Source organism: Bradyrhizobium sp. LTSP857, from assembly GCF_000938285.1.
GTDB lineage: Bacteria > Pseudomonadota > Alphaproteobacteria > Rhizobiales > Xanthobacteraceae > Bradyrhizobium.
Window position 1 is genome coordinate 53,507 of record NZ_JYMS01000049.1, and the last position, 56,960, is coordinate 110,466.

The window sequence follows — 56,960 nt, forward strand, 5'->3', positions numbered from 1 at the left end:
TAAAAGGCAATGTTCGTGCCGCACGCGACCGCATTGCTCATGCGATGGTGACTAGCTGCCGCGCGTTTGCGGGATGCGGGCGGAGCGATGATCGACCTCACCCGCGTGCGTTTACGCTTGCGACAGTGGCCTCGGGCTCGTCGGGGCGATCTGAGCGCAGCTCTATGGCGTGAACTTGTATGACACCCCGGCGCGGACGGTATCGATCGTCTGCCGGCCGCCGCGATCGGTGGTGGGCGCACCGCCGGGCTCGGTCGTGGCGATGTTGGTCTTCGCTTCCACCGTGCCGAAATCGTAATGCAGATATTCGATGCGGCCGATCCAGTTCGAATTGCCGAGGAAGGTCTCGACACCCGCACCGGCGGCAACCCCGAAATGATTGCGCGCCGTCTCGACCACGGCGGCTGTGATCGGACTGGGGGCCGAATTGGCCGAGGAATCGATACGGTGCGCATGTTCGAACGCGAGACCGCCGGTGGCATAGAGCAGCCAGCCGCTCGACGGCGTCCAGCCGAGACGCCCGCGCACCGTGCCCAGATATTTGACGTTGTCCGACAGCGTGTCGCTGACGGTGCCGGCGAGCACGGTTGGGGTCGAGCCCTTGATGCCGGTCGCGCTGCCGTCGATCTCGACACCCGCAACGGCGCTCGCATACTGCCAGTTGTAGCCGGCCTGGCCGCCGCCGAGCCAGCCTTTCGACCTGATATCGCCGATGGTGACCCCGCCAAGCAAGGAGCCGTTCGAAAAATCGTTCTGCTTCCAGCCATAGCCGCCATGGGCGCCAAGATAGAAGCCGGACCAGCTTTGCAGCGATGGCATCGGGCCCGCCTTGGCATCGGCAAGTTTGGCATAGGCAAGCGCAGACACGGGCGAGACGGCGTCCGGCCCGAACTTGTAGGACACGCCGGCACGCACGAGGTCGACGGTCTGGTGGCCGATCGAGGTCGCCGCGGCAAAATTCGTCAACGGCGGCGAGACGGCGACCAGGCTTGAATCGGAACGGACGCGGCCGAAATCGTAGTGCAGATATTCCAGCCGCCCGATCCAGTTGCTGCTGCCGAGCATCATCTCGCCGCCCGCACCTGCAACCCAGCCGAAGCGGTCGCTCGGTGTAGCCGTCCGCGTGGTGGTGACGCCCGTCGCGGTGGTGTCCTGCTGCACCTGGGTGATCTCCAGCCGTTCCCAGGCGAGGCCGGCGGTCCCATAAAGCAGTATGGTGTCGATCGGCGTCCAGCCGAGACGGCCGCGCACGGTACCGAGATATTTCACCTTCTCGTCGAACTTCAGCGTCGAGGCGAAGCCAGGAGACGCAATCGATGCCGTCGAAGTGCTGCCCTTGATGTCGGCCGCGCTGAGGTCGGCCTCGAGGCCGGCGACCACTCGATTATATTGCCAGTTGTGGCCGAACTGACCGCCGGCGACCCAGCCTTGCGACTTTGCGCCGGTCAGCGCGCCGTCCGGCGCAAAGTCGAGCAGCGTCAGGGGCAAGGTCGCGGGATCATCGCCCCAGCCATAGCCGCCATGGGCGCCGGCATAGAACCCGGCCCAGCCGCTGCGCGCCGATGCCAGCACGGGCGCCTTGACGTGAGGCACCGGTGCTTGCCGCGCTGGCGCGCCAAACTTGTAGGACACGCCGACGCGAACCATGTCGATGGTCTGCGACCCCGACGTCGAGTTCACCTGGCCGATCGCAGCGGTGATCGCGGATGAGTCGGCGATCTGGCCGAAATCGTAGTGCAGATATTCGATGCGGCCGATCCAGTTCGGGCTGCCCAGCATCGCCTCGACGCCAGCGCCGGCGACCCAGCCGAACTTGTCGGTTGGCGTGCGGCTGGACGACAGCGTCGCACTGACCGGCGCCGTCGAGGTCTGCAATGTCTGCGATGTGGAGTCGAGCCGCTCCCAGGCGAGGCCCGCGGTCCCATACAGCAGCACATTGTCGGCCGGCAGCCAGCCGAGGCGGCCGCGAACGCTGCCGAGATATTGCGCCTTCTCGCCCAGCGTGATGGTCGTCGTGTCAGTCCCGCCGAGGAGTTGGCTGACCGCGTTGCTGCCCTTGATGTCGGTCGCCGAGAAATCGAACTCGAGCCCGGTGACGGCGCGGCCGAACTGCCAATTGTAGCCGGCCTGCGCGCCGTAGACGGCGCCTTTCCCGCGGATGCCGTTGATCGATTGCGGCGTCGCCAGCGCGAACGCCTCCGACTGTGAGAAGTCGTCGCGCTCCCAGCCATATCCGCCGTGGACACCAAGGTAGAAGCCCGCCCAGGACGCGGCGAGCGCCGGTGACGCCTTTACGGGCAAGTCGGCTCCGAGCGCCGAACCGGACAAGGCGATGATTGAGACGCTACAAAGAAGCAGGCAGCGCGGCGGCCGCAACGCCGTGTTCGATCCCGGCCCCATTCCCAGTCCCCAACGAAATTCCAAAAATATCCTAGCACAAATGGAATCACGGCGATTCGTGATTCGCTATCTCCCGTTGAGCGCGCGAACGCGAAAGCCTTGCGGCGTGTTCAAACGGCAACAACAAGCTTGCGAAAAATGCTGCTTTTGTCGGCACAAAGCAAGAAATCGCAATCAAGCGTTAAGAGATACGCGATTGCGAATCAGGAGGGCGCGCCTGCTGTTTGAAAGTTGAGTTACCCGATCACTCGCCCGAACTTGTTCGACTTCGGAAAGCCCTTCGGCGGCAGGCGGCCGGCATCTGCGCGGGTGCCTTTCCACTCGGCGAGCTCTCTCATGGTCGCGCTGAATTCGCGGCCGGCGGAGTCTTTCCAGGTGAGGCCCGCCTTGGCGTCGAACACCGCGATGTCGGAGAGGCCACCGTCCTTGTATTTCTGCAAGCGAACGCCGCGGCCGCGTGCCATCTCCGGCACTTCACTGAGCGGGAAGACCAGCATCTTGCGGTTCTCGCCGATGACCGCGATGGTGTCACCGAGCACCTCGGTGATCGCGCGCGCCTCGTTCGGCATGTCGACGTTGAGAACCTGCTTGCCCTTCTTGGTGGTGCCAACGCAATCGTCCTCGTTGACGACAAAGCCCTGGCCTTCGTGGCTCGCGACGAGGAATTTGCGCCCGCCCTTGTTGACAAACAGCGTGACGGGAGCTGCGTCCTGCTCGAGATCGATGAACAGGCGGATCGGCTCGCCATGACCGCGGCCGCCCGGCAGTTTTGCGACGTCGAGCGAATAGAATTTTCCGTTGGTGGCAAACAGCAGCAGCTTCGAGGTCGTCTCCGCGAAGAAGGTGAAGCCAAGCTTGTCGTCCTGCTTGAAGGCGAGGCCCGAGAGATCCTCGACATGGCCTTTCATGGTGCGGATCCAGCCCTTGTCGGAGACGACAACGGTCACCGGCTCGCGCTCGACGAGGGCTTCCTCCATTGCGGCAAGATCGTGCTCTGGCGCATCCGCAAAGGTGGTGCGGCGCTTGCCGAGCGGCGTCTTCGGTCCGAACATGTCGCGGACCTTGCTGACCTGCTCGGCGACCTTCTTCCACTGCTCGGCTTCGGACGCGAGCAATGCGTTGATGCCCTTGAGCTCGTTGCGAAGGTTCTTGTCCTCGGTGCGGATCTCCATTTCCTCGAGCTTGCGCAAGCTCCGGAGCCGCATGTTGAGGATGGCCTCGACTTGTACCTCGGTGAGCTTGAACGCCTTCATCAGCGCCGGCTTCGGCTCATCTACGGTACGGATGATCCTGATCACCTCGTCGATGTTGAGATAGGCGATCAGGAGACCGCCGAGGACTTCCAGCCGATGCTCGATCTGCGCCTTGCGGAAGTTGGTCCGGCGGATCAGGACGTCGCGCAAATGGTCGAGCCATTCGCGCAAGCACTCAGCCAGACCCACCACTTTGGGGATGCGGCCCTTCAGCAGCACGTTGAGGTTCAGCGGAATCTTGTTTTCGAGCTCGGTCAACCGGAACAACGATTCCATCATCAGGGCAGGATCGACGTTCTTCGACTTCGGTTCGATCACGAGACGGACGTCTTCGGCCGACTCGTCCCTGACATCGCCGACCAGCGGCAGCTTCTTCTGGTCCAGCAGCTCGGCAATCTTCTCGACGAGGCGCGACTTCTGCACCAGGAAGGGAATCTCGGTGATGACGACGACCCAAGTGCTACGGGCGCCCTCCTCTTGCTCCCACCTGGCGCGGACGCGGAAAGAGCCGCGGCCGGTGGTGTAGGCTTCAGCGATCGCCTGCTTGGAATCGACACAGATGCCGCCGGTCGGGAAATCCGGGCCCTTCACCCACTTCAGCAGGGCCTTCGATTTCGCGTCGGGCTTCTCGATCAGATGCAGCGCTGCCTCGCAGAGCTCGGCGGCATTGTGCGGTGGGATCGAGGTCGCCATGCCGACGGCGATGCCTTGCGCGCCGTTGGCGAGCAGATTCGGGAAGCCGCCCGGCAGAACCACCGGCTCCTTGGACTGGCCATCGTAGTTGGGACGAAACTCGACGCCGTCCTCGTCGATGCCGTCGAGCAGAAGCCGCGCAACCTCGGTCATGCGAGCTTCGGTGTAGCGGTAGGCCGCGGGGTTATCGCCGTCGATATTGCCGAAATTGCCCTGGCCGTCGACCAGCGGATAGCGCGAGGAGAAATCCTGCGCGAGGCGCACCATCGCATCGTAGATCGCCTGGTCGCCGTGCGGATGGAAGGAGCCCATCACGTCGCCGACGATTTTGGCGGATTTCTTGAAGGCCGTGCCCGGGTCGAGCCGGAGCAGGCGCATGCCGTAGAGGATGCGCCGGTGCACCGGCTTCAGGCCGTCGCGCGCATCCGGCAGCGCGCGGTGCATGATGGTGGAGAGCGCGTACGCGAGATAGCGCTCTTCCAGCGCCTCACGCAGCGGCACATCGTGAATTTCGGCCGGTTCTTCCGGCGGAACGATTCGTTTTCCCATGCCGCCCGGTTAAACCGTGAAGGCGAATCGGGCAAGGATGGATTGGTTCCCTGTGGGCTTCTACTGCCCTGCCCAGCCGGCGGTCACGGTCGGCTGAACCTTGGCCTGAGCGGTCACCGGCGCATTGGCCAGGCAACGGCGCGCGGCCTCGATTTCGGCCTCTGTAGCGCCCTTGGACCGCGCCCATGCCTCTGCGGCCCCAGCGGAATATTTGGCCACGTAGAACCTGACAACGGTGCAGGAGGCACGGCGAAACACACCCGGTTGCTCGCCTGCGAGGGCGTCCGGCGCCAGCGCGACAAGCGCTGCCGATATCAGCATTCCCTTGATCAACATCAGGCTATCCCCGGATTGGAACCCCAAGGGCAAGTCCGGGAACCCGTCTATTGTTCCGCAAACTGCTGCCTGATTGGGCAATACAGGGGCGCGCTGGCGTCATGGCGCGGGAAGCGCCGCCTTTTCATGGCGCTGGGAGCGCCGCTTTGGCCTGCTGCCGTGTCAGCGCGTTGATGAAGCCGGCCCGCGCGTCGGAATGGGCTTGCCCACGCGGCTCCAGCACATGGCGCAGCAGGAACAGGCCGGTGAGCCGAAAGCCGTCCTGGAGATCCTCATCGGTGAGGTCGTCCTGCACCTCGCCCTGGCGCAGGAACTGCGGCAGCCGCAACAGCCGATCGCGCCACGGCTCGCCTGCGCCGCGTGACACCGCGCCGCCGGATTTCGGCGAGACGTAGATCAGGTCCGTGGTCTCCCCGGTCACCGCGCAATTCTCCAGCGCCAGCCCGAAGCCAAGTTCGGTGAGCATCGCCAGTTCAAAATGGATGACGTGCACGGCGGCGCTGCCGATGTCGTCGAAATCGTCGAGCGAATGTTCGAGCAGCGCAAAAATCTCCCCGTGCGGATCGCGCTCCGGCAGGAGCCGCGCAATCGAGGCCAGATGGGTGACGCCGTAAACGCCATGGGACGATCCCAGCAGCGTCGCCGCGCGCAGCTTCAAGCCTTCGATCGCATAGGTGCCGAGATGCTCGTCGAGCCGCGCCCGCCACACCACGCTGACGCTGTTTCCCGGCTGCAAGAGCGGCCGCATCCGCGAGCCGGCGCCGCCACGCACGAGGCCGAGATGCCGGCCGTGCTCGCGCGTCAAAAGCTCGACGATGGCACTGGATTCGCCATGCCGCCGCACCCCCAGCACGATGCCTTCGTCGGTCCACTCCATGGACGGAAGTCTAGCGCATTTTGAGGAATCGTAGGGTGGGCAAAGCGAAGCGTGCCCACCAATTTGACCTCACGCGTTGAACCAGCCCTGCGCGTCGCCGCTAAAGGAGAAATACAGCCCGAACACCGTCAGCACGCAGGAGGCGATTTCGATGACGCTGTCGAGCTCCAGGCCCCGCTCGCCGATGATCTGGCCGAGCGAGATCACCGACAGCACCAGCGCTGCCGCCAGCACCCAGCGCGGCCAGTTCTTGCGCCCATGCGCGGCGAGCCAGACGAAATAGACCAGCAGCGAAATCATGGCGCCGGCGAGCAGCGTCGCCGTCATGATCATCTGCTCGGTCATGTCGACGGTGGGTGTGCGGTCCTGGACCGCGACCGACAGGGCATCCAGCATCAGCGAAGCATAGAGCAACGCTTCGAAGCGCTGGACGTTGCGGGGCACGCTCATCAAATACCGATCTTTTCTTGGTTATTCTTTGGGAAATTCCAGGCCCATCTCGCGATAGCGATCGGGATCGTCACCCCAGTTCTCGCGCACCTTGACGAACAGGAAGAGATGCACCGGCACGCCCAGGATTTCGCCGATCTCCTTGCGCGAGTCCGCGCCGATCGACTTGATGGTGGCGCCGCCCGCGCCGAGCACGATCTTGCGCTGGCTTTCGCGCTCGACGAAGATCGTCTGCTCGATGCGCACCGACTTGTCCTTGCGCTCCTCCCACTTGTCGGTCTCGACCGTGGATTGGTAAGGCAATTCCTGGTGCAGCTTGCGAAAGATCTTTTCGCGGGTGATCTCGGCCGCGAGATGCCGCATCGGCGCATCCGACATCTGGTCTTCGGGATAGAGGAACGGACCCGGCGGCACCATCTCGGCGAGCGTATTGCGGATGTCGTCGACGCCGTCGCCCGAGATCGCCGCAATCATGAAGGTCTTCGTGAAGGCCATGCGCTCGTTGGCGGCCTGCGCCAGCGCCAAAAGCTTCTCGCGCTGGACCAGGTCGACCTTGTTGATCACCAGGATCTTGTCGTGCTTGACGCTCGCGGCCTTGGTGAGGATCGCTTCGGCCTCCTCGTCGATCCCGGCCTTGGCGTCGAGCAGCACGCAGACAAGATCGGCGTCATGCGCGCCGCTCCAGGCGGTCGAGACCATGGCGCGATCGAGCCTTCGCTTGGGCAGGAAGATACCGGGCGTGTCGACCAGGATGATCTGCGCATTGTTCTCGATGACGATGCCGCGGATCAGCGCGCGCGTGGTCTGCACCTTGCGCGAGACGATCGTGACCTTCGCCCCGACCAGCGCGTTGACCAGCGTGGACTTGCCGACATTGGGGGCGCCGATCAGCGCCACGAAGCCGCAGCGCGTAGCAGTGGGCGTCTCGCCGCTTGCTTCAACCGTCATTGCCGCCGCCAACACCTTCACGTTCGATCATGACTGAGGCCGCGACCTTCTCCGCCGCGCGCTTGCTGCCGCCGGTGCCTTCGGCCGGCGCCAGCCCCGGCAGGTCCACCGCGACACGAAACTCCGGATCGTGATGCGGACCGGTGCGCTCGACCTCGCGATAGACCGGCGTCGGCAGTCCCTTCCCCTGTGCCCATTCCTGGAGCACGGTCTTGGGATCGCGCAGCGGCCGCCGCGGCTTGTGCATGCGCTCGGTCCAGTTGCGCTTGACGAACTCGTCCGCGGCCGCATGGCCGCCGTCGAGGAAGATGGCGCCGATCACCGCCTCGCAGATGTCACCGAGTATGGACTTGCGCAGCCGGGCGTCGGCGCTGGGGCCGACCGAGCCCAGCTTGATGTCGTCGAGCAGACCGAGCGACTTGGCGACGTCGGCGCAGCTCTCCTTGCGCACGAGCTCGGCAAGCCGCTTGGACAGCTCGCCCTCATCCGCGTTCGGGAAGGTATGATAGAGCATGTCGGAGACGACGAGCCCGAGCACGTGGTCGCCGAGAAATTCCAGCCGCTGATAGCTGTCGCCGCGCTTGCGCCCGGACTTCAGCGCCGAAACATGCGTGATCGCCAGCATCAGCAGGTTCGGATCGGCAAAGCCGTGCCCAATGCGCGCCTCGAGCGCCGCGTTCGCGTCAGCCGCCTTGGCCTTGCCGCTGCGCACCCGCTTCTTCTTCGCAGGCGTCTTGGACGTCAGCGTCTTGGTCACAGCTTCGCCGTCAGGGCCAGCTTGCGCCTCGATCGGTTGGGTCGTGATGTCCTTGGCTTCGTCTTTCATCGGACAATTTTGAAGAAACGATTCCAGCGCACCGCCCACGGCCAGCGCCAGAACATCCAGGCATGCTCGCCTTCGGCGATGGAGAAGAAGATCATCTGGGCGCGGCCGATCAGGTTCTCCTGCGGCACGTAGCCGACCTGGCCGAGGAAGCGGCTGTCGGTCGAGTTGTCGCGGTTGTCGCCCATCATGAAGAAGTGGCCGGGCGGCACGGTGTAGACGTTGGTGTTGTCCATATAGCCGTTGTCGGCGCAATCCAGCGTCTCATAGGACACCCCGTTCGGCAGCGTCTCCTTCCAGCGCTTCACCCGAGAAAGGCCGCCGCCTTCGGAACCGCAAGGATCTTCGCCGACAAATTCGCTCATGCGCTGCCGCTCGACCGGCGTATCGTTGATGTAGAGCAGCCCGTCCTTCATCTGGATGTGGTCGCCGGGAAGCCCGATCACGCGCTTGATGTAGTCGGTGGAATCGTCCTTCGGCAGGCGAAACACCACGATGTCGCCGCGGTTCGGGTCCGAACCCCAGATCCGCCCCGAGAACAGCGGCGGCGAGAACGGGATCGAGTAGTGGCTGTAGCCGTAGGAATATTTCGAGACGAATAGATAGTCGCCGACCAGCAGCGTCGCCTTCATCGAGCCGGACGGGATGTTGAAGGGCTGGAACAGGAAGGTGCGGATCACAAGCGCGATCAGGAGGGCATGGATCACGACCCGGATCGTTTCGCCGACGCCGCTCTCAGTTTTTGTTCCCGAAGTCACGCTCATTGCTCTCTCAATTCCGACCGGCGGTCACAGAGCGCCCTCCTCCCGCGAACGGCCCATCGCTGCGCGGCGCAAGGAGATTGTCCTGATTCTGATAGTGAGGGCCAATTCCGGCGTAAAGCCGAATTCGCCCGGGCTGATTTGCGTTCGCGGACTTTTAGACGGTTGTCGGGAGCCACGCAATCAAGGATCGCATCAAAAACGTATAAGATATTGATTTTTAATGAGAATTATAAAATTTTCGCCAGCCCATCAAGGCTTGGCCAGCGGAACGGCGGAAATGATCACGAAGGCCTGCGCCAGTGGCCAGTCGTCGGTGATCGACAAGTCGATCTGCGCCTCGAACCCCTCCGGCGTCAGGTCCTGAAGCCTGGCCAGAGCGCCCCCGGTCAGCCGCATGGTCGGCCGGCCCCCCGGCAGGTTGACCACCCCCATGTCGCGCCACCAGACGCCGCGCCGGATGCCGGTGCCGAGCGCCTTGGAGCAGGCCTCCTTGGCGGCAAAGCGCTTGGCATAGGTCGCTACCACCATCTTCTCGTTCTTGGCGCGCCGCTCCGCCTTGGCCCGCTCGGCGTCGGTGAAGATGCGACCGAGAAAGCGCTCGCCATGGCGCTCGATCACCTTGGCGACGCGGGTGATGTCGATCAGGTCGGAGCCGATGCCGATGATCATGCCCGGCTCCGGCCGCGGTCCATCGCCGCGCGCATGCTGCGCACCGTCTCGGCAAGGCCGACGAACAAAGCTTCGCCGATCATGGAGTAGCCGATGTTGAGCTCCATGATGTCGGGCAGCGCCGCGATCGTCTCTGCCGTCGCATAGTCGAGCCCGTGCCCGGCATGGACCTCCAGGCCAGCGGCCTTTGCGAGCTTCGCCCCCGCCACGATCCGCTGCCATTCGGCCTCAGCCTTGTCGGTATGGCCGTCGACCACGGCGTCGCACCACGCGCCGGTGTGGATCTCGATCACGGGCGCGCGCAGCCGCGCCGCCATCTCGATCTGCGCGGGGTCCGCGGCGATGAACAGCGAGACGCGGATGCCGGCATCGTTCAGCCGCGCGATGTAGGGTGCGAGCGCGTTGTGCTGGCCGACCACATCCAACCCGCCTTCGGTCGTCACCTCCTGGCGGCGCTCCGGCACCAGGCACACCGCATGCGGCTTGGTGGCGAGCGAGATGCGCATCATGTCGTCGGTCGCCGCCATCTCGAAATTCAACGGCTTGGAGATCTCGGCCTTCAGCCGCGCCATGTCCTCGTCGCGGATGTGCCGGCGATCCTCGCGCAAATGCGCGGTGATGCCGTCGGCGCCGGCCTCGATCGCGAGCAGCGCGGCGCGCACCGGATCGGGATTGCGGCCACCGCGCGCATTACGCAGGGTCGCGACATGATCGACATTGACGCCAAGGCGAAGCGGAAGAGCAGGCATTGCAAGGCTCACAAATTCGAAGGACAGGCGACTGCGAAAGACCGCCTATCCATTAACACGTTCGACGCGGGCGACGACCGCCTTCGCGCGCAACTGGGCCAGGATCGCACTGAGGTGCTTCAGATCGTAGACTTCGAGGTCGATCGTCGTCTCCGTGAAATCGGGCGAGCGGCGCTGCATGCTGATGTTGTCGATATTGCCATCATGCTCGGCGATCACGGTCGCGATCTGCGCCAGCGCGCCGGGCTCGTTGACATTCTCGACCTTGATGCGGGCCGGGAAACGCTGCGGCATGGAGTCCTCGATGTCCCAGCGGACGTCGAGCCAGCGCTCCGGCTCCTCCTCGAAATCCTTCAGGGCCGGCGACTGGATCGGATAGATGGTGATCCCCTCACCCGGTGTGACGATGCCGACGATGCGGTCGCCGGGCACCGCACCGCCGTTCGGTGCGAACTTCACCGGCAGGTCGGAATTGATGCCGCGGATCGGGATCGCGACCGGGCTGCGCGGCGGCTCGGAGGCAACCTTCTCCTTGAGCTTGGCCAACCCCTTCTTGATGCCGTAGCGCGCGACGCGCTCCTCTTTGTAGTCCGGATACATCGCGCGGGCGACGTGGGAGGCCTTGATCTCACCGCGGCCGACCGCCGCCATGACGTCCTCGATCGACGCGCGCGCAAGCCGCGGCAGCGCACCCTTCAGCTTGTCGTCGGCATATTCGATCTTGGCGCGCTCGAACAGGCGCTCCACGATACGCCGGCCGAGACCGGCATATTGATCGCGCACGGCGGTGCGCGTGGCGCGGCGGATCGCGGCGCGCGCCTTACCGGTGACCGCGAGCGTTTCCCAGGCCGACGGCGGCGCCGATTGCGCCTCCGAGGTCAGCACCTCGACCTCATCACCGTTCTGGAGCTCCGAGGACAACGGCGCGAACTTGCCGTTGATCTTGCAGCCCACCGCGCTGTTGCCGACATCGGTATGCACGGCATAGGCGAAGTCGATCACGTTGGCGTGGCGCGGCAGCGCGATCAGCTTGCCCTTCGGCGTAAAGCAGAACACCTGGTCGTGGAACAGCTCAAGCTTGGTGTGCTCGAGGAATTCCTCGGGGTTGGTACTCTCGGTGAGGATGCCGACGGTGTGGCGCAGCCAGGCAAACGCATTGGACTCGCGCTTGAGGAATTCGGTCGGCGAGCCCACGCCTTCCTTGTAGAACACATGCGCGGCGATGCCGCGCTCGGCGATCTGGTCCATCGCCTCGGTGCGGATCTGGAGCTCGGCGCGCTGGTTGCCGGGACCGATCACGGTGGTGTGGATCGAGCGGTAATCGTTCTGCTTCGGCGTCGAGATGTAGTCCTTGAAACGCCCCGGCACGACCGGCCAGGTGGTGTGGACGATGCCGAGCGCGCGATAGCAGGACTCGACGTCGTTGACGACGACACGGAAGCCGAAGATGTCGGACAATTGCTCGAAGCCGACCGACTTGCGCTCCATCTTGGTCCAGATCGAAAACGGCTTCTTGCGGCGGCCATAGACCCGCGCGCCCAAGCCCCTGTGACGCAGATTGTTGGAAAGCTGCGCCTCGATCTCGCCGATCAGGTTGCGGTTGCGCTCGGCGAGCGCATCGAGCCGTTGCATCACCACCGAATAGGCTTCGGGATCGAGGGTGCGGAAGGACAGATCCTCCAGCTCCTCGCGCATCTCCTGCATGCCCATGCGGCCTGCGAGCGGCGCATAAATGTCGAGTGTCTCCTCGGCAATGCGCCGTCGCGATTCCGTCGGCACGAACTCCAGCGTGCGCATGTTGTGCAGGCGGTCGGCCAGCTTCACCAGGAGAACACGGACATCGTCGGCAATGGCCAGCAACAATTTGCGCAGGTTCTCGGCCTGCTTGGCCTCGCGCGACACCAGCTCCAGCCGCTTCAGCTTGGTCAGGCCCTCGACCAGCGCGCCGATTTCCGATCCGAAGATCTGGTCGATCTCGGCCCGCGTCGCCTCGGTATCTTCGATCGTGTCGTGAAGCAGCGCAGCGACGATGGTCGCGTCGTCGAGCTTCAGATCGGTGAGAATCGCCGCCACTTCGAGCGGGTGCGAGAAATACGGATCGCCGGAGGCGCGGGTCTGCGAGCCGTGCGCCTTCATGGCGTAGACATAGGCGCGGTTCAGCAGATCTTCGTTGGTGTTGGGATTGTAGGACCGGACGCGCTCGACGAGGTCATATTGACGCATCATTCGCGCGCGCGGCTTCGCCGGCCGTGCCACCGGCGCAGTCGGGGCCACGGCAACCGATTCCGTTGCGGCCTGCATCTGCGTTGGTCTGCGGCGTCGATACACCATGCCGTCCTGCCTTCAAACGGGCCATGAACCAGCCCGTTGTATACATCTTAGCTCCGATCGCGTGCGCGTCCGATCAATTCAGTGACAGGTCGCGGTGCGAACCGACAACGCTATGGTAACCACGAAAACGCCAACAAAAGCAAAGGCCCGAACAGGGGTTCGGGCCTTTGATATGATCACAAGAATTCGACGATCGCGATGGGACGATTACTCGTCCTCCTCGGGTTGCTCTTCCGGCGGCGCGAGGCCTTCGAGGCCCTTCAGGAGCTCCTCTTCGGTCATGCGTTCCACGGCAACTTCGGTATCGTCCGCATCGACGCTCGCGCCGGCGGAGCCGATCAGCGGCACCGTGTCCGGCTCGGGCTCGTCGACCTCGACGAACTTCTGGAGCGAGTGCACCAGCTCTTCGCGTAGATCCTCCGGCGAGATTGTCTCGTCGGCAATTTCACGCAAAGATACAACAGGGTTCTTGTCGTTATCGCGGTCAACCGTTAGTTGTGAGCCGGACGAAATCATGCGGGCGCGGTGGGCAGCCAGCAGGACCAGGTCAAACCGGTTGTCGACCTTGTCGATACAATCTTCTACGGTGACGCGAGCCATGGACTGTCGCTCCGCTGTGGGTGGGACGAAATATGTGGATGATTGGGGGTAGTTATAGGGACCAAGGCGGTTTCGCAAGGCCAATTTGTGATTTGGCCTCGCCAAACGGCTCTGCTACCCCCACATTGGGGCTGGGATGGGTGTTTTCCCGGGCGGCCATCGAGGGCGGCGCCGGGTGTATGCAAGACCGCCATAACTATACCTTGATTGCCCCGACTTCTCCGGATTTGTGGTTTCGACGGGTTTCGGCGGTAGTTTGAACTGCGCGGCTTGCTGCCGTCGCGCCAACAATAAACGATTTATCACGAACACTACGCGAGCAAACTGAATGTCACCTTCCTCTACCGACAAGATCGCGCTCTTCATCGATGGAGCCAATCTTTACGCGACGGCGAAAACTCTCGGCTTCGACATCGATTACAAGCGCCTGCTGAAGGAATTTCAGAGCCGCGGGACACTGCTGCGGGCGTTCTACTACACAGCGATCATCGAGGATCAGGAATATTCCTCGATCCGCCCCTTGATCGACTGGCTGGACTACAACGGCTACACCGTCGTCACCAAGGCGACCAAGGAGTTCATCGACGCCTCCGGCCGACGCAAGGTCAAGGGCAACATGGACATCGAGCTTGCGGTCGACGCCATGGAGCTCGCCGAGCACATCGACCAGATGGTGCTGTTCTCGGGCGACGGCGACTTCCGCTCCCTGGTCGAGGCGGTGCAGCGCCGCGGCGTGCGGGTCACCGTGATCTCCACCATCGCCAGCCAGCCGCCGATGATCGCCGACGAATTGCGCCGCCAGGCCGATGTCTTCACCGACCTGGTCGAATTGCAGTCCAAGCTTGGCCGCGATCCGTCCGAGCGCCCCGCCCCGCGCGATCGCGGCGAGCGCGAAGCACGCCACCACGCCCCGCAGTTCCTCCAGCGCGCGACCACCATGGCGCCGAGGGGCGATGACGACTTCGAGGAGTGAGACGGCCCGGCTAAGCCGCCAGCCCCTCGCACTCGTACCCGACCGCGACTGTCCGCTTTGCCCGCGCCTGGTCGCCTTTCGCGAGGCGAACCGCGCGCGCGAGCCGCTGTGGCACAACGCGCCGGTTGCGCCCTTCGGCGATATCGAGGCGCGCCTTTTGATCGTCGGCCTCGCGCCGGGAATGCAGGGCGCCAACCGCACGGGCCGGCCGTTCACCGGCGATTATGCGGGTGACCTTCTCTACGCCACGCTGCTCGAATACGGCTTCGCCAAGGGGACCTATCAGGCGCGGCCTGACGACGGCATGAAGCTGGTCGACTGTCGGATCGCCAATGCCGTGCATTGCGTGCCGCCGCAGAACAAGCCGCTGCCGGTGGAGATCAACACCTGCCGCCAGTTCCTCGCGGCGAATCTCGAGACGATGCCGAACCTGCGCGCGATCGTTGCGCTCGGACGGATTGCGCACGACACCGTGCTCAAACCGCTGAAGCTGAAGGCCTCGCAAGCCCCCTTCGGCCACGGCGCGGTGCATCAGGCCGGCCCATTCAAGCTCTACGACAGCTATCACTGCTCCCGCTACAACACGAACACTCGCGTGCTGACGCCGGACATGTTCCGCAGCGTGTTCGCGAAGGTGAAGGCTGACCTCGATTAGGCCTTGGTCAGGCTCTTGGCGGGATTGGCCTTCAGCCAGTCGAGCACATCGCCCGCGTTCCGGTCGGGCGGAAACACTGGATAGAACATATGCGTGATCTTCGCATCGTCGATGATCAGCGCGAGGCGCTTGATCAGCGTCAGGCCGGCGACCTCCATGGTCGGAAGATTGAGGGCACGTGTCAGCGCCAGCTTCTCATCCGAAAGCACCGGGAACGGCAGATGCAGCCGCGACGCCATCTCGGTCTGGTAGTCGTTGCTCTGGGTCGAGAGGCCGAACACCTGTGAGGCACCTGCGGCCTTCAACTCAGCGAACAGATCGCGAAAAGCGCAAGTCTGCGGGGTGCAGCCGCGCGCGCCCGGGATCATATCCCAATCATCGACCAGCGAGATCTTGCCGGGCTCGCCGGTGCGCGGATAGGCGAACACCACGCTTCGGCCGGAGAGCGCCGACAGCGTGACCGAGGTGTCGTCGGTCGCGAGCAGGCTGATTTCGGGCAGCGTCGTGCCGATCAGATGCGCGGCGCCGCCGTCGTCGGCGGGTGCGGGAATCCGGCTCCAATCGACCTCGAGCAGATTTTTCTGATTCATCTCGCTATCCCCGCGCCCGCAGCAAGCGGCCCTTCTCCCGGCTCCAGTCGCGCTTCTTCTCGCTCTCGCGCTTGTCGTGCAGTTTCTTGCCCTTTGCTACTGCGAGTTGCAGCTTGGCGCGACCGCGCTCGTTGAAGTAGAGCTTGAGCGGGATCAGCGTCATGCCCTCGCGGTCCACGGCACCCATCAGCTTGTTGATCTGCTTGCGGTGCAGCAGCAGTTTTCGCGGCCGCTTGGGCTCGTGATTGAAGCGATTGCCCTGGAGATATTCGGGAATGGTCGCGTTGATCAGCCAGATCTCGCCGTTCTTGGAATCGGCGTATGATTCCGCGATCGTGCTCTTGCCGTTGCGGATCGACTTGACCTCGGTGCCGGTGAGCGCAATGCCCGCCTCGACCGTATCCTCGATCGCATAGTTGAAGCGGGCCTTGCGATTTTCCGCCATGACCTTGATAGGACGTTCGTTCTTATCGGCCATGGTAGACAAACCTGATCGAGATGGGCGCGTAAGCTAACAGTTTGGATGAAGCGCGCGCGTCACTTCTTGAGGAGATCGCGGATCTCGGTCAACAGCACGACCTCCGCCGACGGCTTCGGCGGTTCCGCGGGCTTGGCCTCTTCCCGGCGCTTCAACTGGTTCATCAAGCGAATGACGATGAACAGAACGAACGCGACGATGACAAAATTCACGATCAGTGTGATGAAACTGCCGTAAGCCAGCACCGCACCTTGCTTTTTGGCGTCGGCTAGATTGGTGGCCGTCACATTCTTCGCGAGCGGAAGAAAGTAATTGGTGAAGTCGAGGCCGCCCAGCATACCGATGATCGGCATGATGATGTCGCCGACCAGCGACGTGACGATGCCACTGAATGCCGCACCGATGACAATGCCGACCGCGAGATCAACGACATTGCCCTTCATGGCAAAGTCGCGGAATTCCTTGAGCATGCTGGTCCCCTGCGTTACCCGTGGCGATGAAGTTACGTACGCCGCCTCGTTAGTTGATCAGGCCGGCGTGCACCATGGCGCTACGCACCGCAAGGCGCGTCGGCTCGGACACCGGCACCATCGGCAGCCGCAGCGTCTCGTCCATCTTGCCGAGCAGCGTCATTGCATATTTGATTGGCGCGGGATTGCTCTCAATGAAAAGGTTGTTGTGCAGCGGCATCAGCTTGTCGTGGATCTTCAGCGCGGTTGCGTGGTCGCCCTTCGCCCAGGCGGCCTGGAACTCCGAGCACAGCCGCGGCGCGACGTTCGACGTCACCGAGATGCAGCCATGGCCACCATGGGCCATGTAACCGAGGATGGTCGCGTCCTCACCGGAGAGCTGGTTGAAGTCCTCGCCCATCGCCGCACGCTGCTGCGACACGCGCACCATGCTGGCGGTGGCGTCCTTGACGCCGGCGATGTTCTTCAGCTCCCACAGCCGCTTCATGGTGTCGACCGACATGTCGATCACCGAGCGCGGTGGGATGTTGTAGATGATGATCGGAATTCCGATCGCATCGTTGATCGCCTTGAAGTGCTGATACATGCCTTCCTGGGTCGGCTTGTTGTAGTAGGGCGTCACCACCAGCACGGCGTTGGCGCCGGCCTTCTCGGCATGCTGGGCCAGCTCGACCGCTTCCTTGGTCGAATTGGAGCCGGCGCCGGCGATCACGGGCACGCGGCCCTTGGCCTCCTCGATGCACCATTCGACGACCTTCTTGTGCTCGTCATGGCTGAGCGTCGGGCTCTCGCCGGTGGTACCGACCGGGACCAGGCCGTTGGTGCCCTCGGAGATCTGCCAGTTGACCAGCGACCGGAACGCCGCCTCGTCCAGCGAGCCGTTCTTGAACGGCGTGACCAAGGCGGTGAACGACCCCCGGAATTTCGTCTTGGCTGCCATGGACTTCCTCCGTACGCGGCAAGTTTTAGAGCAAGCCCCATACATATCGGGTCTATCCCGTCGGTAAAAGAGCTGCTGCCGACTGACGCACCGTTTAGGCCGCGATTTTGCCGCGGTGGTGGTGCAAAGCGGGCGAAGGTAAGCGGCTGTTGGTATTTTGTCCGCATATTCAATCAAATACAGCCAGATCTTGTACAGATAGGTCTTGAGCCAATTGACTGATTCGGGGCGACGAACCGCCGTGACCTCATTTCCTCGTGCCGCATGGCGATCTGCCGGTCTGGCCCTCTGCCTGATGGCCGGCCTGTCGATCGGCTGCGTCGCCTTGGCCAAGTCCAACGAGACGGCCGAGGACACTGCTAAGGAACCAGCCAAGCAGGCCGCCAAGGGAACCGCGAAACCAGCCGTCAAGCCAGCGACCACCCAGCCCGCTAAGGATGCAGCGAAGGGAGCTGCCAAAGGATCGGCCAAGGAAACGGGCAAGGAAGCAGCCAAGGGCGCGACCAAGGGAGTAACGCCCGCCCCCGCCAAGGATGCGGCGAAGAAACCTGCCAGCAAGGATGCCGCGAAGGACAAGCCGAAGCCCGCCGCTGCCGCCCCCGCGCCAAAATCCCGACCCGCCGCCAATGCGCCGGCCACCCAGACCGCGCCGGCGGTGACGGCCACCGTCAAGCCTTCCGCCCCGGCCCCTGCCCCCGCCAGACCTGTTGCAACACCCGTGCTGGCGCCTGCAACCCGCCAGCACGCCGTGCCGCGCAAGCCGGTCACGCCGGCAGCGGTTGCGGCGACCTCGTCGACGTCGCAAGCCGACAAGGACACGCTCGAGAACGTCATCGAGCTGGTGCGCAAGCGCAAGCCAGGCGACGCCAGCAGTTACGCAGATTCGATTTCGGATCCCGTCGCGCGAAAGCTCGCGGAATGGATCATCCTGCGCAGCGAGGACAATGGCGCGAGTGTTGAGCGCTACCGCGCGTTCCTCTCCGCCAATCCGAGCTGGCCCTCGCAGACCTTCCTGCGCCGCCGCCTCGAGGCCGCGATGTGGGACGACAGGCGCGACGATTCCGTTGGCTGGTCGTGGTTCGAGAACGAATCCCCTGTTTCGGCCAAGGGCCGCTTCGTACTTGCCAGGGCGATGCTGGCGCGCGGCGACCGCGCCAATGCCGAACGGCTGGTGCGCGAGGCCTGGCGCAGCGATCCGATGTCGGAAGACACCGAGAACAACGCGCTCGACCAGTTTGGCGCCCTGCTCACGCCGGGCGACCAGAAGGCGCGGATGGACACACTGCTCTACGGCAGCGAGACCGAAGCGGCACTGCGCGCGGCAAAACGGCTCGGCGCCGGCTATGTCGCGCTCGCCAAGGCCCGCATCGCCTCGTTCAAGAAGGCGCCGAACACGCGCGCGCTGCTCGAAGAGGTGCCACGCGAGCTGCACAGCGATCCCGGCTTCATCTTCAGCAAGATCCAGCTGCTGCGCCGCGAGGAGAAGTTTGCCGAAGCTGCCCAGCTCATGCTGTCGGCGCCGAAGGATCCGAACCGGCTCTACAATCTCGACGAATGGTGGATCGAGCGGCGCCTTTTGGCGCGCAAGATGATCGACACCGAGGAATTCCGCAGCGCCTATCTGATCGCGCGCGACGCGGCGCTGCCCTCACGCGACATTTACAAGACCGAGCAGGAGTTCACGGCGGGCTGGATTGCGCTGCGCTTCCTCAATGATCCCGCCACGGCCGCCCAGCACTTTGCCCGCATCGGCGTCGGCAGCGTCAATCCGACCACGCTGGCGCGCGCCGGCTATTGGCAGGGCCGCGCAGCGGAAGCCGCGGGCCGCCAGCAGGAGGCGCGCAACGCCTACGCCCGTGCAGCCGAGCAGTCGACCAGCTATTACGGCCAGCTCGCGCGCGCAAAACTCGGCCTGCCGCAGATCGAGCTCAACAGCCAGCCGCGGGGGCGCGGCGCCGAACGGCTCGAGATCGTGCGCGCCGCGCAACTGCTGTACGAGCTCGATGAGCGCGAGATCGCGGTGCCGATGCTCGCCGATATGGGCGAGAACGGCGATCCCGAGGCGCTGACCGGGCTCGGCGAGCTGACCCAGCGCTATAGCGACGCGCGCAGCATGCTGCTGGTCGGCAAGGCCGCGCTCAATCGCGGGCTGCCGTTCGATTTCTACGCCTATCCCGTCAACGGCATTCCGCAGTTCACGCCGATCGGGCCCGAGGTCGAGCGCAGCATCGTCTACGCCATCGCGCGGCAGGAAAGCGCGTTCAATCCGGCCGTGGTCTCGCCGGCGCAGGCCTACGGGCTGATGCAGGTGACGCCCGACGCCGCGCGCTATGTCTGCAAGCGGCACGGCGGAACCTACGATTTGTCGCGGCTGAAGAACGATTCGGCCTACAACGCCACGCTCGGCTCGGCCGAGCTTGGCGGTCTGCTCGAGGATTATCGCGGCTCCTACATCATGACGTTTGCCGCCTACAATGCCGGCCGCGGCAGCGTGAAGAAGTGGGTCGACCGCTACGGCGACCCACGCGACGCCAAGGTCGACGCGGTCGACTGGGTTGAGCTCATTCCGTTCTCCGAGACGCGCAATTACGTACAGCGGATCATGGAGAATCTTCAGGTCTACCGCGCTCGCTTCGGCGGCGGCACACGGTTGCAGATCGAGGCTGATTTGCGCCGCGGCGCCGGCAGCGTGGAATAGCGGCGCCCCTCCCTGGCTTTCGCTACGGAGCGCATTGGCAGCAAGCGCCACACTCGCGCGCCCGCCTCTCCTTGGGTGGAAGAACTCTATGGCTCCGACGTGATCTTCAAACGGGCCTTATCAGGGCACGCCTTGAGAGCCAAGGGCTGTGCAGCCAGATCGGCGAGTGGGTACCGGGCTATCGGTCAGCTACAGGCGGACCAATTGCGCGTCGACGCGGAGCTGGCGTGCGGCGCAGATAAACGCGACGTCAGCAAAGTGCGCCTCGGGGTCTACGACGGAGATAGGCGGTCTCGTTTCGAGCCTGATCCCCGCGCCCTCTCACCTCGCTCGTGACAAGAAACCGGAAGCAACCAGCGCACCTGCGCGCCAGTTCTGACCAGACATTCCTGGGAGCGCGAACCGGCGATCCCGGCAGAAGAAAAAGCCCCGGCGGTTTCCCGCCGGGGCTCTCTATCAGGTCGCTAGACCGAACTTACCAGTTGCGCTGAGCGCGGAGGAGCAGAACGAGCGAGTTCTGGTCCTTCAGCTCGTAGGCCGCGATCGGCTTGGCGTTCGGGCCGGAGATCGCCGTGGTGGTCACGACGCCTGCGTACTTCTGGTCGATGTTGGTCCACGCAAGGTCAGCCGAGAACGTGAGGTTCTTGACCGGGGTCCAGCGGGTGATGACACCGACCTGGCCGATGTTGAAGTCCGGGTTACAAGACGTAACGCCAGCGGTCAGAGCGATGATGCCAGCCGGTCCGCAGAGGAACGTCTTGGCACCACTACCGAACTGGGCTTGAGCATACGCACCGTAGATCGCGGTGTTCCAGAAGGGATCCCAGTTGTGGGTGTAGGCACCACGGAAGCCCCAGGTCTTGACGTTTTCCTGCTGGCTACCCGTGGTGAACGTGGTGTCCGGCGCGGTCACAGCAGCGACGCTGCCATAGGCACCGGCTAGGCTCGAGGTACCATAGACGGTATACGTGCTGCCCGCCAGGTTCTGGAAGTTGTAGCGGGTCGCACCGTCGGTGTAGACGGCCGACACGTTGATCACGTCTCCCGCACCAGTCGGGATGTTCTTGATCGACAGAGCGAGCTGGATCGCCCAACCCCACTTGTCGTCGGGGTGACCAGTCGGCTCGGTCGCGCCGTAGTAGGCAACATGGTTGTCATGTGCAGCGACCGACGCCTGGAAGAGACCCCAAGCCTGATCGACACGCAGCATACCGACGAGGTTCGGAGAACGGGTGCCGCCGATCGCGTTGGAACCAAGCGCCGCACCGGTGACGCCCGAGGGACCAGCAGCACCGGACAGGTTGATGTTGCCGGCCTGCATGTAAGCAGACGGATCTTCCGCCGAGAACGACGCCGTGATGCCCTGACCGAAGTCAGCGGTGTAGGTGAACTGGAGGATACCAGTGACCGTGCCGCTGCCGCCGACGAGACCGTCGAAGTTGTTGCCGGGATAGTTGGTCCAGGGCGCGTCGAACTGCGACACGGCCTTACCCATCGTGAAGCCAGCGAACTGGATGAAGGCGTAGTACACGCCGAGCGAACCGGCCGAGGTGTTGCCGTCGGTGCCGTTGATCGACGAACCAACCAGCGCCGGGGTCGCACCCGAGGTGTTGAGCGCCAGCGTACCGGTATAGGCAGTCGCGCCCGTAGCGGAGCCAGTGCCCTGATAGCCACCCGTCGTCCACGAGAACACGCCATCGAAGAAGGTACGAACGACGCCGTACTCGGTAGCGGTGCGCGTGTCGATGTTGAAGTCTTCACGAGCGCGAGCGGTGTAGTAGTTGCTCAGGCGATTTTTTGCGCCCGCGGGAGCGGCAAACTGACCGCTGTAGTCCGAGTTGGTGTTAATAGCTGCTTCAGCGCGCAGATAACCACCCAGCTTGATACAAGTGTCGGTGCCCGGGATGTAGTAGAAACCCGCACCGTACAGGGAGCAGATCTTCACGTATTCGACCGCTTTGGCCTTCACGGGGAGATCGGCTGCCTGCGCTCCGCCCACAGCGAGAAGACCCGCCGCTGAGCCGAGCAAAAGGCTCTTAACCAACTTCATGTTAAACCTCCAAGTTGCTCTTCAGGGAAGGTCACTGACCCGAACGGCCAATTCCCCAACCCCCTTTAAATCACCGCTTTGGCCACCTTCGCGTCTTCGGACACACCCGCATGAACGCGAGGGACTTAAGCGAAAGACCTAAACGGGACGACCTTGGGATGCCCCCCTCCGTCGCTCGATAACAATTACCGAACGTCCTTGCACACACAACAAGAGAACGCTCCGAAACGAGCCAATGGAGCGCGTTTTCCGATGGGTGTTGCACAAATAACACGCAGATGTGATCAATCCGCCCGCACAAGGGTTTGAATTTGCTCATGTTTTAGAAGCGGTTCCATTTGCCGTCGAAACTCCCGCCCATTGCCCCCACCAGCGCGAAGCAGCGGTGTTGCGGTTCTGACGTGATCGAATCGTGGAATCGCCGAGGGACTCACCAGCGCCCGCCACCGCTCGGAGAATCGACTGATCCGGATGCGAGGAGAGCCGGAGTTTTGCTCCCCGGAGGATCAACGCGACCGATTTGTCGTCCCGTCCCCGACACGGAACAAGCCGCTCACGAACTGATGGCCCGCCGGATTAAGGCGCGGCTCACCGGAGAGCTTGAACGTCGGTGTGATCCGGCGGCAATCCGGCCTGATGGCGCTGATGCATCGCCTCGTAGGCCGCCTCAAGGTGTCTCGTATAAAGTGCCGCATCAAACAGCGGCGTCGTCAGACGGTTCCTTTGCAGCCTCTCGCGCATGCCTTGGAGCTTCTGCCTGTCGCGCGCCAGATCGATCGCGAGCGCTTCATATTCCTCGCGCGTTCGCGTGATCAATTCAGGCAAGCCAACTGCGTTGAGCAAGCTCGCCGCGACGCGGCCTGCGAAGCTATTTCCAATTTGTGTGACGACGGGCACAGCGCATCACTCGCTGTCGTGTGCGCGTTGTAGGGCAGCGTATCCAGGAAAAGGTCGGCAAGGCGATGCCGCGCCAAATGGTCGGCCGACGATGAAACGCGCTTTGCAAACACCAGCCGATCCGGATCGATGCCCGCCTCTTTGGCTTCCTTTCGCAAATTCGATTTTGCGATTTCTCCGATATCGGACAACCAAAGGACCGACTGCCCGACGCTCCTCAAGATGTTCAGCCAGCAGCCAAAGACCGATCGATTGATCTTGTAGGCGTTGTTGAAACAGCAAAACACCGTCCATTCCGGCCGCAGATAGTGATCAGCCCGATCGGGCAGCACTTCGCCGATCGCGGGCCCATTGTTGTCGCGCGGCATGAAGCTGCCGGGCAACCGGACGACTTTCTCTTCAAAGAACTGACTGTTCGAATCCGGCAGCACGATTTGATCGGCAATGATGTAATTCGACAGTTCCTTGCTCCCCAGGGTTCCCGCGAACCCGAGGTAATTGACGACGATCGGAGCGGGGCTGGATGCGAATAGCGGCAGCCTGGCATTCTGTGTGTGACCGGCAAGGTCGACAAGAATATCGATCTGCGCTTCGCTGATCGCCTCCAGGACTTCACTGTCGCTCTTGTGCTCGCAATCGATAAAGCGATGAAAGGACCCTTCCAGTCGCTTGCGCAGATCGCTGTCATCGCCCGGACCGATCGAGAAGGCGTATGTCTCAAATCGACGAGCGTCGTGGTTCTCAAAAACCCCAGCAGTCAGATACCCGACCGGATGCTCACGTAAATCCGGTGAAACATATCCGATCCGAATCCTGTCGTGCTGATGGGGTACGCCTCTTGAACCTGCCCTTGAGGATTGCGGGAGCTTTGCAGCCACCCATGCCCTGGCGCATCGCAGGTGATCATCAGGCGAATCCGTCAACGACAGCAACGCAAAGGGAGAGCTATTGGCCTTCCCGGCCCGTATTGCAGCCGTCAAATGTCCGATCTCTTCGTCGAGATTCTCCCAATTGCAAAGATTCATCTTTGCATAGAGACGCAACCCCTCGATGCCCTCCAGGTCAGGCCTGATCGATACTGCCTTGTCATAAGCGGCAAGCGCTCCATCATAGCACTTGAGATCGGTGAAAACATTGCCTCGCCCAACCCACGCTCCATCCAGATCGGACTTGAGCGACAATGCCTTGTCGAAGGCAGCGAGAGCCTCCTCATAGCGCTTGAGACCCCACAACGTTGCCTCGACCGAGCCACGCCTCTGCCAGATCCGGCTTGATCGACAGCGCCATGTCATAAGCGGCAAACGCCCCATCATGACGCTCGAGCTCGGTAAAGACATTGCCGCGGCCAAGCCACGCTTCTGCAAGGTCAGGCCTGATCGACAGCGCCTTGTCAAAAGCGGCAAATGCTTCGTCGTAACGTTTGAGATCGCAGAGCACGTTGCCTCGACCAAGCCACGCATTCTCCAAACCAGATTTGATCGATAGCGCCCTGTCGTAGGCAGCCAGCGCCTCGTCATAGCGCTTGAGACTCCAGAACACATTGCCCCGGGCAACCCACGCACCCTCGACATCGGGCTTGATCGACAGCGCCTTGTCGTACGCAGCCAATGCCTCGTCATAGCGCTTGAGATCAGCGAGAACATCACCTCGACCGACCCACGCTTCCTCGAAAGCAGGCTTGACCGACAGCGCCTTGTCGTATGTCGCAAACGCTTCGTCGTAGCGCTTCAGATTGCGGAAAACATTCCCGCGACCGAGCCACGCAATCTCCAGGTCAGGCTTGAGCGACAACGCCTTATCGTAGGCAACGAGGGCGTCCTCGTAGCGCTTGAGCTTCTCGAGGCAATTGCCCTTGCTTGAATATGCGTCGGCAAAGTTCGGATTGAAGGCAATCGCCTTGTCGAATTGATCAATCGCCTCCGGATAGTTCCTCGAGAATTCGGCAAGTATCGAACCCCTGTTGTGGTACGACAGGGGATTGCGCGGATTGACCGCCAATGCGCGCGTAAAATATGCGAGCGCCTCTTGCGGTCGGTTCAGGGCTTTGAGCGCGTATCCATAATTGCTGAGCGCTTCGTCACTGCTTCCATTCAGGGCGACAGCCGCCTTGAGATGGACTTCAGCCTCCGAAAATCGACCTTGGACGAGCTTGACGACACCGGGGAGATGCTCGACCTCGAACACGTTCCTGGCCGCTTTTGCGATCTGCTGCAGTATTCTTTCCGCTTTGACCAGATCCTTGGCCTGAAAGGCTTCGACGGCACGTCGAAATTTGGTCTGCAGTTCACCCGCCAAGCCCATTCCTCCCTCAGATCATCCGGTCAAATACCGCAACCGGTTCGGCGACGCCACAAAGCCAAGTTCGGCTTGGTCGGGAGCAGCTGGCAGCAGCTTGGTTACGCGCGGCGGCCCTTATGCTCCGGCCATCCGCAAGCCCATAGTACTGAACTACCCATCATATCTTGCAGCGCAAAGCGAGGACAGCATGTAAAATTCAACAAATTCAACCACTTGATTCGATCGAGATAGCGTCGTCCGGGGAGCCATCCTTGTCGTCCGAGCCAGACGTTTCAGTTCTGGGCCCGCTGTTTCGGCATCAAGTCCTCAACCGGGAGGCAAATCGTCTCTATTGGCGCGCATGACTGCGGAAATCGTTGGGAATATTCGAGCGAAAACACACGCTTCGAAATTGACCAGCCCAAGTAATTAGATGCATAAGGCTCGCACCGGAGAGGTGGCCGAGTGGCTGAAGGCAACGCTTTGCTAAAGCGTCATACGGTCTCAAGCTGTATCGAGGGTTCGAATCCCTCCCTCTCCGCCACCCCAGCGGCAGAATCCTGGTCTGGGCGTTCTTTCACCTGAAAGCGATCGTGAAGCCGGCGCGACAGCCTGGCGCAAGGATCCGCGCCGCTGAACTCGGCCCGATTCGCGCTCTCTTTATATATGTGTGCCCGCATCCGGCGGCAGGATTGCCATATCGGCACGCCTCGTCCGTTCCCCGGGTCATTCTTGTCAGTGTCGCTCGTACCGCGCGGGTCTAGTGGCGGCCCGACGCAGGAACTTGCCTTGGAGCAACCGGATCGCCCCGTACAACACGGGGCCCGATGCGATTGTCAGCTCAGTGCGTGGAGACCCACGCCCTCGCGTCGCGCTGCGCGGCCGAGATCTCGGCGTCCGACATCTGCCCGGCCACTTCCTGGCGCAACGTGACGGCGTCCTTGCGGCCCTTCAGCGCGGCAAGGTTGAACCATTTATGCGCGGCGACAAGATCGACGAGGCCGGAACGGCCGCTCGCCCAATACATCCCGCGCTCGAACAGCACGTCAGACAGCGCGCCCGCGTCGATCGCCGTCGCCGTCTCCAGATCGAAAGTACCCTGAAACATAACGCATCCCCTTTTTCTTATGCCGCCTCGTCCCCCGAGCGCGGCTCCCGTCCAATTGACTGTTCAACTCATCCCCGAGTCTTCTTGCCCATGCCGTTTGCCGGCTTGTTGGAGGTGATGATGGCGGGCAAATTTGAATGGCAGTTTAAGTATCGCGATGAAGCAGACGTAAACGCGCGAGCGCAACGTTCGCGAAAGGAATGCAAGAAGCTGCCGTTTTCCAAGCACTTCTGCGATTCGTCAGATTTGGTTTACCGTGAGATTTTCGGACTACGATAACCATCGCGCGTTGTGGCGGGCACATTGTGGCGTCGCCCGCGCCACGCGTTGTCGTTCCAGAGACCCCAGTCATCCATCGCGCGGCGGACAGGATTCCCCCGGTCGGAACGGTGACGGTAACGCAAAAGGGAAATGGGACGCGGGCGCTGCGTACGACAAAGCCGCAGCCCTCGCCTGCCTCAAGGCAGCGCGGCCACGTCACGGTCAGATCAGAAATGTTGGGAAAAAAATGCCGGCAATGCCCCGGCCTCAGGGAACGAGGGCGTCGGCGAACACGTCAGGACCAGATTCCACTTTGACCGCGAGGCTACTCGTGAAATTGCAGAGCCGGAGAACCGGAGCCGCACCGAACGAAGAAAACTTGTTTCTTCTGCCGGACCGGACTTTGGCGAGCGAACCCGCGAAAGAGAACGATCCGACCGTTGACCTGATGTCTCGCCGACACCCTCTATCGTCGACCAGAACCTGCTAAGAGGCGCTGATGACGTGCCGGCTCTCTAGGAGCCGGCAACTTCAGAAGCGAAGTTACTTCTTCTTCTTGGCGACCTTGCGGGTCTTCTTCGCAGTCTTCTTCACTGCGCTCTTCGCCTTCTTCGCCTTCTTTGCTTTCTTGGCCATGTTGCCCTCCGATGTGTGAGATGGCTTTAATCGCTGCGTACATTCGGGGATCGAATGCACTCACCCCGAATACACCAACACGACGAAAAAAACATCTTCTCACTTAAGGAAGTGTTGACGCAGCGGAGCGCGTGCGCTTGGCGAGCGCGACGCAAGTGGTCGGAGAGACATGCGCTCGCGATCACGCAGAGTGGTCGCAGCATCGATCTCGGCAAGGCCGGTGACTGCAAAGAAACTCTATGCAGCAAGTATTATTCTGCACTTGCGCATTGCGCATGATCAACGCGGTGACGTGCGTCGCGGTTTGCTCGATCGCGTCATGGAAGCGTTTCGCGGACTCTGAGTCGCAGGTTTTGGCAACGAAAATATTTTCATGCTTAACGGCGCGAGCGCTCGCCAAAGCGCGTGCAAGCCGCCGTTTCGCGCGAATCGCGTGACGGCGATTCGGTCGTCGCTGCGTGGCTCAGATGGGATGATGTTGGCCATCGATGACGGACGCGCGCGTCGCATCGCGAGCTGAAGCGAGGTGACGGAACGTATCCGTCACCTCGTTCGAACGCGCGACGTCAGATGCCGAGCTTGGACTTGAGCAGATCGTTGACGCTCTGCGGGTTGGCCTTGCCGCCGGACGCCTTCATCACCTGGCCGACGAACCAGCCGAGCGACTGCGGCTTGTCCTTGACCTGCGCAGCCTTGTCGGGATTGGCCGCGATGATGTCGTTGACGACCTTCTCGATCGCCGAGAGGTCGGTGACCTGCTTCATGCCGCGGCTTTCGACCAGCGCGCGGGGATCGCCGCCCTCTTGCCAGACGATCTCGAACAGATCCTTGGCGATCTTGCCGGAGATCGTGCCTTCACCGATCAGGTCGATGATCGCTGCGAGCTGCTCGGCATTGACTGGAGAGTCCGTAATATCCCGGCCTTCCTTGTTGAGACGGCCGAACAATTCGTTGATCACCCAGTTCGCCGCCATCTTGCCGTCGCGGGCGCGGTTGGCGAGCTTGTCCAGCACGGTCTCGTAGAACACCGCGCTTTCGCGCTCGGCGACCAGCACGCTCGCGTCATAGGCCGACAGGCCGAAGTCGGCGACGAAACGCGTCATCTTCTGGTCCGGCAGCTCGGGCAGCTCCGCTTTCAGCTCATCGACGAAAGCCTGAGAGAACTCCAGCGGCAGCAGATCGGGATCAGGGAAGTAGCGGTAGTCATGCGCCTCTTCCTTCGAGCGCATCGAGCGCGTCTCGCCCCTGTTGGGGTCGTACAGCCGCGTTTCCTGGTCGATCGCGCCGCCGTCCTCCAAAATTTCGATCTGGCGGCGCGCTTCGTACTCGATCGCCTGCCCAATGAAGGTGATCGAGTTCATGTTCTTGATCTCACAGCGGGTGCCGAGCGGAGCACCGGGCTTGCGCACGGAGACGTTGACGTCGGCGCGCAAGCTTCCCTTCTCCATGTCGCCGTCGCACGTGCCGAGATAGCGCAGGATCGAGCGCAGCTTGGTCACATAGGCCTTGGCCTGCTCGGCATCGCGGATGTCCGGTTTTGATACGATCTCCATCAGCGCCACGCCGGAGCGGTTGAGGTCGACATAGGTCATGGTCGGCGACTGATCGTGCAGCAACTTGCCGGCATCCTGCTCAAGATGCAGGCGCTCGATGCCGATCGCCGCAGTCCTACCACCGTCGAGCTCGACGATCACCTCGCCCTCGCCGACGATCGGCGACTTATACTGGCTGATCTGGTAGCCCTGCGGCAGGTCCGGATAGAAATAGTTTTTCCGGTCGAACACCGAACGCAGATTGATTTTTGCGTTGAGCCCGAGCCCGGTCCGGACAGCCTGCCTGACGCACTCTTCGTTGATGACGGGCAGCATGCCTGGCATCGCCGCGTCGACCAGCGACACATGCGAATTCGGCTCGCCGCCAAACGCAGTGGAGGCGCCCGAGAACAATTTGGAGCTCGACGTCACCTGCGCATGGATCTCCATGCCGATAACCACCTCCCAGTCGCCGGTGGCGCCCTTGAGAAGCTTGTGCGGTGTGACTGACACGTTCATCGATCCGGCTTCCGAACCATTCAAATGTGGGATGGCAAGATTATGGGAAGGTTTGGGCTTCGCGCAACGGCTGGCGCCAGTCAAGCCGAAGAAATCGACATTCTGGCGGTCAACAGCCACCCCCGCGGTCAAAGCCCGCGGCGAAACGCCTGGTAGGGCTTGCTCTGGCGCAGCGCGTCGGCGCCGCCTTCGATCAGGAGATCGACCTGGTCCGCCGGCAGCGAGAACCGCGTCGGGATCGTATTGAGGATGCCGGCACGCGCGGGCCCAAGCTGCTCGAAATTCACCCGATCGATGAAGAAACTGACGTCGTTGCAGCGCCAGTTATTGCCAACCCCGAGACGGGCACGGTCCGCCGCGGACAGGCTGCATCGCCAGCGTCTGATCTTCCCCACCCAGTCATTGGCCAGGCCGGTGAATGCCGCGTAACTCGATCGCACACCAGCATCGATGGCGGTGTCGGCTGCCGCCGACACCAGTTCGATGCCGCTTGGCCCTTCGACCCGCTGCGCGAAGTCGCCGGAGATACCCCGCCCGGCATCGACGAGAAGGAACATGATCCGCCGCACCTTCACGGCCTGGCGCTCGTTCATCGGCTCGAACGGGCGCTGCGCCGCGAGCATCCCGATGCTGAAACCGGACAGGCCATAATTGTCGACGAGGCCGCCGTCGAGCAGCTTCACATAGCGCATCGAGCCATCGTGATAGCGGGCGTTGGCTTCCGCAAACGACCGCAACAACGGCTGCGCATTCGGATCGCGGCGTGCACGTTCGATCCAGTCCGGCAGTTGCGTTGCGCAGCCGCCGGGATAGGTCTCGAGCACGATCGGTGCAAAGGCAAGCGGTACCGCTGCGGACGCTGCAACCGCCTCAGCGATGCGATAAGACCGGATATCGCTGCATAGCGCGTCAAAAGTGGTCTTCCCGAACACGAATGGCGTGCGGTTGTAGATGTCGGACGCATTGATCCAGACCCGTGGGCGCCGGTCTTCGCGAAAAATATCGAACCGCGCGCCATCGAACAGGTTTCGATCGAGCCAGTCGGTAAATTGGCTGTCGTTGACGCCGCCGCCGAGTGCGCGCCCGATATTGCCAAGCGAAACGCGGGTATTGAGACCTTCCTCGGCGTTCCGCAGCAGGAAACGCTCGCGAAAATCCGCAATCGCAGCGCGCTGCTTGAGGCCGAAATAGGCTGCCGTAACCGATCCGCCGGAGACGAAGTCCACTCGGTCGAGCAGCGTTTTCGCACGATCGGAGCCGACGCGAGACCGATCGAGTTCGGTCAGCACCCCAAAGGAGAAAGCCGCGGCACGCATGCCGCCGCCGGAGAACGACAACCCCAGCAGCAGATCGTCCGCGTAAGTCTGAACTTCTCGCCCAAAGTCATTGTCGGCCAACGCTTCGCCGAGCGGAGCGTTGCCCGGCAAATTGTAGACCGTCGCACATCCCGCCAATAATCCCGCGAACGCAGCGGCCAACCCGGCAAGGACCCACCCCCGCATCTTCAACGCTTGCACCCGAATGTCCCGTCGCAGGCCCCACCCTGTCAGCGCCAGTCTATCATGCTCAAAGGTGGCATCGGCATGACCCCGAGGCCAGCGCCCATACAGGGTTAACGAGGCAAAAGCGCGGACAGCAGCGCCCGCGCCGTGCGTAGCTAGTGGCGGCTCCGCCAAAAGTGTTCAACGCCAAGGCGCTGATCGCCCAGTTGGAGCCACTCATCAAGGCCGAGCGCTGCAATCTCGGCAACGTCTGTCCGCATGTTCACGAATATCTGCTGCCGAAGGGAACGCTGAGATAGCGTCCCGCCAGGCATCAGGTCCGCTCACGGCGTTCCTGGTCCGTTGGCTGCTCGCCTTTCGCCGGCTTCGTTAAACCCGTTGAGCGACCGAAGCACATCGGCCGGCCGGCGCAGCGCGATCTCCGGGCGGCCCATCATCTCGATCTCTCCGAACAGCCCGTCGACCTCCGCGAAGAGGCAAACACGAAGCCGTCGAACGACGTGCTCTGGTCCTCGAAATCGCTGGAGATCTCGACGCGGTAGCCTTTCGCCTTGAGACGATCGACGACCTCGTAATGGAGGGCCTGCGAATGGGTTGCGATGAAGAGAAAATCGACGCGCCGCTTGGTCAGCACGCTCTCGGCACCTTTCAACATCTCGACCTCGAACCCCTGGATATCGGCATGCAGGATGTCGAGACGCCTGATCTTCCTGTCCCTGAAGAAGGCGTCGACCTCGAATTTTCCATTGCCGACGAAGGCCTTGATGAACTCGCCCTTCAGTCCGTTGCGCGCGAAATTATCCTGACCGGTCTTCAAGCAGGCGGGGTCCGGCTCGACTAGGATGACGTCTGCCTTAGACCGCATCTTCTTGAGCCACATGGAATAGTGGCCCCAATAGGCGCCGAGCTCGATCATCGCGGGCGCTTCGCCCAGCCGCTTCAGCAATTCCTGAAAGACGTATTCTTCCAGCGGCTCGTGGACACCGCGATTGATCACAAGCACGCTGCTGAAGGGTCCGTAATACGCCCCGGGGCCGATACCGGGACCTTCAGGCCGTTATGCAGATAGACCTGATCGCCTTCGACATGGCCGGCCATCGGGACGCGTTCGATCAGGAGGTTGAGGGGATCGGAAACGATCTCGCGAAAACGGCCGAACAAGTCCTCCGGCTTCGCCTTCGGTCCCGTGAATCCAGGCTCGCTCATGCGGATGCACTCCCACCCAGCGTATCGACGATACGCTGCCATTCTGCTTCGAGCGAATCCGTTGCCACGGGTTGGCCAGCCTGGCGGTACCAGTAGCCGGCATTGCCGAGATCGCCCTCGACGCGGTGCAGATAGGCGTGCACCCAGGCGGCGTCGCGGCTGCTCTCGTCCTGGACGATCCTGTGCGCCTGGTCCCAGTCGCCCTTGGCGGCCCACCAGAGGCCGGCGAGCGGCGCGCTGAGATCCGGCGCCGGTGCTGCGCCGTCGAGGCTGGCGATATACGCCGCCAGGTTCACCACCACCTCGCGGGCGTGAAACGGCCGGCCGCCTGCTCGATCACCTCGCCGAGCGAGAACAACGCTTCTTCGTCAAAGGGACGACCGATCAGTTGCAGCCCGAGCGGCAGGCCTTGCGCATCCTTGCCCGCTGGCACGGCGATGCCCGGCAGCCCCGCCATGTTCACGGTCACCGTAAAAATGTCGTTGAGATACATCTCGACGGGGTCGGCGCCGCCCTTCTCGCCGATGCCGAAGGCGGCCGACGGCGTCGCGGGGGTGAGGATCGCGTCGACTCCCTTGGCGAAGCAATCCTCAAAGTCCTTCTTGATCAGCGTGCGGACTTTCTGGGCGCGCAAATAGTAGGCGTCGTAATAGCCGGCCGAGAGCACATAGGTGCCGATCATGACGCGGCGGCGCACTTCGGCACCGAAACCTTCGGCGCGGGTGTTCTCATACTGCTCGATGATGTTCTTGCCCTGCTCGCGCAGGCCGTAGCGGACGCCGTCATACCGCGCGAGGTTGGAGGACGCCTCCGCCGGCGCCACGATGTAATAGGCCGGCAGCGCGTACTTCGTGTGCGGCAGCGACACCTCGACAAGCTCGGCGCCGGCCGCCTTCAGCCAGGCCGCGCCCTCTTCCCAAAGCTTTTCGATCTCGGACGGCATGCCGTCGAGGCGATATTCCTTGGGGATACCGATCTTCATGCCCTTCACGGATTTGCCGATCGCGGCCTCGTAATCCGGCACGGGCATGTCGACCGAGGTCGTGTCCTTCGGATCGTGCCCGGCCATCGAGCGCAGCAGCATCGCCGCATCGCGCGTTGTGCGCGCGATCGGGCCAGCCTGGTCGAGCGAGGAGGCAAAGGCGACGATGCCCCAGCGCGAGCAGCGACCATAGGTCGGCTTGATACCGACGGTCGCGGTGAACGCCGCCGGCTGGCGGATCGAACCGCCGGTGTCGGTCGCGGTCGCGCCCATGCACAGCAGCGCCGCCACGGCCGAGGCCGAGCCGCCGGACGAGCCGCCCGGCACCAGCGTCGTGTTGCTTCCCTCACGCCGCCAGGGATTGCCGACGGGGCCGAAGCACGAGGTCTCGTTGGCCGAGCCCATCGCGAACTCGTCATTGTTGAGCTTGCCGAGCATCACGGCGCCGTCGCGCCAGAGCTGCGAGGTTATGGTGGACTCATAGGTCGGCACGAAATTGCCGAGGATCTTCGAGCACGCCGTGGTGCGCACTCCCTCGGTCGCAAAGAGATCCTTGATGCCGAGCGGGATGCCCGCGAGCGGACCGCCCTCACCCTTGGCGATCTTCTCGTCCACGGCCTTCGCCATGTCACGCGCGCGATCGGGCGTCTCCATCACGAAGGCATTGAGCACGCGCGCGGCTTCGATCGCGGACAGATGCGCGTCGGTCAGCTCGAGTGACGTGAAAGTCTTGGCCGCGAGGCCCTTGCGGGCCTCGGCGAGCGTCAGGGATGTCAAATCGGTCATTTATTGATCGGGCTACAGAAGAACGGAGACAGGGTCTTGTCGTTGGCCGGGTCGTCTTTTTTCTTGGCGGCGGCGTTCGCGGCCGCCTCGATCTCGTCGAGCACGGCATTGACGGCGACGTTGGGATCGGCGGCCTTGCCCTGCCGCTCCATCTTGTCGAGATAATTCATATAGGCCTGATAGGCCTTCTCATCGTCGCAAAGCATGCACATCGGACCACGTCCTAAGACTCTTTAGTTTGACGCGTTTTCTTTACGCGAACCGGCTTCCACTTCGCTCGAAAACGCTATGCAAGTTACTCAACGACTTTGGGCACGAGGAAGAAGTGCCCCTCGGTCGCAGGCGCGTTGGCAACGATATCGTCGGCGATCTCACCGTCGTTGACCACGTCCTGCCGCTTCTTCATCTGCATCGGGGTGACCGAGGTCATCGGCTCCACGCCCTCGACATTGACCTCCGAGAGCTGCTCGACAAAGGCGAGCATGGCGTTGAGCTCGCCCTGCAAGTGCGGAACTTCGTCCTCGGAAACCGCGATGCGCGCCAGATGCGCGATGCGGCGGACGGTAGCGGCGTCGACGGACATTATATAAGGCCTCTCACGGCAAAACCTATCCGCCGTATAGCAGAGGCCGCTTTTGCGCCGCAACCGGCGCTGGGAGCTATCCGGCCATCTGCCGCAACCGGTCCAGCGCCGATTTGGCGAGATCCCGGGTCAATTCGGCCGCCGGGACCTCACGGCCGAGGGCAATGGCCTGCCCGGCCCAGAGATTGGTGAAGTCCACGCGGCCTTGTTTCTCGGCTGCCGATTTCAGCGGCGCCAGGGCGGTTGCAGCATGGGGGAATGGCGGAGCATCGGGCGAGATCGGGCCGACCTCGCGGATCAGGCGGTTCTGAACCCCGCGCGCCGGCCGCCCGGTCATGACGTTGGTGATCACGGTGGAATCATCCCGCCCCTCTGCAAGCGCGGCGCGCCCCGCCGCCGTATGCGTCGATTCCGGACAGCGCAAATAGGCAGTGCCGATCTGCACGCCGGATGCGCCCAACGTGAAGGCCGCGGCAATGCCCCGCCCGTCAGCGATGCCGCCGGCTGCGATGACCGGCACCTTCACGGCGTCGACGATCTGCGGCAACAGGGCAAAGAGCCCGGGCTGCTCGGCTATCTTGTCGGTCAGGAACATGCCGCGATGGCCGCCCGCCTCCGCCCCTTGCGCAATGATGGCGTCGACGCCGCGCTGCTCCAGCCAGACCGCCTCCTTCACCGTCGTCGCCGAGGCGATCACGAGACAACCGGCCGCTTTGATACGGTCAAGCTGGGCCTTCTCCGGCAGGCCGAAATGGAAGCTCACGACCTCCGGCTTCACTTCCTCCACCACCGCGCAGGCCGCCGCATCGAACGGCGCCCGGTTGGCGGCGTTGACCGGGGCTGCCGGATCGAGGCCGTGCTCCTTGTAATAGCCCGCGAGGCGCTGCTTCCAACGCGCTTCCGCCGCGGCGGTGAGTTCGACCGGCGTGTGGCAGAAGAAGTTCAGATTGACGGGCGCAGACACGCGCTGGCGGATGATGTTGACCTGCTCGCGGATCTTCTCTCCCGACAGCATGGCGCACGGCAGCGAGCCGAGCGCGCCGCCCTGCGCTGCTGCAATCACCAGCTCCGCATCCATCACGCCGGCCATTGGCGCCAGCACGATCGGGAATTCGGTCTTGAAGAGATCGATCAGTCGACGGTCGGGCCACATGGTGCTGTCTCTCTTGTTTCAGGCGAGCGATGCGATGGAATTGCGCCTGCCGGCGAGCAGCTGCTCGGCCTCAAGCGCAATCCGCTCGACGATCTCTGCCGCGGGCGGGATATCATGGATCAGGCCGACGGCCTCGCCGGCAAAGACGGCCGCGACCTCGAAATTTCCGGCAGCCCTGGCCGCCATATACTCTACCGCGATCTCGCCCGCGCGCTGCATCAGCTCGACCTCGCGGCCGGTCCAGCTCTTGATATGGTCATTGACCAGCGTGCGCGCGGTGAACGGAGCCGGCCAGAACAATTGTCGCGACCAATCGGGAACGACGCCGCGCACGGTGTCATTGCCATCAGCCGCGCGAATGCGCTGCTTTGCCTCTTCGGCGCCGTTGGCCTCGATACTTGCATAGAAACGGGTGCCGACCAGCACGCCGGATGCGCCCAACATCATCATCGCCGCAAGGCCGCGGCCATCGGCAATCCCGCCGGCCGCAACCACGGGCACATGCCCTGCCGCAAGATCGACGATCGCCGGAACGATATCGACGGTGGTGCGCGACGCGCCATGGCCGCCGGCTTCGGTGCCCTGCGCGATCAGGATCTCCGCACCGGCGTCGAGCGCCTGCTTCGCCATGTCCTCGCTCTGCACCTGGCAGATCAATCGCGCGCCGCGCGCTTTGATACGTGGCGCAAACGGCGCGGGGGCGCCGAACGACAGCATAATGGCTTGCGGACCCGCGTCCGGCGCGATGTCGAGAAGCTTTGGCTGCTTCGCCAGACTCCAGGTGATGAAGCCGATACCGAACGGTGCAAAGCCGCTGAGCTCTTTGGTCTCCGCCTCGAGCCGGGCCTGATCGCCGTAGCCACCACCCAGAATGCCGAAGCCGCCGGCCTCGCTGACCGCGCGGGTCAGCCGGCTGCCCGCAATCGTGTCCATCGGCGCCGACAGGATCGGATGCCTGATCCCGAGAAGCTCCGTCAGCGGCGTGGTGATCGGCATGGCTGCTCCACTCTCGACAGCCAGACTAGGCCGGAATAGCATTCTCGAAAATTGAATTCTAGCGAACGCTGCCATCACAAAAGCGAAACGAAGCCATGGAACTCAGCGACATCCAGACATTCGCCGCGGTCGCCCGCACCGGCGGCATCACCCGCGCCGCCGAAGAGCTCAACACGGTGCAATCCAACGTCACTCAGCGCGTCAAGGCTCTGGAGGCCGAGATCGGCACGCCGTTGTTCGAACGACATAGCCGCGGCATGACGCTCACCGGCGCGGGCAAAAGGCTTTTGCCTTACGCGCAAAGGATGGCCGCGTTGTCACGCGAGGCCGTGCTCGCGGCGCGTGACGATGGCGAGCCGAAGGGACCGCTCGCGATCGGCTCGATGGAGACCACCGCCGCGGTGCGGCTGCCGCCGCTGCTGGCCGATTTCCACCGCCGCTTCCCTTCCGTGCGCCTGAGCCTGCGAACGGCGACCACCGCCGATCTCGTCGCGGGCGTGCTCGACGGCACGTTCGACGGCGCCTTCGTCGCTGGTCCGATCGCGCATGCCGACCTCACCGCGACCAGCGCGTTCCGCGAAGAGCTGGTGCTGGTCAGCGCGCGGCGCTGGGGTTCGCTGGCCGAACTGCGCGCCGGCACGCCGGAGTCCGGCCCGACCGCGCTCGCGTTCCGCACCGGCTGCACCTATCGCCAGCGGCTCGAACAGATCTTTGTCGAGTTCGGCTGGCCGTCCGCGGCGCGCTTCGAGCTCGGCACGCTCGACGGCATGATCGGCTGCGTCGCGGCCGACATGGGCGTGACGCTGCTGCCGCGCACTGTCGTCGAGCGCAGCGCGATGAACGGCAGCGTCTCGATCCACGCGCTGAGCCCGTCACACGCGCGGGTCGAAACGCTGTTCATCCAGCGCCGCGCCGGGCATCAATACAGTGCGCTCAGCGGCTTTATCGCCTGCCTGAAGAAGGATGACGAAATCATCGCGGCCTGAGATGCCAGCGCCGCAGTGCAACGACGGCCCAGATCGCCTCGACCAGACCGAACGGCCAGGCGCCTTGCAGGAAGCCGTAGGCCGAGCCGAGCGCGCAGGACACCGCGAACAGCAGCACGAACCAGTGGCTGCGGTCCTCCATGGCATAGCAGACCAGCATGGCGGTGACGGCAAACAAGCCGAATAACGTCAGTGCATCCATGTTCCCGGTTCACTCCGCAGCGCGACGCGTGATATGCGCTAGACCATGCCGGCTCTTATCCTGCCATTGATCGATGCTGCAACCCACTGGCCCGAACGCGGCGGGCTCGTCGGCCTGGATCTCGGCACCAAGACCATTGGCGTTGCCGTGTCCAATCCGGACCGGCGGTTAGCGACCGGCGTCGAGACCATCCAGCGCAAGGCATTCAAGCAGGACGCCGCCCGCCTGCTGGCGATCGCCGCCGAGCGCAAGGCCGTCGGTTTCGTGCTCGGCCTGCCCATCAACATGGACGGCAGCGAGGGCCCGCGCGCGCAATCGACCCGCGCCTTCGCCCGCAACCTGGCTGGCCTGACCGCGCTTCCCATCGGACTGTGGGACGAGCGGCTCTCGACCGCGGCGGTCGAGCGCGAGCTGATCGGCATGGATGTCAGCCGCGCCAAGCGCGCCGAGGTGATCGACGAGCACGCCGCGATCTTCATCCTGCAGGGCGCGCTCGACCGGCTCACCAATCTTCGCGCGGCTTCGGAGAATGGCTGATCCATGGCCGTCGTGATCGCGGCGCTGCTGCCGGTCTTCATCCTCATCGTGCTCGGCGTCGTGCTCAGGCACAGCCTGATGCGGCTCGACACGCAATGGCACGGGCTGGAGCGGCTGACCTATTTCGTGCTGTTTCCAATGCTGCTGATCCAGACGCTGGTGAAGGCCGATCTTTCCAAGGTGCCGGTGGCCGGCGTCGGCGGCGCGCTGCTGCTGTCGGCGCTGGCGATGTCGCTATTGTGCCTTGCGCTCCGCCCGGCCCTGGCGCGGCTCGATATCGACGGCCCCGCCTTCACCTCGATCTTCCAGGGCGCGACGCGCTGGCAGACCTATGTGGCGCTCTCGGTGTCCGCCAACATGTTCGGTGATGTCGGGCTGGCGCTGGCCTCCGTAGCGATGGTCGCGATCATTCCGCTGGTCAACGTGTTCAGCGTCGCGGTGCTGGCGCACTACGCATCGCCGGAGAAACAGTCCGCGCGCGCGATCGTCATGACGGTGATCCGCAATCCCCTGATCTGGGCCTGCGCCATCGGCCTCTTCATCAACGTCATCCATCTGCCGCTGCCAAAAATCTGGCACGAGGTCGCCGATGCGCTCGGCCGCTCCTCGCTCGCCATCGGCCTGCTTGTCACCGGCGCCGGCCTCCAGCTCAAGGGCCTGTTCCGCCCGAGCGTGAGTGCGACGATCGGCGTGGCGTTCAAGCTCGTGCTGATGCCTGTGCTCGCGCTGGTACTCGCCGCCTGGTTCGGCCTCTCCGGCGACAGCCTCGCGATCGTGGCGATCTGCGCGGCGGTGCCGACCTCGCCCAGCGCCTATGTGCTGGCCCGCCAGATGGGCGGCGATGCGCCGCTGCTGGCGCAGATCATCACGCTGCAAACGATTTTGGCCGCGATCACGATGCCGATCGCGATCGCGCTGGTGGCCTAGAACTCGTCATTGCGAGGAGCCCTTGCGACGAAGCAATCCAGAATCCCTCCGCGGAAAGATTCTGGATTGCCTCGCTGCGCTCGCAATGACGGAATGTGAGGCAACCGCCGACCTAGCTCCCCAGCCACATCGTCAGCACCACCGCCGTCATGTTGTTCAGCGCATGCAGCACGATGGTGAGCCAGAGCGAGTTGGCGCGATGGCGCATGTAGCCGAACCAGACGCCGATGGAGAAGACCTCGGCGAGGAAGTACATGTCGTATTGCAGATGCACCGCCGTCCACACCAGCGACGACAGGATGATCGCGCCGGGCACGCGCAGGAAGCTCGCCGACCAGCCGCGAAACAGGAAGCCGCGCGCCAAAACTTCTTCCGACATCGGCGCAGCCACGCTGAAGGCGAACAGAAGCAGTAGCACGGCACCCTTGTCGCGGCCCGATTTCAGCAGATCGGTCATGAAGCCCGGCGTCGCCTCGCGACCGAGGCTGCGCGACATCGTCTCCCAGACCAGCACGATCACGATGAGACCGACGGCGCCAAACAGGATCTGCTTCCACGATGGCCAATGCAGCGCCAAATAATCGACGAAGGATGCCTTCTTGATGCGGATGGCGAGCCACGCCACGGCAAGCGTCGCAGGCAGCCCCATGATGACCGACAACGCGAGCGCCTGCGGCTCGCCGCCGACGAGCTGCATCGATGCAAGGCTGAGCGGCAGACCGCGATACACCACGAACAGGACGATGGCGCCAATCTGTCCGACGAACATCGCGACGAAGAGGAGGATCCCCCACAGTGCCGTGCCCCAGAATTTCCACACGCGCGGCGCGGCGTCCGCGGGCGTCACGTCAAGCGGCGGATCGTTGAAGACTTCAGAGGTCGCGAGGCTGGGCTCAGTCTCAATCTCAGTCATGGCGCTTTCCTGCGACCGGAATCAGTTCCGCCGCGGCTGGATCGGGAAATCATAGGCCGCCCCGCCCGCCCCCGGCAGGGAAAAATGCCACCACTCTTTCGAATAGTTCACAAAGCCTTGCCGAGCCATCGCAGCGACCAGCCGCTTGCGCCAGGCACGCTGGTCCGGCGTGATCGACGGTGCTGCGGTGTGTCCCTTCGCGTCCGTGCAGTCATAGCCGGTGCCCATGTCGACGCTGCCTTCCGGGATGCGCGCCTCGACCGGCGCCGTGCAGTCGGCATAGGTTTTTGACGGATCGTATTTGGCGGAGTTGTCAGCCCTCAGATCGACCAGGGTCAGGTCGAGCGCCGCACCTGTCGAATGCTGCGAGCGGCTCGCTATATAGCCAAGGCGAAACAGCTCCGTCTTCGGGATCTTCGGATTGTAGCGCCGCTCTGCTGCTGTCTCCCGGCCGTTCTGCGACCACTTCACCATATCGAGCGATGCGCGCGCCGGTCGGTAACAGTCGAACATTTTGAGCGACAGGTTTTGTGCCGCCAGCTCCTGCTGCACCGCCTTCAGCCGCAACCCCACCTCCCGCTTCACCACACACTCGCCCGCGCCATAGCCGCTCATCGGACGGCCGATGAAATTGTTGGAGCTGGCGTAGCGGATGTCCTGGATGATGCTGGGATCGATGTCGCGCAAATAGACGAAGCCGCCGGGGAGCGATTGGGCGTGGGCTTCGCTGATGATGATTGCTGCTAAGAGCGCCGTCAGAATTGTTTTCAACTGAAGCCCCCATATCGTCATGGCCGGGCTTGTCCCGGCCATCCACGGCCTTTTTACGTCAAATGCGAATGAAGCACGTGGATGCCCGGGACATAGGCGAGCGGAAGCGACGCCGTCCTTCGGACGGCTATGCCCGGGCATGACGGAGGACGCAGAACCCGACAGATCAGGGGATAACTCCCCGCCCCGGCATTGGCCCTTGCCCCCCCAGCCATCCCCGCCTATAGCTCTCGTTTTAATGACATCGAAATCGACCTTCGTCCTCGGCCACCGGCATTTGCTGGGCATCGAGGGCCTTTCCGCGGCCGACATCACCGGCCTGCTCGACCTGTCCGAAGAATATGTCGAGCTCAACCGCCAGGTTGACAAGAAGCGCACCGTCCTGCGTGGACGGACGCAAGTAAACCTGTTCTTCGAGGCCTCGACCCGGACGCAGTCCTCGTTCGAGCTCGCGGGCAAACGCCTGGGTGCCGACGTCATGAACATGTCGGTCTCCTCCTCGTCCATGAAGAAGGGCGAGACGCTGGTCGACACCGCCATGACGTTGAACGCCATGCACCCGGATATCCTGGTGGTCCGGCATCACGCCTCCGGTGCGGTGGAACTGCTGGCCCGCAAGGTTGACGGTTCCGTGATCAATGCCGGCGACGGCGCGCACGAGCATCCGACGCAAGCGCTGCTCGACGCACTCACCATCCGCCGCAACAAGGGCCGGATCGAAGGCCTCGTGGTCGCGATCTGCGGCGACGTGCTGCATTCGCGCGTTGCCCGCTCCAACATCATCCTGCTCAACACCATGGGCGCCCGCGTCCGCGTGGTCGGCCCGACCACCTTGCTGCCGCCGGGGCTCGAACGCATGGGCGTCGAGGTGGCGCGCGACATGCGGGAGGGGCTCAACGGCGCCGACATCGTCATGATGCTGCGGCTCCAGCGCGAGCGCATGAACGGCTCCTTCGTGCCGTCGACCTCCGAGTACTTCCATTATTTCGGGCTGGACCAGAAGAAACTCGCTTACGCCAAGCCCGACGCGCTCGTCATGCATCCCGGCCCCATGAACCGCGGCGTCGAGATCGACTCAGCCGTCGCCGACGGCGCGCAATCCCTGATCCGTGAACAGGTGGAGATGGGCGTGGCCGTACGCATGGCCGTGCTCGAAGCGCTCGCCCGCAACCTGCCGAACGCGTGATGCTCATGTTGACCGATCGACGACCCATCCTGCTTGCCAACGCCCGCGTCGTCGATCCCTCGCGGGATTTCGACGGCCCCGGCGACGTCCTGATTGCAGACGGCATCATCCGCGAGACCCGCCGCGGCATCGGCGCGGCCGGCGTCCCCGAGGGCACCGACGTCGTCAACTGCTCCGGCAAGATCGTGGCACCCGGCCTGATCGACATGCGCGCCTTTGTCGGCGAGCCCGGCTTCAGCCACCGCGAGACCTTTGCGTCCGCGAGCCAGGCGGCTGCGACCGGCGGCGTCACCACCATCATCTGCCAGCCCGACACCTCGCCGGTCATCGACAATTCGGCGACCGTCGATTTCGTGATGCGCCGCGCCCGCGACACCGCAATCGTCAACATCCAGCCGATGGCGGCGCTCACCAAAGGGATGCACGGCGAGGAGATGACCGAGTTCGGCCTGCTCAAGGCCGCCGGCGCAATCGCCTTCAGCGACAGCGACAAAAGCGTGACCAATGCGCAGGTGATGCGCCGCGCGCTGACCTACGCGCGCGATTTCGACGCACTGATCGTGCACTACACCGAGGATCCCGATCTCGTCGGCGAAGGCGTGATGAACGAGGGCGAGTTCGCGAGCCGGCTCGGCCTGATGGGCATCCCGAACGCGGCGGAGGCCGTGATGCTCGAGCGCGACATGCGCCTGGTCGCGCTCACCGGCGGGCGCTATCACGCGGCTTCGCTGACCTGCATCGACTCGCTCGAAATCCTCAAACGTGCCCGTGACGCCGGCCTCGCCGTAACCGCCTCGGCCTCAATCAACCATCTTGCGCTGAACGAGAACGACATCGGGCCCTACCGTTCCTTCCTGAAACTGTCGCCGCCGCTGCGCACCGAGGACGACCGCCGCGCGCTGGTCGCAGCCGTGGCCTCCGGCCTCATCGACGTCATCATGTCCGACCACAATCCGCAGGACGTCGAGGTCAAGCGCCTGCCGTTCGCGGAAGCCGCACCCGGCGCCATCGGGCTTGAGACCATGCTGCCGGCGGGCTTGCGGCTGGTCCACAATGACGAGCTGGACCTCAAGACGCTGATCCGGGCGATGTCGACCCGGCCGGCCGAGATTCTGGGCCTGCCCGGCGGAACCCTGCGCACCGGCGCACCGGCGGACGTTATCGTGATCGATCCCGATGTCCCCTGGGTGGTCGATCCCGCCGATCTCAAATCGCCCAGCAAGAACACGCCATTCGACGAAGCCCGCTTTACAGGCCGCGTGGTCCGGACCATCGTTGGCGGACGGACGGTTTTTGAGCATGTCTGAGATGCCGTATTTTGGCGATGCGGGCCGCGTCTCACGTCGCCGCCGTAACACGTCAGGACCAGATCATGGGCGCTGGCTATGTCGGACATGGAGACACCCCCATGGGGCTTGAAGCATTCCTGCCGGTGGCCTTCATCATCGGCTACCTCCTCGGCTCGATTCCGTTCGGGCTGATCCTGACCAAACTCGCCGGCACGCAGGACCTGCGCTCGATCGGCTCCGGCAGTATCGGCGCCACCAACGTCCTGCGCACGGGACACAAGGGCCTTGCCGCAGCAACCCTTCTGTTCGACGCGCTCAAGGGCACTGCGGCGGTGGTGATCGCCGGCTACATCGCAGGCCCGAATGCCGCGATGGTGGCCGGGCTCGGCGCCTTCCTCGGCCATCTCTTCCCGGTCTGGCTCAAGTTCAAAGGCGGCAAGGGCGTCGCCGTCTATATCGGCATCCTGCTTGGGCTGTTCTGGCCGGCCGCCGTCGTTTTCTGTGTGCTCTGGTTAGCTACCGCCTTCACCACCCGCTATTCCTCGCTCTCGGCGCTGGTGGCGTCCTTCATCACCCCAATCTTCCTGTGGTGGTTCGGCCATCTCGCATTGTCTGCGCTGGCCGTGGTGCTGACGCTGCTGCTGTTCTACGCCCATCGCGAGAACATCAAACGGCTGCAATCGGGCAAGGAAAGCCGGATCGGCGAGAAGGCCTAGAGCGTTTTCGAGCGAAGTGGATACCGGTTCGCGTCAAGAAAACGCGTCAAAACAAAATCTAAGACCGGAAAAAGTACGGATACCGCCGCGCCTCCTCCGCATTATATGCCAATTCCTGTTCGCAACTCTGGGCCGAATCACGGTTGTATTGGCGAACGGGTTCCATGCCTGTCATCCTGACAGAGGAAATGGCGTTACGCGGTAGCTCAGAATGAGCGAGAAGATTATCGGCACGCATGATGAGGGTGGCTTGCAGGGCACTGCAGCAAGCCGGCTGCTCTCGATGACCAATATCTGGTCCGATGCGCCCTCGCCCCCTCCTGCGCCAAAGCCCGCCGCCGTTTCATCGCCGGCTCCGCCACCTGCTCCTGTTGCGCCAGTTGCTCATGCTGTCGAGCCTGTAGCTGTCGCCACGCCGGTCATGCCAACGCGGACCGCGCCCTCAACACAATGGCCGCCCCGAAAATTGTCGCTGGCCTTGCAGGGTGGCGGCACCTTTGCCGCCTTCACCTGGGGCGTGCTGGAGCGGCTGCTGGAAGAGCCGTCGATCGAGATCGACACGATCAGCGGCGCCAGCGCCGGCGCCATCAACGCGCTGCTGCTCGCCAGCGGTTTTGCCGAGGGCGGGCGCGAGGGCGCCCGCGCGCGGCTGAACCGGTTCTGGGTCCGGCTCATGCACGAGGCCTCGTTCCGCTCGCTGATGCTGGTCGGCGGCTTCTCGCCGGCAGGAAGCTCGGTCGCGTTCGGGCCGACGCTGCGCTCCGGTCAGTTCGATCCGTTCGATCTCGACCCGCTGCGGCTGGCACTATCGCGCGACATCAATTTTGCGGCGCTGCGCGATGCGAGGTGCCCAAAGCTTCAGATCGCGGCGACGCGGATTCGTGACGGGCAGCAGCAGATCTTTCGCAATGACGCGATCAATGCAGACGTCGCACTCGCCTCGACCTGTCCGCCTCTGGTTCACTGCGCCGTCGAGATCGAGGGCGAGGCCTATTGGGACGGCGGCTACGGCGGCAATCCGCCGCTCGTGAAGCTGGTGCAGGAAACGGCGGCGACGGACGTGCTGCTCGTTCAGGTCACCCCGTCCCGAGACAATTATGTGCCGATCACGCTCGCCGCGATCGACCGTCGGCTCGACCAGATCGCGGCGAATGCCGCCCTCAATGCCGAGATCGCAGCGCTGGAATGGGCGCGATCGCACGCAGCGCCTTCGCTGCGGCTGTTCAGGATCGCTGCGGAAGACTCGATCGAGGGCCTGGCGCAGCGCTCATCGACCGACCTCGGCCGCGGCTTCATCCGCCTCTTGCATCGGAGCGGCCGCCAGGCCGCCGAGCGCTGGCTCGGGCAAGGTTCGAACGCCGCCGTTGCGCGGCCGACGCCAGGTCAGCGCATTGTCTCTGCCGAACCCGCGCTAGCCTGATTTCGCCAACGCATCCTCCAGGAACCACGCCGCTGCGAGTGCGCCGGGATCATTGCCGAAGCGCGCGATCACCTGCACGCCGATCGGCAGTCCGCCGACCTTCAGCACTGGCACGTTGACGCAAGGATTGCCCATCAGCGTCCACAGCCGGTTGTAACGGGGCGAGCCGGTCGAGGCGAGCTCCTTGGCCGGTGCTGTGCCCGGTGCGGAATAGGTGAGCAGCACGTCGAAACCCTCGAACATTTCAGCCAGCTCGCGGCGGCCACGACGGGCGATCCGACGTGCGTCGTCATATTCCTTCGGCGTCAGTCCGACGGTCTCATCGAGGCTGGCGCGCAGCATCGGCGCGATCTCGTCGTGACGCTCGGAAAACTCCCAGGCGAGCGCGCGATGCGCCTCAAAATCCTGGATGATCGGGTGGATGCGCCAGGCTTCCTTCACCGCCTCGGGCAGGTCGATGGTCCGGACGCTGGCGCCGGCACGCTCGGCGGCCTTGATCGCCGCCAGCAACCCCTCTTCCGCCGCCGGCTCCACGGCTTCCGCAAACTCCTGCCTGACCACGCCGATGCGCGGCGCCTTGGCCGGAACGATGCCGTCGAATTCAGTTCGCCCGGTCATCGCCAGCAATCCGCGCGCGAGATCCTCCGCGCGGGCGCCGAACAGGCCGACAGTGTCGAGCGCCCATGAATAGCATTTGACGCCGATGGTCGGCAGCATGCGGAACGACGGCTTGATCGCAGCGGCGCCACAATAGGCTGCCGGCCGGATCACCGAGCCGCCGGTCTGGGTGCCCAGCGCCAGCGGGATCATTCCGGCGCCGACCGCCGCCGCCGAGCCCGACGACGAGCCGCCCGGCGTGTGGCCAACATTGTGCGGATTGAGCGTCGGCGTCGGATCGCGCGAGGCAAACGCCGTGGTCGTGGTCTTGCCGATGATGGTGGCCCCCGCCCGCTTCAGCATCATCACGACCGGCGCATCGGCGCGCGGCTGCCAGCCCCGATAGATCTCCGAGCCCATCTCGGTCGGCATATTGGCGGTGTCGATGATGTCCTTGATGCCGACAGCGATGCCGCGCAGCGGCCCGGAGGCTTGTGCCTTGGCTGACTTGTCATGCCGGACGAAGGCGCGGACGTCCTTCTCCCTGGCCTCGATCGCCGCGTGCGATTGCGCGATGGCGTCCTCAGGCGAAAGCTCGCCCGCTTCGATGCGGCGCTGGAGGTCGGCAAGTGAGATCATGGCAAAACCCTTCTTATTGGCATCGCTTTTAGCATTGCGAAGGAGCCACGCAAGCGCTGACGCGGTGTCGGCTTAGGCAGTGCGCGTTCTGATCCACCCGTTCGTTGACGTGGCTGGACCAGTGCCGAAAAATGCTTACTGTTCGCTAGAGGATGAGCGATTAAGCGCAGCTATGAAACGACGCGGATTCATCACTTTGGCCGGTGGGGCGTTGGCGTGGGCGACGGCCGCACGCGCTCAGCAAGTGAAGCGCGTCTCTCGGATCGGCCTTTTCCTCCCCCCACCGCGAAATGCGGAGGTCGACGCGTTCCTCGTTGCGCTTCGCAGTCTCGGTTGGGTTGAGGGTGAGAGCGTCCACGTTGAATATCGCGACGCCGATGGCGACGACAACCGGCTTCCGGCGCTGGCTGCTGAACTGGTCGCCCTCGGCGTCGACGTTCTCGTGACGGCCACATTTCCCGGGGTTCTTGCCGCGCACCGTGCGACGACCACAATTCCAACCGTGATGATCGTCGGTCCCGATCTGGTATCCTTGGGCCTTGCAGCCAGCATGGCTCATCCCGGTGGCAACATTACCGGACAGACCTTTTTCCTCACGGAACTAGCTGCGAAGCGGTTGGAGGTTCTTGCGAGCATAGCTCCCTCGATGACCCGCGCAGGGGTGCTTATGCAACGAGGCAACCCCCTGAACAACGGCACAATGAGTGCCATGACGAACGCCGCGTTGACAATGAAGGTGGAGCTGCGACCGATCGAGGTTGACATCCCCGGCGACCTCGACAACGCGCTATCAATCGTCGGCGCCACCGCTATGGACGGTCTCGTAATCACGGACGCCAATGCGTTTGTGACCAATTCGGCGTTGGTCGGGGCGATTGTCGAAAAGTGCCGCGTGCCATCGATTGCCGCACCCATCGTCGCGTCCCGGGGGGCCGCGCTCGTAGGGTACGGGGTGGACTTCACCTCTATGTTTCGCCGCGCCACTGTTTTCGTTGACAAGATATTGAAGGGCGCGAACCCGGCCGACATCCCCATCGAGCAGCCAACCCAGTTCAGGACGGTCATCAACTTGAAGACCGCCAAGGCGCTCGGCCTCGAGATTCCGCAGTCGTTGCAGGTGCGCGCGGACGAGGTCATCGAGTAGGAGTGCCGACTTCTCCTCCTCGGTCCATGATTGCGGCGATAGAAACAAACACACCCCCTGTTGCCCACTCCCTCAGGTTGTTCCATTCTGTGCCTGCAAGGAGACACCGTGGACGCCATCAATCCAAGCGTGGAGCTGACCGAGACCGAGCGGGTCGACCGCCTGCGGCTGATCCGCTCCGACAATGTCGGGCCGCGCACCTTTCGGTCGCTGGTCGATCATTTTGGCACTGCGCGCGCTGCGCTGGAGCGCCTGCCTGATCTGGCGCGCCGCGGCGGAGCGTCGCGATCGGCGCGCATCTGTAGCGCAGACGAGGCGAAGGCCGAGCTCGCCGCGAGCCGCAAGTTCGGCATCGCCTGGCTCGCACCCGGCGAGGACGGCTATCCGGCGCGGCTGGCAACGCTTGACGACGCGCCGCCGCTGCTCGCCGTGCGCGGCGACAACGCGACCTTGATGCGGCCGATGATCGCCATCGTCGGCTCGCGCAATGCTTCCGGCGCCGGACTGAAGTTCGCAGGCTTGCTCGCCCGCGAGCTTGGCGAGGCCGGGTTTGTCATCATCTCCGGGCTGGCGCGCGGCGTCGACCAGGCCGCGCATCGCGCGAGCGTCGAGAGCGGCACGGTCGCTGTGCTCGCAGGCGGCCATGACTGCATCTATCCGCCCGAGCACGGCGATCTGCTCACAGCGATCTTCGACCGCAGTGGTGCTGCGATCTCCGAAATGCCGCTCGGCCATGAGCCGCGCGCCCGCGATTTCCCCCGCCGCAACCGGCTGATCTCGGGCGCCTCGCTCGGCGTGGTCGTGGTGGAGGCGGCGCACCGCTCGGGCTCGCTGATCACCGCACGCATGGCTGCCGAACAGGGCCGCGAAGTGTTTGCAGTGCCCGGCTCGCCGCTCGATCCGCGCGCCGCCGGTACCAACGATTTGATCAAGCAGGGTGCGACGCTCGTCACCGAGGCCGCCGACATCATCAACGCTGTCGCACCGATCATGGAGCGCCCGGCGATGCGCACCGCAGGCGAGCCCGACAGCGAGCCGTTCGAGAGCGATCCGCAAGGGCACGACCGCGGCCAGATCACCGGCCTGCTCGGCCCTGCCCCGATCTCGATCGACGATCTCGTGCGGATGTCCGGCGCATCGCCCGCAATCGTGCGCACGGTGCTGCTGGAGCTCGAGCTCGCCGGCCGGCTCGAACGCCATGGCGGCGGACTGGTTTCTCTACTTTAGCCCGTCGTTGCGCTTGTCGAACCGCGTCCGCGCGCCCTCGATCTCCGGCAGATGCGCAAACGCCCATTTGCCAAGCGCCTGCACGGGATCGGCGAGCCCGCGACCGAGTTCGGTCAATTCATAATCGACCCGCGGCGGAATGGTCGGAAACACCGTCCGTGTCACCAGCCCGTCCCGCTCGAGCCCGCGCAGGGTCAGGGTCAGCATTCGCTGCGAGATGCCGTCGATGATGCGCTTGAGCTCGTTGAAGCGCTTCGGTCCGTCGCCAAGCGTCATGATGACGAACACGCTCCATTTGTCCCCGACACGCGAGAGCACCGAGGCGACGCCGCGACAGCCGGCGTGGTTGGGATCCGGCCGCGTCGGAGGGGCAGGCAAATCGATGTGCGCAGGTTTCAACAATGTGCTCATGGCCCAAAAATGTGCGTTCTTGCGGAGATTTCGACAGTCACTCATGTAGCTCTGGTTACAAACATATACCATGGGTGACCCAAATGAAACTCCTCCATATCGACTCCAGCGTGCTCGGCCCCCACTCCGTCAGCCGGCAGGTTTCCGCCGCCATCGTCGACCGGCTGCGGCAGGCGACCCCGTCGCTCGACATCGTCTATCGCGACCTGACCCAGACCCCGCTTGCCCACCTCTCCGGATCGCACCTCGCGGCTGCGCAGGGCGCGCCGGCGCCCGCGGAACTTGGACCCGATCTCGCCGCAAGCGCGGCTGTTCTGAATGAGTTCCTCGATGCCGACATCGTCGTGATCGGCGCCCCCATGTACAATTTCACGCTTCCGAGCCAGCTCAAGGCGTGGATCGACCGCGTCCTCGTGGCAGGGAAAACGTTCAAGTACGACGCGAATGGCCCGCAGGGTCTTGCCGGTGGCAAGCGCGTGATCGTGGCCATCTCGCGCGGCGGCTATTATGGCGCGGGCACGCCTGCTGCGGTCGGCGAGCATCTCGAAACGTATTTGCGCTGGGTGTTCGGCTTCATCGGCGTCACCAACCCCGAATTCATCTTCGCTGACGGCATCCAGGTTGGCCCGGACCATCGCGAAAAATCGCTCGCGAACGCGCTCCAGGCGGCAACGAGCCTGCGCGCGGCCTGAGGCCACGCCGACATCATCAGCCGCCGCGAGATTGCCTGCGGCGGCTGATCAAACGGCAGACGTTCCGTGAAACTAAAACCAGGCGCCCTGCACGCCCAGGATGACGGCAACGAGCGAAATGAACAAGCCGATGCCGGAGAACAGCGCGACCCCAATGAACTCTGACGTGTCGGAACGCTTCGCAGGTATGGCGGATTCTTCGGTGTAAATACGCGGTGCTGAAATCGGAGAAAAAATACGTGCTGCCTTTGGCATGACGGGTTCCCTTAAATGGGTCTTTTGACCCCGGCCTGTAAAAAGGTCTTGGCAGCACGCGCGAAGGTTCAACGCATCACGCAAGCTTCAGAAAATACATCTGGCGAGATGTGGGAACCGGTCGGCGCAACCGCTTGGCATGCGCCGACCGATTCAATTTGCATTTGAATTGATCAACCGCGATAGATCGGCGCGCCCGCTGGCGATCCGGTCGAACCGCCATCGACGAATATTTCCGCACTCGTGACATGTGCAGAATCATCCGACGCGAGGAACAGCACCGTCTTCGAAATGTGATCCACTTCACCAATGCGCCCGAGCGGAGTCGTCTTGGCGATGCGGCCCTCCAGCACGGCGAATGCCTGCTCTGTCGGTGCAGCGCCCTTCCAGATCGGCGTGCGGATCGCGCCCGGCGCCACCACGTTGACGCGGATGCCGCGCGGCGAAAGCTCTGAGGCGAGCACGCGCGCCATCCCGCGCACACCGGCCTTGCTCGCGGCGTAGGCCGCATAACCGGGATTGCCGAGCACCGAGATTACCGAGCCGTTGAGGATGATGGATGCGCCGTCATTGAGATGGGGTAGTGCCGCCTGCACGGTGAAGAAGACCGAGGTCAGATTGGTGCGGATCACCTGCTCGAACGCCGCGAGCGTGGTGCCGCCGACCGGCGTATTGCCGGGGATGCCGGCATTGGCGAACACGATGTCGAACTTGCCGAATGTCTCGACGCCTTGCGCGATCGCCTTTTCCGTGGCGGCGATGTCGGTGATGTCAGCTTCGACGGCAAGGCCGTTCGGGCCGAGCTCTTTCGCAGCAGCCGCCAGCGTCTCCTTGTTGCGCCCGGTGATCACCACCTTCGCGCCTTCCGCGACGAACAGCTTTGCCGTCGCAAGTCCGATGCCGCTGTTGCCGCCGGTGATCAGTGCCGTCTTGTTCTTGAGCCTCACGCTCGCCTCCAGTGGTTGCATAATGAAACTACGCTTGCCATCTAGGGCATACGGTTTTATGATGCAACCACACAAGCGCGTGATCGGGACGGGACGATGGTGAAACGAACGAGCTTCGAGGGCGATTCCTGTCCGGTTGCACGATCGCTGGAGGCGATCGGCGACTGGTGGTCGCTGCTGATCATCCGCGAGGCGCTGCTCGGCCTGCGCCGCTTCGGCGAATTCCAGAGCAAGCTCGGCATGGCCAAGAACATTCTTGCGGTACGGCTGCGATCCCTTGTCGATCACGGCATTCTGGCAACCGCCCCGGCTTCCGATGGCAGCGCCTATCAGGAATATGTGCTGACGCCGAAAGGCCGCGGCACCTTCCCGATCCTGGTGGCACTCCGGCAATGGAGCGAGGCGTTCGACGATCGCCCCGAGGAGATCGCGACGATTCTGGTCGATCGCGAGAAAGGCCGCCCGGTGAAGAAGCTCGAGCTGCGCGCGGAGGATGGGCGGTTGCTCAGCCAGACCGATACGACGCTGAAGCTGCGACCGGCGCCGCGCCGAAGGTCGGCTGGATAACGTTACTCACGATCTCTCCTCAGTGTCGTCCCGGCGAAGGCCGGGACCCATAACCACAGGGAGACGTTAGGCGAAGGCTGGTCGTTCGGGATTGGCACCGCGTTCAGGTCGATGGACTCCGCGGTATGGGTCCCGGCCTTCGCCGGGACGACAGAAGAGCTCACGACAACTTCCGCTTGGTCCGCAGTCTCAGATGCTCGTCGGCCTCGAGCTGCGTCATGCCCAGGAGATAATGCAACACGTCCAGCTTGTGGCGCTCGGCGAGCTTGCGCAGCGCGGCTGTCTGCTCGGCGATGAAGGCAACCGCCTCATCCGCCCCGCCCTCCCCCGGTTCCTCGTTGCGCGAGCCTCCCGCCACGCCTGATGCGGCGCGCGCCCGTTTCTTTCCTGGCTTTGTCACCAGACCCCACCCGAATCCATGCCCCGGTGGAACTGTACGCCTACATCAATCGCAACTCCAAGGTGGTAATTTACAACTTTCTCGATATGAAACTTTTCCCATTCCGCGGGCCTTCAACACCCCTCGATTTGACAGCGGGGGCCTCACCACCCATGTTCGGGTCGAAAGGGCCGACCCGAATCTTGTCGAATTCGGCCCCAAATTTCCCCGTAAGTCACTGGAACTATATGAATATCGTCATTGTGGAGTCGCCGGCGAAAGCCAAGACGATCAACAAGTATCTGGGCTCGTCCTACGAGGTTCTGGCCTCGTTCGGCCATGTCCGGGACTTGCCGGCGAAGAACGGCTCCGTCGATCCTGACGCCAATTTCAAGATGATCTGGGAGATCGATCCCAAGGCGGCCGGCCGGCTCAATGACATCGCCAAGTCCCTGAAGGGCGCCGACCGCCTGATTCTCGCCACCGACCCTGATCGCGAGGGCGAAGCCATCTCCTGGCACGTGCTGGAGGTGCTGAAAGAGAAGCGTGCGATCAAGGACCACAAGATCGAGCGCGTGGTGTTCAACGCCATCACCAAGCAGGCGGTCACGGACGCGATGAAGCATCCGCGCCAGATCGACGGCGCGCTGGTCGACGCCTACATGGCGCGCCGCGCGCTGGACTATCTGGTCGGCTTCACCCTCTCCCCCGTGCTGTGGCGCAAGCTGCCCGGTGCCCGCTCCGCCGGCCGTGTGCAGTCGGTGGCGCTACGGCTGGTCTGCGACCGCGAGCTCGAGATCGAGAAGTTCGTTGCCCGCGAATATTGGTCGCTGATCGCGACCCTGCTGACGCCGCGCGGCGACGCGTTCGAGGCCCGCCTGGTCGGTGCCGACGGCAAGAAGATCCAGCGTCTCGACATCGGCACCGGTGCCGAAGCCGAAGACTTCAAGAAGGCGCTCGAAGCCGCCGCCTACGCGGTGACCACGGTCGATGCGAAGCCTGCCCGGCGCAATCCGCAGGCGCCCTTCACCACTTCGACGCTGCAGCAGGAAGCCAGCCGCAAATACGGCTTTGCGCCGGCGCACACGATGCGCATCGCGCAGCGGCTTTATGAAGGCATCGACATCGGCGGCGAGACCACCGGACTCATTACTTATATGCGTACCGACGGCGTGCAGATCGATCCGTCCGCGATCACCCAGGCGCGCAAGGTGATCGGCGAGGATTGCGGCAACGCCTACGTGCCGGAGGCCCCGCGCCAGTACCAGGCCAAGGCCAAGAACGCCCAGGAAGCGCACGAAGCGATCCGCCCGACCGACATGTCGCGCCGGCCCGACAGCATGAGCCGCAAGCTCGATTCTGATCAGGCCCGGCTCTACGAGCTGATCTGGAAGCGCACCATCGCCAGCCAGATGGAATCGGCCGAGCTGGAGCGCACCACGGTCGACATCACGGCGAAGGTTGGCGGACGCACGCTCGACCTGCGCGCCACCGGCCAGGTCGTCAAGTTCGACGGTTTTCTGGCGCTCTACCAGGAAGGTCGCGACGACGAGGAGGACGAGGATTCCCGCCGCCTGCCGGCGATGAGCCCGAACGACGCGCTGAAGCGGCAGTCGCTCGCCGTCACCCAGCACTTCACCGAGCCGCCGCCGCGTTTCTCCGAGGCATCGCTGGTCAAGCGCATGGAAGAGCTCGGCATCGGCCGGCCCTCGACCTATGCCTCGATCCTCCAGGTCCTGAAGGACCGCGGCTACGTCAAGCTGGAAAAGAAGCGCCTGCATGGCGAGGACAAGGGCCGCGTCGTGGTCGCATTCCTCGAGAGCTTCTTCGCGCGCTACGTCGAATACGATTTCACCGCCAATCTGGAAGAGCAGCTCGATCGCGTCTCCAACAACGAAATCTCCTGGCAGCAGGTTCTGAAGGACTTTTGGACCGGCTTCATCGGCGCCGTCGACGAGATCAAGGATCTGCGCGTCGCGCAGGTGCTCGATGTGCTCGACGGGATGCTCGGACAGCACATTTATCCGCCTCGCACCGATGGCGGCGACATCAGGCAGTGCCCGAGCTGCGGCAATGGTCGGCTCAATCTGAAGGCCGGCAAGTTCGGCGCCTTCGTCGGCTGCTCGAACTATCCGGAATGCCGCTACACCCGTCAGCTCGCCGCCGACGGCGAGGCCAGCGCCGATCGCTCGCTCGGCCAGGATCCCGACACCGGTCGCGATGTCTGGGTCAAGGCCGGCCGGTTTGGTCCCTACATCCAGCTCGGCGAGCAGAAGGATTATGCGGAAGGCGAGAAGCCGAAGCGCGCCGGCATCCCGAAGGGCACCTCGCCCGGCGATGTCGAGCTTGAGCTTGCGCTGAAACTGTTGTCGCTGCCGCGCGAGATCGGCAAGCATCCGGAAACCGGTGAGCCGATCACCGCCGGCCTCGGCCGCTTCGGCCCGTTCGTGAAGCACGAGAAAACCTATGCCAGCTTAGAGGCTGGTGACGAGGTGTTCGACATCGGTCTCAACCGCGCCGTGACGCTGATTGCCGAGAAGGTTTTGAAGGGCCCGAGCCGCCGCTTCGGCGCCGACCCCGGCAAGGCCATCGGCGATCACCCGACACTCGGCACCGTCACCGTGAAGAGCGGCCGTTACGGCGCCTATGTCACGGCGGGCGGCGTCAACGCGACGATCCCTGCCGAGTTCGAAAAGGACACCGTCACGCTGCCGCAGGCGATCGCACTGATCGACGAGCGCGCGGCCAAGGGTGGCGGCAAGCCCAAGAAGGCCGCCAAGCCGGCAAAGAAGGCGAAGGCAACCAAATCCGCCGCTGGCGAGGACGCCGCGCCAAAACCGAAGAAACCGGCCGCGAAGAAAGCCGCGGCCAAAACCAAATCAGAATCCACCAGCAAGGCGCGCGCAGCCGTGTCGTCGACCGCCAAGACTTCAGCAGTCAAGACGTCGCCGACCAAGGCGGCTGCCGCCAAAGCTCCGGCCAAGAAGAGTGCCGGCACGACTTAAGAGGTTAAGTGAAACGCAAGAATGACCATGGCTTTCCTGACAGGGATGCCATCGTCGCCTTCATCAAGGCAAATCCCGGAAAGGTCGGAACCCGCGAAATCGCGCGCGAGTTCGGCCTGAAGAACGCCGACCGCATCGAGCTCAAGCGCCTGCTGCGCGAGCTCGCCGACGACGGCCTCGTCAAGAAAAAACGCCACACCATTTCAGAGCCCGACAGCCTGCCGCCGACGCTGGTCGCCGACATCACCGGGCGCGACGCTGACGGCGAGCTGATCGCCTCCCCCACCGAATGGGACGAGGTCGAAGGCGGCGAGCCGCCAAAAATCCTCATCGTCATGCCGCGCCGGCCAAAGCCTGGCACCGCGGCCGGAATCGGCGATCGCGCGCTGCTGCGCGTCGAGCGCTCGGATGAGGGCGAAGGTCCGGCCTATCGCGGCCACATCATCAAGGTCTTCGACAAGGCCAAGAGCCGCATCCTCGGCGTGTTCCGCAGCCTGCCCGAAGGCGGCGGACGGCTGATCCCGGTCGACAAGAAGTCCGCCGACCGCGAGATGAATATCGCAGCGGCCGAGACGCACGGCGCGCAGGACGGCGACCTCGTCAGCGTCGACATCGTCCGCTCGCGCGCCTTTGGCCTGGCCTCAGGCCGCGTCAAGGAGAAGCTCGGCTCGGTCAAGTCCGAGAAGGCGATCAGCCTGATCGCGATCTACGCCCATGACATTCCGCTGCAATTCTCCCCCGCAGCCGAACGCGAGGCCGAGGCGGCAGAGCCGGCCAATCTCAGGGGACGCGAGGACTGGCGCGACGTGCCGCTCGTCACCATCGATCCGCCGGATGCGAAGGATCACGACGACGCAGTGCATGCGCAGCCCGATCCCGATCCGAACAACAAGGGCGGCTTCATCGTCGATGTCGCCATTGCGGACGTCAGCTTCTACGTGCGGCCGGGCACCGCGCTCGACCGCAATGCGCTCGACCGCGGCAACTCGGTCTATTTCCCGGACCGCGTCGTGCCGATGCTGCCCGAGCGGATCTCCAACAATCTCTGCTCGCTGGTACCGGGCGAGCCGCGCGGCGCGCTGGCGGTGCGGATGATCATTGCCCCGGACGGGCGCAAACGCTCGCACAGTTTTCACCGCATCCTGATGCGGTCGGCAGCGAAACTGAACTACGCACAGGCGCAGGCCGCGATCGATGGCCGGCCGGACGACACCACCGGCCCCCTGCTCGATCCCATCCTGAGGCCGCTCTACGCCGCCTATGCCTGCGTCAAGCGCGCCCGCGACGAGCGCGATCCGCTCAATCTCGATCTGCCCGAACGAAAAATCCTGCTGAAGAGCGACGGCACGGTCGACCGCGTCGTCGTCCCGGAGCGGCTTGATGCGCACAAGCTGATCGAAGAATTCATGATCCTCG

At 63.7% G+C, this 56,960-nt stretch carries 54 protein-coding genes, 1 tRNA gene and 1 pseudogene (1 of these 56 cut by a window edge); 18 read left to right on the forward strand and 38 right to left on the reverse strand.

Translation table 11 applies throughout. The annotated features are described in order from the left end of the window. Positions 1-162: 162 nt before the first annotated feature. The 12 genes from UP06_RS33535 to rpoZ all read right to left on the reverse strand — a co-directional run bounded on the left by UP06_RS33535 (position 163) and on the right by rpoZ (position 13,442). Positions 163-2,301, reverse strand: coding sequence for an outer membrane protein (locus tag UP06_RS33535; protein WP_197087449.1), 2,139 nt, complete (start codon positions 2,299-2,301; stop codon positions 163-165). A 335-nt stretch (positions 2,302-2,636) separates the two neighbouring features. Next, positions 2,637-4,895: a DNA topoisomerase IV subunit A gene (gene parC, locus UP06_RS33540; protein ID WP_045007991.1), complete on the reverse strand. Its 2,259-nt coding sequence runs from the start codon at positions 4,893-4,895 to the stop codon at positions 2,637-2,639. A gap of 60 nt (positions 4,896-4,955) precedes the next feature. Next, complete coding sequence (locus UP06_RS33545; RefSeq protein WP_045007992.1) at positions 4,956-5,231, reverse strand: hypothetical protein; 276 nt, start codon at positions 5,229-5,231, stop codon at positions 4,956-4,958. Between the two features lie 124 nt (positions 5,232-5,355). Continuing rightward, positions 5,356-6,108 carry a DNA repair protein RecO gene (gene recO / locus UP06_RS33550; protein WP_045007993.1) on the reverse strand — a complete coding sequence of 251 codons (753 nt, stop codon included), beginning with the start codon at positions 6,106-6,108 and terminating at the stop codon, positions 5,356-5,358. Between the two features lie 69 nt (positions 6,109-6,177). After that, on the reverse strand, positions 6,178-6,558 hold the full coding sequence (locus UP06_RS33555; protein WP_045007994.1) for a hypothetical protein: 381 nt from the start codon (positions 6,556-6,558) through the stop codon (positions 6,178-6,180). Between the two features lie 21 nt (positions 6,559-6,579). Further along, entirely contained in the window at positions 6,580-7,506 is a 927-nt protein-coding gene (gene era / locus UP06_RS33560) for a GTPase Era (protein WP_045007995.1), read from the reverse strand. Beyond that, positions 7,496-8,332, reverse strand: a complete 837-nt coding sequence (rnc, locus tag UP06_RS33565) for a ribonuclease III (protein ID WP_045007996.1) — start codon at positions 8,330-8,332, stop codon at positions 7,496-7,498. The genes era and rnc overlap by 11 nt, the downstream gene beginning before the upstream one ends. Beyond that, entirely contained in the window at positions 8,329-9,093 is a 765-nt protein-coding gene (lepB, locus tag UP06_RS33570) for a signal peptidase I (protein ID WP_045007997.1), read from the reverse strand. The genes rnc and lepB overlap by 4 nt, the downstream gene beginning before the upstream one ends. 249 nt (positions 9,094-9,342) lie before the next feature. After that, a complete protein-coding gene (gene acpS / locus UP06_RS33575) occupies positions 9,343-9,762 on the reverse strand; it encodes a holo-ACP synthase (RefSeq protein WP_045007998.1) in 420 nt (139 codons plus the stop codon). Further along, entirely contained in the window at positions 9,759-10,511 is a 753-nt protein-coding gene (locus tag UP06_RS33580; protein ID WP_045007999.1) for a pyridoxine 5'-phosphate synthase, read from the reverse strand. Before UP06_RS33580 ends, acpS begins: the two co-directional genes overlap by 4 nt. Before the next feature lie 45 nt (positions 10,512-10,556). Then, positions 10,557-12,842 (reverse strand): RelA/SpoT family protein, encoded by a 2,286-nt coding sequence (locus tag UP06_RS33585; RefSeq protein ID WP_045008000.1) that lies wholly within the window; start codon positions 12,840-12,842, stop codon positions 10,557-10,559. 207 nt (positions 12,843-13,049) lie between these two features. Next, positions 13,050-13,442 (reverse strand): DNA-directed RNA polymerase subunit omega, encoded by a 393-nt coding sequence (gene rpoZ, locus UP06_RS33590; protein ID WP_014494742.1) that lies wholly within the window; start codon positions 13,440-13,442, stop codon positions 13,050-13,052. Between the two features lie 328 nt (positions 13,443-13,770). On the opposite strand from rpoZ, the gene UP06_RS33595 reads away from it, so the two are divergent. Both UP06_RS33595 and UP06_RS33600 read left to right on the forward strand, forming a co-directional pair. Next, complete coding sequence (locus tag UP06_RS33595; protein WP_045008001.1) at positions 13,771-14,415, forward strand: LabA-like NYN domain-containing protein; 645 nt, start codon at positions 13,771-13,773, stop codon at positions 14,413-14,415. Then, a complete protein-coding gene (locus UP06_RS33600) occupies positions 14,396-15,070 on the forward strand; it encodes a uracil-DNA glycosylase (protein ID WP_045008002.1) in 675 nt (224 codons plus the stop codon). Before UP06_RS33595 ends, UP06_RS33600 begins: the two co-directional genes overlap by 20 nt. Here UP06_RS33600 and UP06_RS33605 read toward each other — a convergent pair. From UP06_RS33605 to dapA, 4 genes are read right to left on the reverse strand one after another with little or no spacing between them, the layout of a single operon-like run. Beyond that, positions 15,067-15,660 (reverse strand): peroxiredoxin, encoded by a 594-nt coding sequence (locus UP06_RS33605; protein ID WP_045008003.1) that lies wholly within the window; start codon positions 15,658-15,660, stop codon positions 15,067-15,069. The genes UP06_RS33600 and UP06_RS33605 overlap by 4 nt on opposite strands. A 4-nt stretch (positions 15,661-15,664) precedes the next feature. Next, a complete protein-coding gene (gene smpB, locus UP06_RS33610) occupies positions 15,665-16,138 on the reverse strand; it encodes an SsrA-binding protein SmpB (RefSeq protein WP_045008004.1) in 474 nt (157 codons plus the stop codon). Between the two features lie 59 nt (positions 16,139-16,197). Further along, a complete protein-coding gene (gene mscL, locus UP06_RS33615) occupies positions 16,198-16,608 on the reverse strand; it encodes a large conductance mechanosensitive channel protein MscL (RefSeq protein ID WP_045008005.1) in 411 nt (136 codons plus the stop codon). A gap of 49 nt (positions 16,609-16,657) precedes the next feature. Next, the gene (dapA, locus tag UP06_RS33620; RefSeq protein ID WP_045008006.1) at positions 16,658-17,548 is read right to left on the reverse strand and encodes a 4-hydroxy-tetrahydrodipicolinate synthase; all 891 of its coding nucleotides are present in this window, start codon (positions 17,546-17,548) and stop codon (positions 16,658-16,660) included. Between the two features lie 295 nt (positions 17,549-17,843). Between dapA and UP06_RS33625 the strand changes: the two genes are divergently transcribed. Next, a complete protein-coding gene (locus tag UP06_RS33625; protein WP_045008007.1) occupies positions 17,844-20,246 on the forward strand; it encodes a lytic transglycosylase domain-containing protein in 2,403 nt (800 codons plus the stop codon). 475 nt (positions 20,247-20,721) lie between these two features. On the opposite strand, the gene UP06_RS33630 is transcribed toward UP06_RS33625, so the two are convergent. The 3 genes and pseudogenes from UP06_RS33630 to UP06_RS33640 form a co-directional block, all read right to left on the reverse strand. Then, positions 20,722-22,296, reverse strand: a complete 1,575-nt coding sequence (locus UP06_RS33630; protein WP_045008008.1) for a porin — start codon at positions 22,294-22,296, stop codon at positions 20,722-20,724. Positions 22,297-22,884: 588 nt separating this feature from the next. Then, a pseudogene (locus tag UP06_RS39370) lies at positions 22,885-24,506 on the reverse strand (O-linked N-acetylglucosamine transferase, SPINDLY family protein). Next, on the reverse strand, positions 24,403-25,488 hold the full coding sequence (locus tag UP06_RS33640) for a tetratricopeptide repeat protein (protein ID WP_197087450.1): 1,086 nt from the start codon (positions 25,486-25,488) through the stop codon (positions 24,403-24,405). The pseudogene UP06_RS39370 and the gene UP06_RS33640 overlap by 104 nt, the downstream one beginning before the upstream one ends. Before the next feature lie 433 nt (positions 25,489-25,921). Here UP06_RS33640 and UP06_RS33645 point away from each other — a divergent pair. Continuing rightward, a tRNA-Ser gene (locus UP06_RS33645) sits at positions 25,922-26,014 on the forward strand. Between the two features lie 297 nt (positions 26,015-26,311). On the opposite strand, the gene UP06_RS33650 is transcribed toward UP06_RS33645, so the two are convergent. The 3 genes from UP06_RS33650 to UP06_RS33665 form a co-directional block, all read right to left on the reverse strand. Next, positions 26,312-26,578: a hypothetical protein gene (locus UP06_RS33650; RefSeq protein WP_045008010.1), complete on the reverse strand. Its 267-nt coding sequence runs from the start codon at positions 26,576-26,578 to the stop codon at positions 26,312-26,314. Positions 26,579-28,041: 1,463 nt separating this feature from the next. Next, positions 28,042-29,526 (reverse strand): Asp-tRNA(Asn)/Glu-tRNA(Gln) amidotransferase subunit GatB, encoded by a 1,485-nt coding sequence (gene gatB / locus UP06_RS33660; RefSeq protein ID WP_045008012.1) that lies wholly within the window; start codon positions 29,524-29,526, stop codon positions 28,042-28,044. Between the two features lie 128 nt (positions 29,527-29,654). After that, positions 29,655-31,028: a patatin-like phospholipase family protein gene (locus UP06_RS33665; RefSeq protein ID WP_082081819.1), complete on the reverse strand. Its 1,374-nt coding sequence runs from the start codon at positions 31,026-31,028 to the stop codon at positions 29,655-29,657. Positions 31,029-31,186: 158 nt separating this feature from the next. Here UP06_RS33665 and UP06_RS41245 point away from each other — a divergent pair, with 158 nt between their 5' ends. Beyond that, positions 31,187-31,327, forward strand: a complete 141-nt coding sequence (locus UP06_RS41245; RefSeq protein WP_156163411.1) for a hypothetical protein — start codon at positions 31,187-31,189, stop codon at positions 31,325-31,327. A gap of 134 nt (positions 31,328-31,461) precedes the next feature. Here the strand turns inward: UP06_RS41245 and UP06_RS42315 are convergent, their stop codons facing one another. The 8 genes from UP06_RS42315 to UP06_RS33700 form a co-directional block, all read right to left on the reverse strand. Then, a complete protein-coding gene (locus UP06_RS42315) occupies positions 31,462-32,031 on the reverse strand; it encodes an FkbM family methyltransferase (protein WP_245305618.1) in 570 nt (189 codons plus the stop codon). Next, positions 32,022-32,234 carry a hypothetical protein gene (locus UP06_RS42320; protein ID WP_245305619.1) on the reverse strand — a complete coding sequence of 71 codons (213 nt, stop codon included), beginning with the start codon at positions 32,232-32,234 and terminating at the stop codon, positions 32,022-32,024. Before UP06_RS42320 ends, UP06_RS42315 begins: the two co-directional genes overlap by 10 nt. After that, complete coding sequence (locus UP06_RS33675; protein WP_156163412.1) at positions 32,231-32,536, reverse strand: hypothetical protein; 306 nt, start codon at positions 32,534-32,536, stop codon at positions 32,231-32,233. The genes UP06_RS42320 and UP06_RS33675 overlap by 4 nt, the downstream gene beginning before the upstream one ends. After that, the gene (gene gatA / locus UP06_RS33680; protein WP_045008014.1) at positions 32,527-34,002 is read right to left on the reverse strand and encodes an Asp-tRNA(Asn)/Glu-tRNA(Gln) amidotransferase subunit GatA; all 1,476 of its coding nucleotides are present in this window, start codon (positions 34,000-34,002) and stop codon (positions 32,527-32,529) included. The genes UP06_RS33675 and gatA overlap by 10 nt, the downstream gene beginning before the upstream one ends. Beyond that, positions 33,999-34,214, reverse strand: coding sequence for a hypothetical protein (locus tag UP06_RS33685; protein ID WP_014494728.1), 216 nt, complete (start codon positions 34,212-34,214; stop codon positions 33,999-34,001). The genes gatA and UP06_RS33685 overlap by 4 nt, the downstream gene beginning before the upstream one ends. A gap of 83 nt (positions 34,215-34,297) precedes the next feature. Then, entirely contained in the window at positions 34,298-34,585 is a 288-nt protein-coding gene (gene gatC / locus UP06_RS33690) for an Asp-tRNA(Asn)/Glu-tRNA(Gln) amidotransferase subunit GatC (protein ID WP_008548395.1), read from the reverse strand. Between the two features lie 76 nt (positions 34,586-34,661). Continuing rightward, a complete protein-coding gene (locus UP06_RS33695) occupies positions 34,662-35,738 on the reverse strand; it encodes an NAD(P)H-dependent flavin oxidoreductase (protein ID WP_045008015.1) in 1,077 nt (358 codons plus the stop codon). Between the two features lie 18 nt (positions 35,739-35,756). Further along, complete coding sequence (locus UP06_RS33700) at positions 35,757-36,776, reverse strand: NAD(P)H-dependent flavin oxidoreductase (protein WP_082081820.1); 1,020 nt, start codon at positions 36,774-36,776, stop codon at positions 35,757-35,759. A gap of 53 nt (positions 36,777-36,829) precedes the next feature. Between UP06_RS33700 and UP06_RS33705 the strand changes: the two genes are divergently transcribed. Further along, positions 36,830-37,720: a LysR family transcriptional regulator gene (locus tag UP06_RS33705; RefSeq protein WP_045008017.1), complete on the forward strand. Its 891-nt coding sequence runs from the start codon at positions 36,830-36,832 to the stop codon at positions 37,718-37,720. On the opposite strand, the gene UP06_RS33710 is transcribed toward UP06_RS33705, so the two are convergent. Beyond that, positions 37,707-37,922 (reverse strand): hypothetical protein, encoded by a 216-nt coding sequence (locus tag UP06_RS33710; RefSeq protein ID WP_045008018.1) that lies wholly within the window; start codon positions 37,920-37,922, stop codon positions 37,707-37,709. The two genes, UP06_RS33705 and UP06_RS33710, sit on opposite strands and share 14 nt — an antisense overlap. A gap of 45 nt (positions 37,923-37,967) precedes the next feature. Between UP06_RS33710 and ruvX the strand changes: the two genes are divergently transcribed. Both ruvX and UP06_RS33720 read left to right on the forward strand, forming a co-directional pair. Further along, the gene (ruvX, locus tag UP06_RS33715) at positions 37,968-38,459 is read left to right on the forward strand and encodes a Holliday junction resolvase RuvX (protein ID WP_045008019.1); all 492 of its coding nucleotides are present in this window, start codon (positions 37,968-37,970) and stop codon (positions 38,457-38,459) included. 3 nt (positions 38,460-38,462) lie between these two features. After that, a complete protein-coding gene (locus tag UP06_RS33720) occupies positions 38,463-39,386 on the forward strand; it encodes an AEC family transporter (RefSeq protein ID WP_045008020.1) in 924 nt (307 codons plus the stop codon). A 112-nt stretch (positions 39,387-39,498) separates the two neighbouring features. Here the strand turns inward: UP06_RS33720 and UP06_RS33725 are convergent, their stop codons facing one another. Together UP06_RS33725 and UP06_RS33730 are read right to left on the reverse strand one after the other, a co-directional pair. Continuing rightward, positions 39,499-40,299 (reverse strand): CPBP family intramembrane glutamic endopeptidase, encoded by an 801-nt coding sequence (locus UP06_RS33725; RefSeq protein ID WP_045008021.1) that lies wholly within the window; start codon positions 40,297-40,299, stop codon positions 39,499-39,501. A 21-nt stretch (positions 40,300-40,320) separates the two neighbouring features. Beyond that, positions 40,321-41,091 carry a M15 family metallopeptidase gene (locus tag UP06_RS33730; protein WP_045008757.1) on the reverse strand — a complete coding sequence of 257 codons (771 nt, stop codon included), beginning with the start codon at positions 41,089-41,091 and terminating at the stop codon, positions 40,321-40,323. Positions 41,092-41,308: 217 nt separating this feature from the next. Here UP06_RS33730 and UP06_RS33735 point away from each other — a divergent pair, with 217 nt between their 5' ends. The 4 genes from UP06_RS33735 (at position 41,309) to UP06_RS33750 (ending at position 45,681) form a co-directional block, all read left to right on the forward strand. Further along, the gene (locus tag UP06_RS33735) at positions 41,309-42,256 is read left to right on the forward strand and encodes an aspartate carbamoyltransferase catalytic subunit (RefSeq protein WP_045008022.1); all 948 of its coding nucleotides are present in this window, start codon (positions 41,309-41,311) and stop codon (positions 42,254-42,256) included. A gap of 5 nt (positions 42,257-42,261) precedes the next feature. Beyond that, positions 42,262-43,563, forward strand: a complete 1,302-nt coding sequence (locus tag UP06_RS33740; RefSeq protein ID WP_045008758.1) for a dihydroorotase — start codon at positions 42,262-42,264, stop codon at positions 43,561-43,563. A gap of 101 nt (positions 43,564-43,664) precedes the next feature. Then, positions 43,665-44,261, forward strand: coding sequence for a glycerol-3-phosphate 1-O-acyltransferase PlsY (plsY, locus tag UP06_RS33745; RefSeq protein ID WP_045008023.1), 597 nt, complete (start codon positions 43,665-43,667; stop codon positions 44,259-44,261). 211 nt (positions 44,262-44,472) lie between these two features. Next, positions 44,473-45,681, forward strand: a complete 1,209-nt coding sequence (locus tag UP06_RS33750; protein ID WP_045008024.1) for a patatin-like phospholipase family protein — start codon at positions 44,473-44,475, stop codon at positions 45,679-45,681. Here UP06_RS33750 and UP06_RS33755 read toward each other — a convergent pair. Beyond that, a complete protein-coding gene (locus UP06_RS33755) occupies positions 45,673-46,917 on the reverse strand; it encodes an amidase (protein WP_045008025.1) in 1,245 nt (414 codons plus the stop codon). The two genes, UP06_RS33750 and UP06_RS33755, sit on opposite strands and share 9 nt — an antisense overlap. 172 nt (positions 46,918-47,089) lie before the next feature. Here UP06_RS33755 and UP06_RS33760 point away from each other — a divergent pair, with 172 nt between their 5' ends. Continuing rightward, entirely contained in the window at positions 47,090-48,061 is a 972-nt protein-coding gene (locus tag UP06_RS33760) for an ABC transporter substrate-binding protein (protein WP_045008026.1), read from the forward strand. 84 nt (positions 48,062-48,145) lie between these two features. Beyond that, the gene (gene dprA / locus UP06_RS33765; RefSeq protein ID WP_045008759.1) at positions 48,146-49,288 is read left to right on the forward strand and encodes a DNA-processing protein DprA; all 1,143 of its coding nucleotides are present in this window, start codon (positions 48,146-48,148) and stop codon (positions 49,286-49,288) included. Here the strand turns inward: dprA and UP06_RS33770 are convergent. Then, entirely contained in the window at positions 49,280-49,699 is a 420-nt protein-coding gene (locus UP06_RS33770; protein ID WP_045008027.1) for a winged helix-turn-helix transcriptional regulator, read from the reverse strand. The genes dprA and UP06_RS33770 overlap by 9 nt on opposite strands. Positions 49,700-49,782: 83 nt before the next feature. On the opposite strand from UP06_RS33770, the gene UP06_RS33775 reads away from it, so the two are divergent. Further along, a complete protein-coding gene (locus UP06_RS33775; protein WP_045008028.1) occupies positions 49,783-50,391 on the forward strand; it encodes an FMN-dependent NADH-azoreductase in 609 nt (202 codons plus the stop codon). Positions 50,392-50,463: 72 nt separating this feature from the next. On the opposite strand, the gene UP06_RS33780 is transcribed toward UP06_RS33775, so the two are convergent. Continuing rightward, entirely contained in the window at positions 50,464-50,646 is a 183-nt protein-coding gene (locus UP06_RS33780; protein WP_045008029.1) for a hypothetical protein, read from the reverse strand. A gap of 173 nt (positions 50,647-50,819) precedes the next feature. Beyond that, positions 50,820-51,593, reverse strand: coding sequence for an SDR family NAD(P)-dependent oxidoreductase (locus tag UP06_RS33785; protein ID WP_045008760.1), 774 nt, complete (start codon positions 51,591-51,593; stop codon positions 50,820-50,822). 96 nt (positions 51,594-51,689) lie between these two features. Between UP06_RS33785 and UP06_RS33790 the strand changes: the two genes are divergently transcribed. Then, positions 51,690-52,160 (forward strand): winged helix-turn-helix transcriptional regulator, encoded by a 471-nt coding sequence (locus UP06_RS33790; RefSeq protein WP_045008030.1) that lies wholly within the window; start codon positions 51,690-51,692, stop codon positions 52,158-52,160. Between the two features lie 160 nt (positions 52,161-52,320). Here the strand turns inward: UP06_RS33790 and UP06_RS33795 are convergent, their stop codons facing one another. After that, positions 52,321-52,560: a hypothetical protein gene (locus UP06_RS33795; protein WP_045008031.1), complete on the reverse strand. Its 240-nt coding sequence runs from the start codon at positions 52,558-52,560 to the stop codon at positions 52,321-52,323. Between the two features lie 227 nt (positions 52,561-52,787). Between UP06_RS33795 and topA the strand changes: the two genes are divergently transcribed. Together topA and rnr are read left to right on the forward strand one after the other, a co-directional pair. Continuing rightward, positions 52,788-55,544, forward strand: a complete 2,757-nt coding sequence (gene topA, locus UP06_RS33800) for a type I DNA topoisomerase (protein WP_045008032.1) — start codon at positions 52,788-52,790, stop codon at positions 55,542-55,544. Between the two features lie 8 nt (positions 55,545-55,552). Next, positions 55,553-56,960: the 5' portion of a ribonuclease R gene (gene rnr / locus UP06_RS33805; RefSeq protein WP_045008033.1), read on the forward strand. It continues 941 nt past the right edge of the window; the window shows 1,408 of its 2,349 coding nt (coding positions 1-1,408); the start codon lies at positions 55,553-55,555; its stop codon lies beyond the right edge, outside the window.

Coding starts and splice junctions, on each gene's coding strand:
- UP06_RS33760 (WP_045008026.1), top strand. CDS start 47,090: ATGAAACGACGCGGATTCATCACTTTGGCCGGTGGGGCGTTGGCGTGG.
- UP06_RS33650 (WP_045008010.1), bottom strand. CDS start 26,578: ATGTTTCAGGGTACTTTCGATCTGGAGACGGCGACGGCGATCGACGCG.
- ruvX (WP_045008019.1), top strand. CDS start 37,968: ATGCCGGCTCTTATCCTGCCATTGATCGATGCTGCAACCCACTGGCCC.
- mscL (WP_045008005.1), bottom strand. CDS start 16,608: ATGCTCAAGGAATTCCGCGACTTTGCCATGAAGGGCAATGTCGTTGAT.
- UP06_RS33585 (WP_045008000.1), bottom strand. CDS start 12,842: ATGGTGTATCGACGCCGCAGACCAACGCAGATGCAGGCCGCAACGGAA.
- rnc (WP_045007996.1), bottom strand. CDS start 8,332: ATGAAAGACGAAGCCAAGGACATCACGACCCAACCGATCGAGGCGCAA.
- parC (WP_045007991.1), bottom strand. CDS start 4,895: ATGGGAAAACGAATCGTTCCGCCGGAAGAACCGGCCGAAATTCACGAT.
- UP06_RS33705 (WP_045008017.1), top strand. CDS start 36,830: ATGGAACTCAGCGACATCCAGACATTCGCCGCGGTCGCCCGCACCGGC.
- era (WP_045007995.1), bottom strand. CDS start 7,506: ATGACGGTTGAAGCAAGCGGCGAGACGCCCACTGCTACGCGCTGCGGC.
- UP06_RS33775 (WP_045008028.1), top strand. CDS start 49,783: ATGAAACTCCTCCATATCGACTCCAGCGTGCTCGGCCCCCACTCCGTC.
- UP06_RS42320 (WP_245305619.1), bottom strand. CDS start 32,234: ATGAGCGAGCCTGGATTCACGGGACCGAAGGCGAAGCCGGAGGACTTG.
- UP06_RS33545 (WP_045007992.1), bottom strand. CDS start 5,231: ATGTTGATCAAGGGAATGCTGATATCGGCAGCGCTTGTCGCGCTGGCG.
- UP06_RS33665 (WP_082081819.1), bottom strand. CDS start 31,028: ATGCGGGGGTGGGTCCTTGCCGGGTTGGCCGCTGCGTTCGCGGGATTA.
- UP06_RS33625 (WP_045008007.1), top strand. CDS start 17,844: ATGGCCGGCCTGTCGATCGGCTGCGTCGCCTTGGCCAAGTCCAACGAG.
- UP06_RS33755 (WP_045008025.1), bottom strand. CDS start 46,917: ATGATCTCACTTGCCGACCTCCAGCGCCGCATCGAAGCGGGCGAGCTT.
- UP06_RS33730 (WP_045008757.1), bottom strand. CDS start 41,091: ATGACGATATGGGGGCTTCAGTTGAAAACAATTCTGACGGCGCTCTTA.
- UP06_RS33720 (WP_045008020.1), top strand. CDS start 38,463: ATGGCCGTCGTGATCGCGGCGCTGCTGCCGGTCTTCATCCTCATCGTG.
- topA (WP_045008032.1), top strand. CDS start 52,788: ATGAATATCGTCATTGTGGAGTCGCCGGCGAAAGCCAAGACGATCAAC.
- recO (WP_045007993.1), bottom strand. CDS start 6,108: ATGGAGTGGACCGACGAAGGCATCGTGCTGGGGGTGCGGCGGCATGGC.
- gatC (WP_008548395.1), bottom strand. CDS start 34,585: ATGTCCGTCGACGCCGCTACCGTCCGCCGCATCGCGCATCTGGCGCGC.
- UP06_RS33735 (WP_045008022.1), top strand. CDS start 41,309: ATGACATCGAAATCGACCTTCGTCCTCGGCCACCGGCATTTGCTGGGC.
- UP06_RS33780 (WP_045008029.1), bottom strand. CDS start 50,646: ATGCCAAAGGCAGCACGTATTTTTTCTCCGATTTCAGCACCGCGTATT.
- gatB (WP_045008012.1), bottom strand. CDS start 29,526: ATGAACGTGTCAGTCACACCGCACAAGCTTCTCAAGGGCGCCACCGGC.
- gatA (WP_045008014.1), bottom strand. CDS start 34,002: ATGACCGATTTGACATCCCTGACGCTCGCCGAGGCCCGCAAGGGCCTC.
- smpB (WP_045008004.1), bottom strand. CDS start 16,138: ATGGCCGATAAGAACGAACGTCCTATCAAGGTCATGGCGGAAAATCGC.
- UP06_RS33695 (WP_045008015.1), bottom strand. CDS start 35,738: ATGTGGCCCGACCGTCGACTGATCGATCTCTTCAAGACCGAATTCCCG.
- UP06_RS33700 (WP_082081820.1), bottom strand. CDS start 36,776: ATGCTATTCCGGCCTAGTCTGGCTGTCGAGAGTGGAGCAGCCATGCCG.
- UP06_RS33710 (WP_045008018.1), bottom strand. CDS start 37,922: ATGGATGCACTGACGTTATTCGGCTTGTTTGCCGTCACCGCCATGCTG.
- UP06_RS33740 (WP_045008758.1), top strand. CDS start 42,262: ATGTTGACCGATCGACGACCCATCCTGCTTGCCAACGCCCGCGTCGTC.
- dapA (WP_045008006.1), bottom strand. CDS start 17,548: ATGGCAGCCAAGACGAAATTCCGGGGGTCGTTCACCGCCTTGGTCACG.
- UP06_RS33790 (WP_045008030.1), top strand. CDS start 51,690: ATGGTGAAACGAACGAGCTTCGAGGGCGATTCCTGTCCGGTTGCACGA.
- UP06_RS33770 (WP_045008027.1), bottom strand. CDS start 49,699: ATGAGCACATTGTTGAAACCTGCGCACATCGATTTGCCTGCCCCTCCG.
- UP06_RS33750 (WP_045008024.1), top strand. CDS start 44,473: ATGAGCGAGAAGATTATCGGCACGCATGATGAGGGTGGCTTGCAGGGC.
- UP06_RS33600 (WP_045008002.1), top strand. CDS start 14,396: ATGACGACTTCGAGGAGTGAGACGGCCCGGCTAAGCCGCCAGCCCCTC.
- plsY (WP_045008023.1), top strand. CDS start 43,665: ATGGGGCTTGAAGCATTCCTGCCGGTGGCCTTCATCATCGGCTACCTC.
- UP06_RS33685 (WP_014494728.1), bottom strand. CDS start 34,214: ATGTGCATGCTTTGCGACGATGAGAAGGCCTATCAGGCCTATATGAAT.
- UP06_RS33630 (WP_045008008.1), bottom strand. CDS start 22,296: ATGAAGTTGGTTAAGAGCCTTTTGCTCGGCTCAGCGGCGGGTCTTCTC.
- UP06_RS33595 (WP_045008001.1), top strand. CDS start 13,771: ATGTCACCTTCCTCTACCGACAAGATCGCGCTCTTCATCGATGGAGCC.
- UP06_RS33605 (WP_045008003.1), bottom strand. CDS start 15,660: ATGAATCAGAAAAATCTGCTCGAGGTCGATTGGAGCCGGATTCCCGCA.
- rpoZ (WP_014494742.1), bottom strand. CDS start 13,442: ATGGCTCGCGTCACCGTAGAAGATTGTATCGACAAGGTCGACAACCGG.
- acpS (WP_045007998.1), bottom strand. CDS start 9,762: ATGATCATCGGCATCGGCTCCGACCTGATCGACATCACCCGCGTCGCC.
- UP06_RS33555 (WP_045007994.1), bottom strand. CDS start 6,558: ATGAGCGTGCCCCGCAACGTCCAGCGCTTCGAAGCGTTGCTCTATGCT.
- UP06_RS33580 (WP_045007999.1), bottom strand. CDS start 10,511: ATGCCTGCTCTTCCGCTTCGCCTTGGCGTCAATGTCGATCATGTCGCG.
- UP06_RS33725 (WP_045008021.1), bottom strand. CDS start 40,299: ATGACTGAGATTGAGACTGAGCCCAGCCTCGCGACCTCTGAAGTCTTC.
- lepB (WP_045007997.1), bottom strand. CDS start 9,093: ATGAGCGTGACTTCGGGAACAAAAACTGAGAGCGGCGTCGGCGAAACG.